This window comes from Methylobacterium oryzae, from assembly GCF_036441375.1.
In the GTDB taxonomy this organism is placed as follows: Bacteria; Pseudomonadota; Alphaproteobacteria; order Rhizobiales; family Beijerinckiaceae; genus Methylobacterium; species Methylobacterium oryzae_A.
The window spans coordinates 715,490-770,645 of sequence record NZ_MLCA01000006.1 but is presented as its reverse complement, the minus strand read 5'-3'; the positions used below and the strand labels follow the sequence as shown (position 1 = coordinate 770,645).

52 protein-coding genes, 2 tRNA genes and 3 pseudogenes are annotated in these 55,156 nt (G+C 70.2%); 28 read left to right on the top strand and 29 right to left on the bottom strand.

Annotation, left to right across the window (positions count from 1 at the left end; translation table 11 throughout):
• Positions 1–471: 471 nt before the first annotated feature.
• The 3 genes from rpsT to ccmA form a co-directional block, all read right to left on the bottom strand.
• A complete protein-coding gene (gene rpsT / locus MOTC310_RS14220; protein ID WP_007561677.1) occupies positions 472–738 on the bottom strand; it encodes a 30S ribosomal protein S20 in 267 nt (88 codons plus the stop codon).
• A gap of 311 nt (positions 739–1,049) precedes the next feature.
• On the bottom strand, positions 1,050–1,718 hold the full coding sequence (gene ccmB / locus MOTC310_RS14215) for a heme exporter protein CcmB (protein WP_331292472.1): 669 nt from the start codon (positions 1,716–1,718) through the stop codon (positions 1,050–1,052).
• Positions 1,715–2,353, bottom strand: coding sequence for a heme ABC exporter ATP-binding protein CcmA (gene ccmA, locus MOTC310_RS14210; protein WP_331302209.1), 639 nt, complete (start codon positions 2,351–2,353; stop codon positions 1,715–1,717). Before ccmA ends, ccmB begins: the two co-directional genes overlap by 4 nt.
• Positions 2,354–2,480: 127 nt before the next feature.
• On the opposite strand from ccmA, the gene MOTC310_RS14205 reads away from it, so the two are divergent.
• Complete coding sequence (locus tag MOTC310_RS14205; RefSeq protein WP_331292474.1) at positions 2,481–2,666, top strand: hypothetical protein; 186 nt, start codon at positions 2,481–2,483, stop codon at positions 2,664–2,666.
• Here the strand turns inward: MOTC310_RS14205 and MOTC310_RS14200 are convergent, their stop codons facing one another.
• Positions 2,667–3,452 carry an RNA methyltransferase gene (locus MOTC310_RS14200; RefSeq protein ID WP_331302208.1) on the bottom strand — a complete coding sequence of 262 codons (786 nt, stop codon included), beginning with the start codon at positions 3,450–3,452 and terminating at the stop codon, positions 2,667–2,669.
• Between the two features lie 205 nt (positions 3,453–3,657).
• On the opposite strand from MOTC310_RS14200, the gene MOTC310_RS14195 reads away from it, so the two are divergent.
• The gene (locus MOTC310_RS14195; protein WP_331302207.1) at positions 3,658–4,872 is read left to right on the top strand and encodes an NADP-dependent isocitrate dehydrogenase; all 1,215 of its coding nucleotides are present in this window, start codon (positions 3,658–3,660) and stop codon (positions 4,870–4,872) included.
• Positions 4,873–4,951: 79 nt separating this feature from the next.
• Here MOTC310_RS14195 and MOTC310_RS14190 read toward each other — a convergent pair whose 3' ends face one another.
• The 3 genes from MOTC310_RS14190 to MOTC310_RS14180 form a co-directional block, all read right to left on the bottom strand.
• Positions 4,952–5,131: a hypothetical protein gene (locus MOTC310_RS14190; RefSeq protein ID WP_331302206.1), complete on the bottom strand. Its 180-nt coding sequence runs from the start codon at positions 5,129–5,131 to the stop codon at positions 4,952–4,954.
• Positions 5,132–5,133: 2 nt separating this feature from the next.
• Positions 5,134–5,757 (bottom strand): acyl-homoserine-lactone synthase, encoded by a 624-nt coding sequence (locus MOTC310_RS14185; RefSeq protein ID WP_331292478.1) that lies wholly within the window; start codon positions 5,755–5,757, stop codon positions 5,134–5,136.
• Between the two features lie 173 nt (positions 5,758–5,930).
• Entirely contained in the window at positions 5,931–6,659 is a 729-nt protein-coding gene (locus MOTC310_RS14180) for an autoinducer binding domain-containing protein (protein ID WP_473753869.1), read from the bottom strand.
• A gap of 150 nt (positions 6,660–6,809) precedes the next feature.
• On the opposite strand from MOTC310_RS14180, the gene MOTC310_RS14175 reads away from it, so the two are divergent.
• A complete protein-coding gene (locus tag MOTC310_RS14175; RefSeq protein ID WP_331302204.1) occupies positions 6,810–7,040 on the top strand; it encodes a hypothetical protein in 231 nt (76 codons plus the stop codon).
• Positions 7,041–7,077: 37 nt separating this feature from the next.
• Here MOTC310_RS14175 and MOTC310_RS14170 read toward each other — a convergent pair whose 3' ends face one another.
• Positions 7,078–7,515 (bottom strand): DUF3429 domain-containing protein, encoded by a 438-nt coding sequence (locus MOTC310_RS14170; protein ID WP_012322641.1) that lies wholly within the window; start codon positions 7,513–7,515, stop codon positions 7,078–7,080.
• A 139-nt stretch (positions 7,516–7,654) separates the two neighbouring features.
• The gene (locus MOTC310_RS14165; protein ID WP_331302203.1) at positions 7,655–10,732 is read right to left on the bottom strand and encodes an SEL1-like repeat protein; all 3,078 of its coding nucleotides are present in this window, start codon (positions 10,730–10,732) and stop codon (positions 7,655–7,657) included.
• A 300-nt stretch (positions 10,733–11,032) separates the two neighbouring features.
• On the opposite strand from MOTC310_RS14165, the gene MOTC310_RS14160 reads away from it, so the two are divergent.
• A complete protein-coding gene (locus tag MOTC310_RS14160) occupies positions 11,033–12,820 on the top strand; it encodes an acyl-CoA dehydrogenase C-terminal domain-containing protein (protein WP_331302202.1) in 1,788 nt (595 codons plus the stop codon).
• Between the two features lie 112 nt (positions 12,821–12,932).
• Here the strand turns inward: MOTC310_RS14160 and MOTC310_RS14155 are convergent, their stop codons facing one another.
• The 3 genes from MOTC310_RS14155 to MOTC310_RS14145 all read right to left on the bottom strand — a co-directional run bounded on the left by MOTC310_RS14155 (position 12,933) and on the right by MOTC310_RS14145 (position 14,779).
• Positions 12,933–14,213: an O-acetylhomoserine aminocarboxypropyltransferase gene (locus tag MOTC310_RS14155; protein ID WP_331292487.1), complete on the bottom strand. Its 1,281-nt coding sequence runs from the start codon at positions 14,211–14,213 to the stop codon at positions 12,933–12,935.
• A gap of 72 nt (positions 14,214–14,285) precedes the next feature.
• Complete coding sequence (locus MOTC310_RS14150; protein ID WP_331292486.1) at positions 14,286–14,501, bottom strand: hypothetical protein; 216 nt, start codon at positions 14,499–14,501, stop codon at positions 14,286–14,288.
• Positions 14,502–14,536: 35 nt separating this feature from the next.
• On the bottom strand, positions 14,537–14,779 hold the full coding sequence (locus MOTC310_RS14145; RefSeq protein ID WP_331292485.1) for a hypothetical protein: 243 nt from the start codon (positions 14,777–14,779) through the stop codon (positions 14,537–14,539).
• Between the two features lie 186 nt (positions 14,780–14,965).
• Between MOTC310_RS14145 and MOTC310_RS14140 the strand changes: the two genes are divergently transcribed.
• The 3 genes from MOTC310_RS14140 (at position 14,966) to MOTC310_RS14130 (ending at position 18,960) form a co-directional block, all read left to right on the top strand.
• Entirely contained in the window at positions 14,966–15,166 is a 201-nt protein-coding gene (locus MOTC310_RS14140) for a hypothetical protein (protein ID WP_331292484.1), read from the top strand.
• A 285-nt stretch (positions 15,167–15,451) separates the two neighbouring features.
• The gene (locus tag MOTC310_RS14135) at positions 15,452–17,293 is read left to right on the top strand and encodes an ATP-binding protein (protein WP_419539899.1); all 1,842 of its coding nucleotides are present in this window, start codon (positions 15,452–15,454) and stop codon (positions 17,291–17,293) included.
• The gene (locus tag MOTC310_RS14130; protein ID WP_331302200.1) at positions 17,290–18,960 is read left to right on the top strand and encodes a putative bifunctional diguanylate cyclase/phosphodiesterase; all 1,671 of its coding nucleotides are present in this window, start codon (positions 17,290–17,292) and stop codon (positions 18,958–18,960) included. Before MOTC310_RS14135 ends, MOTC310_RS14130 begins: the two co-directional genes overlap by 4 nt.
• Before the next feature lie 81 nt (positions 18,961–19,041).
• On the opposite strand, the gene MOTC310_RS14125 is transcribed toward MOTC310_RS14130, so the two are convergent.
• On the bottom strand, positions 19,042–20,904 hold the full coding sequence (locus tag MOTC310_RS14125) for a Hint domain-containing protein (protein ID WP_331302199.1): 1,863 nt from the start codon (positions 20,902–20,904) through the stop codon (positions 19,042–19,044).
• Between the two features lie 78 nt (positions 20,905–20,982).
• Here MOTC310_RS14125 and MOTC310_RS32800 point away from each other — a divergent pair.
• Both MOTC310_RS32800 and MOTC310_RS14120 read left to right on the top strand, forming a co-directional pair.
• Positions 20,983–22,127, top strand: a pseudogene (locus MOTC310_RS32800) (chemotaxis protein CheB).
• On the top strand, positions 22,105–22,287 hold the full coding sequence (locus MOTC310_RS14120; RefSeq protein ID WP_331302198.1) for a hypothetical protein: 183 nt from the start codon (positions 22,105–22,107) through the stop codon (positions 22,285–22,287). The pseudogene MOTC310_RS32800 and the gene MOTC310_RS14120 overlap by 23 nt, the downstream one beginning before the upstream one ends.
• Positions 22,288–22,431: 144 nt before the next feature.
• Here MOTC310_RS14120 and MOTC310_RS14115 read toward each other — a convergent pair whose 3' ends face one another.
• The 4 genes from MOTC310_RS14115 to MOTC310_RS14100 all read right to left on the bottom strand — a co-directional run bounded on the left by MOTC310_RS14115 (position 22,432) and on the right by MOTC310_RS14100 (position 28,016).
• A complete protein-coding gene (locus tag MOTC310_RS14115; protein ID WP_331302197.1) occupies positions 22,432–22,827 on the bottom strand; it encodes a response regulator in 396 nt (131 codons plus the stop codon).
• Positions 22,828–22,845: 18 nt separating this feature from the next.
• The gene (locus MOTC310_RS14110; protein ID WP_331302196.1) at positions 22,846–26,346 is read right to left on the bottom strand and encodes a CheR family methyltransferase; all 3,501 of its coding nucleotides are present in this window, start codon (positions 26,344–26,346) and stop codon (positions 22,846–22,848) included.
• Between the two features lie 119 nt (positions 26,347–26,465).
• Entirely contained in the window at positions 26,466–27,488 is a 1,023-nt protein-coding gene (locus MOTC310_RS14105; protein WP_331302195.1) for a chemotaxis protein CheB, read from the bottom strand.
• A gap of 315 nt (positions 27,489–27,803) precedes the next feature.
• Positions 27,804–28,016 carry a hypothetical protein gene (locus MOTC310_RS14100; RefSeq protein ID WP_331302194.1) on the bottom strand — a complete coding sequence of 71 codons (213 nt, stop codon included), beginning with the start codon at positions 28,014–28,016 and terminating at the stop codon, positions 27,804–27,806.
• A 433-nt stretch (positions 28,017–28,449) separates the two neighbouring features.
• Between MOTC310_RS14100 and MOTC310_RS14095 the strand changes: the two genes are divergently transcribed.
• Positions 28,450–29,247, top strand: coding sequence for a Crp/Fnr family transcriptional regulator (locus tag MOTC310_RS14095; RefSeq protein ID WP_331302193.1), 798 nt, complete (start codon positions 28,450–28,452; stop codon positions 29,245–29,247).
• Positions 29,216–29,692 (top strand): hypothetical protein, encoded by a 477-nt coding sequence (locus MOTC310_RS14090; RefSeq protein WP_331302192.1) that lies wholly within the window; start codon positions 29,216–29,218, stop codon positions 29,690–29,692. Before MOTC310_RS14095 ends, MOTC310_RS14090 begins: the two co-directional genes overlap by 32 nt.
• Here MOTC310_RS14090 and MOTC310_RS14085 read toward each other — a convergent pair.
• Entirely contained in the window at positions 29,588–30,688 is a 1,101-nt protein-coding gene (locus MOTC310_RS14085; protein WP_331302191.1) for an ABC transporter transmembrane domain-containing protein, read from the bottom strand. The two genes, MOTC310_RS14090 and MOTC310_RS14085, sit on opposite strands and share 105 nt — an antisense overlap.
• A gap of 211 nt (positions 30,689–30,899) precedes the next feature.
• Between MOTC310_RS14085 and MOTC310_RS14080 the strand changes: the two genes are divergently transcribed.
• Genes MOTC310_RS14080 through MOTC310_RS14070 form a run of 3 tightly spaced genes read left to right on the top strand, consistent with a single transcriptional unit; the run spans position 30,900 to position 32,923 of the window.
• Complete coding sequence (locus MOTC310_RS14080) at positions 30,900–31,715, top strand: universal stress protein (RefSeq protein ID WP_331302190.1); 816 nt, start codon at positions 30,900–30,902, stop codon at positions 31,713–31,715.
• Entirely contained in the window at positions 31,715–32,047 is a 333-nt protein-coding gene (locus MOTC310_RS14075) for a c-type cytochrome (RefSeq protein ID WP_331302189.1), read from the top strand. Before MOTC310_RS14080 ends, MOTC310_RS14075 begins: the two co-directional genes overlap by 1 nt.
• 15 nt (positions 32,048–32,062) lie before the next feature.
• Positions 32,063–32,923: a universal stress protein gene (locus MOTC310_RS14070; RefSeq protein WP_331302188.1), complete on the top strand. Its 861-nt coding sequence runs from the start codon at positions 32,063–32,065 to the stop codon at positions 32,921–32,923.
• Positions 32,924–33,136: 213 nt separating this feature from the next.
• Here MOTC310_RS14070 and MOTC310_RS14065 read toward each other — a convergent pair whose 3' ends face one another.
• The 3 genes from MOTC310_RS14065 to MOTC310_RS14055 are packed head-to-tail and all read right to left on the bottom strand — an operon-like array spanning position 33,137 to position 34,951.
• Positions 33,137–34,471: an NRAMP family divalent metal transporter gene (locus MOTC310_RS14065; protein WP_331302187.1), complete on the bottom strand. Its 1,335-nt coding sequence runs from the start codon at positions 34,469–34,471 to the stop codon at positions 33,137–33,139.
• On the bottom strand, positions 34,468–34,725 hold the full coding sequence (locus tag MOTC310_RS14060) for a hypothetical protein (protein WP_331302186.1): 258 nt from the start codon (positions 34,723–34,725) through the stop codon (positions 34,468–34,470). Before MOTC310_RS14060 ends, MOTC310_RS14065 begins: the two co-directional genes overlap by 4 nt.
• Positions 34,726–34,735: 10 nt before the next feature.
• Entirely contained in the window at positions 34,736–34,951 is a 216-nt protein-coding gene (locus tag MOTC310_RS14055; protein WP_331293295.1) for a hypothetical protein, read from the bottom strand.
• A gap of 752 nt (positions 34,952–35,703) precedes the next feature.
• Between MOTC310_RS14055 and MOTC310_RS14050 the strand changes: the two genes are divergently transcribed.
• The 3 genes and pseudogenes from MOTC310_RS14050 to MOTC310_RS14040 form a co-directional block, all read left to right on the top strand.
• Positions 35,704–36,075, top strand: coding sequence for an SPW repeat protein (locus tag MOTC310_RS14050; RefSeq protein ID WP_331302185.1), 372 nt, complete (start codon positions 35,704–35,706; stop codon positions 36,073–36,075).
• Positions 36,072–36,422, top strand: coding sequence for a c-type cytochrome (locus MOTC310_RS14045; protein WP_419539898.1), 351 nt, complete (start codon positions 36,072–36,074; stop codon positions 36,420–36,422). Before MOTC310_RS14050 ends, MOTC310_RS14045 begins: the two co-directional genes overlap by 4 nt.
• A gap of 505 nt (positions 36,423–36,927) precedes the next feature.
• Positions 36,928–37,830: pseudogene (locus tag MOTC310_RS14040) on the top strand (3'-5' exonuclease); the annotation flags it as partial.
• Between the two features lie 219 nt (positions 37,831–38,049).
• Here MOTC310_RS14040 and MOTC310_RS14035 read toward each other — a convergent pair.
• Positions 38,050–39,180, bottom strand: a complete 1,131-nt coding sequence (locus tag MOTC310_RS14035; RefSeq protein ID WP_331302184.1) for a M20 family metallopeptidase — start codon at positions 39,178–39,180, stop codon at positions 38,050–38,052.
• 372 nt (positions 39,181–39,552) lie between these two features.
• Positions 39,553–39,672 carry a PsiF family protein gene (locus tag MOTC310_RS14030; protein WP_331302183.1) on the bottom strand — a complete coding sequence of 40 codons (120 nt, stop codon included), beginning with the start codon at positions 39,670–39,672 and terminating at the stop codon, positions 39,553–39,555.
• Between MOTC310_RS14030 and MOTC310_RS14025 the strand changes: the two genes are divergently transcribed.
• Positions 39,652–39,930, top strand: coding sequence for a carbohydrate porin (locus tag MOTC310_RS14025; RefSeq protein WP_331302235.1), 279 nt, complete (start codon positions 39,652–39,654; stop codon positions 39,928–39,930). The two genes, MOTC310_RS14030 and MOTC310_RS14025, sit on opposite strands and share 21 nt — an antisense overlap.
• Before the next feature lie 547 nt (positions 39,931–40,477).
• Here MOTC310_RS14025 and MOTC310_RS14020 read toward each other — a convergent pair.
• A tRNA-Ser gene (locus MOTC310_RS14020) sits at positions 40,478–40,567 on the bottom strand.
• Positions 40,568–40,745: 178 nt separating this feature from the next.
• Here MOTC310_RS14020 and MOTC310_RS14015 point away from each other — a divergent pair.
• The 10 genes from MOTC310_RS14015 to MOTC310_RS13970 all read left to right on the top strand — a co-directional run bounded on the left by MOTC310_RS14015 (position 40,746) and on the right by MOTC310_RS13970 (position 51,484).
• Positions 40,746–40,819: transfer RNA gene (locus MOTC310_RS14015), tRNA-Gln, on the top strand.
• A gap of 212 nt (positions 40,820–41,031) precedes the next feature.
• Entirely contained in the window at positions 41,032–41,343 is a 312-nt protein-coding gene (locus MOTC310_RS14010; protein WP_331302182.1) for a hypothetical protein, read from the top strand.
• 39 nt (positions 41,344–41,382) lie between these two features.
• Positions 41,383–42,762, top strand: a complete 1,380-nt coding sequence (locus tag MOTC310_RS14005; protein ID WP_331302181.1) for a PepSY-associated TM helix domain-containing protein — start codon at positions 41,383–41,385, stop codon at positions 42,760–42,762.
• A gap of 19 nt (positions 42,763–42,781) precedes the next feature.
• A complete protein-coding gene (locus MOTC310_RS14000) occupies positions 42,782–43,180 on the top strand; it encodes a DUF2946 family protein (RefSeq protein ID WP_331302180.1) in 399 nt (132 codons plus the stop codon).
• Positions 43,181–43,236: 56 nt separating this feature from the next.
• A complete protein-coding gene (locus MOTC310_RS13995; protein ID WP_331302179.1) occupies positions 43,237–45,546 on the top strand; it encodes a TonB-dependent receptor family protein in 2,310 nt (769 codons plus the stop codon).
• Positions 45,547–45,684: 138 nt separating this feature from the next.
• The gene (locus MOTC310_RS13990; protein WP_331302178.1) at positions 45,685–46,662 is read left to right on the top strand and encodes an ABC transporter substrate-binding protein; all 978 of its coding nucleotides are present in this window, start codon (positions 45,685–45,687) and stop codon (positions 46,660–46,662) included.
• Positions 46,659–48,701 (top strand): sensor histidine kinase, encoded by a 2,043-nt coding sequence (locus tag MOTC310_RS13985; RefSeq protein ID WP_331302177.1) that lies wholly within the window; start codon positions 46,659–46,661, stop codon positions 48,699–48,701. Before MOTC310_RS13990 ends, MOTC310_RS13985 begins: the two co-directional genes overlap by 4 nt.
• Positions 48,698–49,096, top strand: coding sequence for a response regulator (locus tag MOTC310_RS13980; protein WP_331302176.1), 399 nt, complete (start codon positions 48,698–48,700; stop codon positions 49,094–49,096). The genes MOTC310_RS13985 and MOTC310_RS13980 overlap by 4 nt, the downstream gene beginning before the upstream one ends.
• Positions 49,093–50,358: an adenylate/guanylate cyclase domain-containing protein gene (locus MOTC310_RS13975; protein WP_331302175.1), complete on the top strand. Its 1,266-nt coding sequence runs from the start codon at positions 49,093–49,095 to the stop codon at positions 50,356–50,358. Before MOTC310_RS13980 ends, MOTC310_RS13975 begins: the two co-directional genes overlap by 4 nt.
• 139 nt (positions 50,359–50,497) lie before the next feature.
• A complete protein-coding gene (locus MOTC310_RS13970; protein WP_331302174.1) occupies positions 50,498–51,484 on the top strand; it encodes an ABC transporter substrate-binding protein in 987 nt (328 codons plus the stop codon).
• 68 nt (positions 51,485–51,552) lie between these two features.
• Here MOTC310_RS13970 and MOTC310_RS13965 read toward each other — a convergent pair whose 3' ends face one another.
• The 5 genes and pseudogenes from MOTC310_RS13965 to MOTC310_RS13945 form a co-directional block, all read right to left on the bottom strand.
• On the bottom strand, positions 51,553–52,029 hold the full coding sequence (locus MOTC310_RS13965) for a YidB family protein (RefSeq protein WP_331302173.1): 477 nt from the start codon (positions 52,027–52,029) through the stop codon (positions 51,553–51,555).
• Between the two features lie 64 nt (positions 52,030–52,093).
• Positions 52,094–53,509 carry a TAXI family TRAP transporter solute-binding subunit gene (locus MOTC310_RS13960; RefSeq protein WP_331302172.1) on the bottom strand — a complete coding sequence of 472 codons (1,416 nt, stop codon included), beginning with the start codon at positions 53,507–53,509 and terminating at the stop codon, positions 52,094–52,096.
• Positions 53,510–53,606: 97 nt separating this feature from the next.
• Positions 53,607–53,810, bottom strand: a complete 204-nt coding sequence (locus tag MOTC310_RS13955; protein ID WP_331293307.1) for a CsbD family protein — start codon at positions 53,808–53,810, stop codon at positions 53,607–53,609.
• Between the two features lie 107 nt (positions 53,811–53,917).
• Complete coding sequence (locus MOTC310_RS13950; RefSeq protein WP_331302171.1) at positions 53,918–54,841, bottom strand: PhnA-like protein; 924 nt, start codon at positions 54,839–54,841, stop codon at positions 53,918–53,920.
• A gap of 99 nt (positions 54,842–54,940) precedes the next feature.
• Positions 54,941–55,156, bottom strand: a pseudogene (locus MOTC310_RS13945) (CsbD family protein); the annotation flags it as partial.

The window sequence follows — 55,156 nt, the reverse complement described above, 5'->3', positions numbered from 1 at the left end:
CCCGACGCTGCCCACGGAAGCCCGCAGGCGGCGCGTACGCACGATTTACGCCCTCAGCGTCCCGCAAGAACGGGCGGGACAGAGTCCTCTTGACGGAGTCAACCCCACCGCGAGGAACTTTTGCCGATTGGGAGAGCCTATCAACAATTACCTACGGTTCCTTTAACAGTGGGACTTGTGGGGACGGCGCGGATTCCCATTCGCAAGTGTTCCCGCCGGGGCTGAACACGGCGGCTAGAGTCTTGGCGAATCAGATCGATTCGCTTCAGTCCCGAAATCGTCGTGTTTTGCTTGTCCGGTGTCAGTTTCTGTTAAGCTACACGCCGTTTCCGGACTCCGCAATCGCGTCGATTCTTCGACAGGGTTAACGCTTTCGCCGCGGGGCGGCGCCGTCGCCTCGCCCGGCTAGCGCGCACGAAAAAGCCCGGCGCGAAGGCCGGGCTCGAGAACGTCTGGGTCGTGCGTGGCGGTTTAGGCGGCGAGCGCCTTCACGCGGGCGGCGAGGCGCGAGACCTTCCGCGAGGCGTTGTTCTTGTGAACGATGCCGTGCTGGGCGGCGCGCATCATCTCGGGCTCGGCGGCGCGGAGGGCGGCCAGCGCGTCCTGCTGGTTGCCGGTGGCGATGGCCTCCTCGACCTTGCGGACGAAGGTCCGCATGCGCGAGCGGCGCGAGCGGTTGATCGCCGTGCGCTTGGCGATCTTGCGGGTCATCTTCTTGGCCGAAGCGGTGTTGGCCATGTACGTCCTCGTGTTTCTCGTCGGGCGATGCCGACGGGCCGGCTGGGCCGGAAATCGGTCGTCGCGTCAGGTTGTCTGGCGATGGCCGAGACGCAACGCGCGCGAAAGCGCGGCCCCTCGGCGAAGCGGCTTCTATAGTGAGGGGGGCGCCGCGCGTCAACGCGCCCGGCGCCAAATCCGGTCGCCGGCTCCGACCGCAGCCGAGGACCCGGACCGCATTCGGCCGGCCTGACCGAAGACATCGGAGACGGAGAAGCCGGCACCGCTGGCGCACCGATGAGTGCTGGCCGCGTTGCGCAAGAGAGCTTCGGCTATTCCGGCCAACGCAGCGCCGCCGCGGCCGCCAATGTCCCGACCACGGCGGCGATCAGCGTCAGCGCCGCCAGCACCGCCAGCGGCACGAGGAACGGCACCGTCCCGCCGCTCGCCGCCTGCGCGGCCGAGACGCCGAAGATCAGCGTCGGAATCATCAGCGGCAGGACCAGAACGGCCAGGATCAGGCCGCCGCGGCGAATCGAGGCGGTCAGCGCCGCGCCCACCGCGCCGATGAAGCTCAGAGCCGGCGTGCCGGCCAGCAGCGTCAGCGACGTCGCGCCCATGGCGGTGCCGTCGAGGGCCACCAGCAGGCCGAAGAGCGGCGCGGCGAGGGCGAGCGGCAACCCCGTGGTCAGCCAGTGCGCCGCGACCTTGCCGAGCACCACCAGCTCGAGCGGCACCGGCGCGGCGGTCATCAGGTCGAGGGAACCGTCCTCCTCGTCGGCCTGGAACAGGCGGTCGAGGCCGATCAGCGTCGCCAGCACGGCGGCGAGCCACAGGATCGCCGGGCCGATCCGGGACAGCAGGTTGAGGTCGGGCCCGAGGGCGAAGGGCACCAGCGCGACGATCATCAGGAAGAAGACGAGCGACAGGGCCCCGGAGCCGCCGACCCGGCCGGCGAGGCGCAGGTCGCGGGCGATGAGGGCGAGGAAAGCCCGAATCACGCCCACTCCTCCAGCACGTCCGCGACCGGTGCCGCTGCGGCGGTCTCGATGCGCAGCTCCGCCGTGCCGGCGAGGCCCAGGGATTGATGGGTGGCGGCGATCACGAGGCCGCCGCCGGCCCGATGGTGTTCCATCAGCTCGGCGAGCACCGCCTGCGAGGCCGTGTCGAGGGCCGCGGTCGGCTCGTCCAGGAGCCAGAGCGGCCGGGCGCAGACGAGGAGGCGTGCGAGGGCCACGCGCCGCCGCTGGCCCGCCGAGAGATAGGCCACCGGCAGGTCGTGCGCGTGGCCGAGGCCGAGCCGCTCCAGCGCGGCGCGCGGGTCCAGGCGCGGCGCGCCCAGGAGCCTCTGGGCGAACAGGAGGTTCTCGCCCGCCGTGAGCGAGCTCTTGAGCCCGTCGCGGTGGCCGACGGCGTGGAGACACTCGGGCAGGCTCGCCTCGCCGACATCGGCGACGTCGATCCGCCCGGCATCGGCCCGCAGCCGGCCCGACAGGATGGCGAGGAGGCTCGACTTGCCCGCGCCGTTCCGCCCGGTGATCGCCAGGGCGTCGCCGGGTCCGAGGGCGAAGGACAGGTTGGCGAAGATGCGGCGGCCGGAGCGGCGGCAGGCCAGATTGTCCACGCTGAGCCGCACCCGATACCCCGCCCTCGTCCCGTTACTGCGCGGCCGCTTCGCGAACCGCCGACTCCATGCCCGATTGCGCCGCGGAACGGAACCGCACGGCTTAGCTGCGCTTTCGTTCTGCGACGGAGGATTGCCCATGGCCGAGGCGGGAAACCCGAGCGAGACCGAGGTCGCCGCGACGCCCGACGCGGTGGCCGGCCGGGAAAAGGTCGAGGCGCGGATGGCGCAGTGCACCGCCGAGGAGCAGGCGGCGTTCTGGGAAGCGGTCGGCCGCTGCTTCGGCGGCGGCAAGCCGCCGGAGATGAAGCCGGCCTCCGGCTGATCAGCCGCCCTTCCGCGTGAGGGCCCGCAGCGCCCCGCGGAACGTCCGGACGTCCTGCTCGGTCAGGCTCATGCGGTGGAGCATGTCGCGCATGTTGCGGGCGATGATCTCCTTCTTCTCCGGCGGGTAGAAGCCGGCCCCGTCGAGCGCCGCCTCCAGGCTCCCGAACAGCGCGATCAGCGCCTCGCGGCTCGCCGGCGGCGAGAGCAGCTCGCCCGTGAAGGGCAGGCGCGCCCGACCGCTCGCCTGCCGCCACGCGTAGCCGACCAGCAGAACCGCCTGCGCGAGGTTGAGCGAGGGAAAATCCGGGGAGACTGGAAAGGTGATGATCGCGTCGGCGAGTGACACCTCGTCGTTGGTGAGACCGACCCGCTCGCGGCCGAACATCACCGCGGTGCGCTGGCCCTCCCGCGCCACGACCTCGCCCATGGCCTCCTCGGGCGCGAAGACCCGCTTCATCTGTCCGCGCTCGCGCGCCGTGCTCGCCAGCACGTAGCGGCAGTCCGCGATGGCCTCGGCGACGCTGCCGTAGATCATGGCCCGGTCGAGGACGTGCGTCGCGCCCGAGGCCGCCTCGCGGACGCCCTTCTTGGGCCAGCCGTTCTTCGGGTTGACGAGGCGCAGCTCCGAAAGCCCGAAATTCGCCATGGCGCGGGCGGTCATGCCGATATTCTCGGCGAGCTGCGGCTCCACCAGAACCACCGCGGGGGCGATCCCGGGCGGCAGTTCGGTGACTTTCCTGGGTGCGTCCTCGGGGGCGTCGCCCTGTGCGTCTCGGCTCGTCATGGCGGCCGTCTGGCATGACCGGCCGGCGCCCGTCGAGGGGCGAGTGACGATGCCGCCCGGATGACAGCGCGCGCCTTCCGTCGCCGGAAGCCCCGCGCTATGTCGCGGGGCGATTCCGGCCCGGGGCGCCCGTGAGGATCCCGGGACAACGACCGCACGGCCCTTGCATGCCGTGCGCGGGGACAACGCGGGAAGGCATCGGTCCATGGCGAAGATCAAGGTAGCGAACCCCGTCGTCGAGCTCGACGGCGACGAGATGACCCGGATCATCTGGGCCGAGATCAAGAACAAGCTCATCCACCCCTATCTCGACGTCGACCTCGAGTACTACGACCTCGGGGTCGAGCACCGCGACGCCACCAACGACAAGGTCACGGTCGACGCTGCCGAGGCGATCAAGCGCCACGGCGTCGGCGTGAAGTGCGCCACCATCACCCCCGACGAGCAGCGGGTGCAGGAATTCGGCCTCAAGGAGATGTGGCGGTCGCCGAACGGCACGATCCGCAACATCCTCGGCGGCGTGATCTTCCGCGAGCCGATCATCTGCAAGAACGTGCCGCGCCTCGTGCCCGGCTGGACCCAGCCCTTTGTGATCGGCCGCCACGCCTACGGCGACCAGTACCGCGCCACGGACTTCAAGGTGCCCGGCAAGGGCCGCCTGACCATCAAGTTCGAGGGCGATGACGGCACGGTCATCGAGAAGGAGGTGTTCAAGTTCCCCGAGGCCGGCGTCGCCATGTCGATGTACAACCTCGACCAGTCGATCATCGACTTCGCCCGCGCCTCGATGAACTACGGCCTGGCGCGCAAGTACCCGGTCTACCTGTCGACCAAGAACACCATCCTCAAGGCCTATGACGGCCGGTTCAAGGACCTGTTCCAGAAGGTCTACGAGGAGGAGTTCGAGTCGAAGTTCAAGCCGCTCGGCATCACCTACGAGCATCGCCTGATCGACGACATGGTCGCCTCGTGCCTCAAGTGGTCGGGCGGCTACGTCTGGGCCTGCAAGAACTATGACGGCGACGTCCAGTCGGACACGGCCGCGCAGGGCTTCGGCTCGCTCGGCCTGATGACCTCCGTGCTGATGACGCCGGACGGCCAGACCGTGGAGGCCGAGGCCGCCCACGGAACCGTCACCCGCCACTACCGCGAGCACCAGAAGGGCCGCGAGACCTCGACCAACTCGATCGCGTCGATCTTCGCCTGGACCCGCGGGCTGTCCCACCGCGCCAAGCTGGACGGCAACGACGATCTGGCGAAGTTCTCCGCGACCCTGGAGAAGGTCTGCGTCGACACGGTCGAGGCCGGCCACATGACCAAGGACCTCGCCCTCCTCGTCGGACCGGACCAGAATTGGCTCTCGACCACCGGCTTCCTCGACAAGGTCGACCAGAACCTGAAGTCCGCGATGGGCGCCTGAGGCTCCAGATCCTGGCGTGAAGAGCGGCGGGCGTCCTCCGGGACGCCCGCCGTTTTCACATCCGCGTGCCGCCGGCGCCTCAGGCGCCGCTCGCTTGGTCCTGCGGGCCCGTCTGGGCGAGGGCCCGGGCGACCTCCAGAAGCAGGAGGTCGATGGCGGCCCGCATCAGCGGATCCCCGACCGTGTCGATGAGCTCGCGAACCCGCAGGCACTGCGCGGCGAGCATGTCCAGCGCGGTATCCTTGCTGTCTAAGATCATGATCAGGCCACCAGGTAAGCGGGTTCGGAGACCAGCACCGACCGGCTGTCGCCGCGGACCGCGCGGAGCTTGGCCAGGGTGCGGGCATCGAACCGGGCGGTCGCCGCCATGATCTCCTCGCCGGCGATCTGAACCGGCAGGCCGAGCGGCTGCGGCCGGAAATGCAGCTGGATGACGTGGATCATGTAGAGGGTCGGCATCTGCAGCAGCAGGCTGTTGACCCCGTGGGCGAGGCCCCACTCGACGATCCCGGTGAGCAGCGCGATGGAGACCGGATTGACGACGCGGCCCTTGGCCCGGTGCGAGCGGGCCACGCCCTGGCGGGTCCATTCCCAGATCTGCGGGCCGACCGGCCGCTCGCCCTCGCAGAGCTGCGGCAGCACGTCCGACAGGAGATGCGGCCGCGTGGTCGGCAGGAGCCGGCTGTAGCCGATGACGGTGTCGTCCTCCATGGCAAGGAAGTGGACCGCGTGCGGCGTGTCGAACTGGTCGATCTCGCGGCCGTCCGGGCGGGCCAGCTCACTCCAGCCTTTCTCGGCGACGAAGATGTCGTGGCGCAGGCGCCAGGCCTGCTCCATCGCGTCGGCGTAGCGATCCGCGTTGGCGGGGGTGACGATGTGGATCACGAGGAAACCTCACGTTGGGCTGGCGTGAGTTTTCGTCGTTTGACCGGAGGCTGGGTACTACGAGAAACCGTAGGGTCTGTGACCGCTCTCGGCGACGTGCCAAGGACTTGCCGGCGGACGGGATCGGCCCTCCGCCACCGTTCGACGGGCCGTCCGGACACGCCGTGCGGTCTCTAGGTTATCAGGCCTGACCGGAGCGCCTGCGCGACGGTGTGGGCACGGTTCACGGTGTCGAGCTTCGCCCGCGCCGAGCGCAGATGATAGTCGACACCCGCGGCAGTGATGCCCATGACGATGCCGATCTCGACATCGGTCTTGCCCTCCGCCGCCCATTGCAGAGCTTCGCGCTCCCGCGGCGAGAGGCGTGCCGGCGCGCGCGGGGCCGGACGACTGTTCATCAGCAGCAGTTGACCGACCGCGTAGGTCGCGACGAGGTTGACCGCGACCCGCTCGGTCGGGTCGATCTCGATGCGGTCCCCGGACACGCTGATGCCGCCCGGCTCGCCGTCGAGGGTCACGAAGGGGATCGTGATGCCGGCGCGGATGCCGAACTCGCCAGCCTCGTTCATGATGCGGCCGGCCGTCGGCGTATCGGGCCGCACGGCGCTCCAGTCGAAGGGCGTCGCGGTGGTGCACAGCCGCCGGACCGTCGGGTCGTCGAGGGCGTAGCCCTGCGTCACGTACCGGCGCGCCCAGCCCTCCGGCATGGTGCTCGCGAGCACGAATCCGGCATGCCGCCGCTTCGGCAAGCCGGGATCCGGGACGATCCCGGCCATGATGTACGAGACCCCGTAGCCGGTGAAGGCCTCGACCAGCAGCCGCGCGATCTCGGCGGGCGAGGCCGCCCGTTCCAGATCGCGCAACACGCTGAAGGTCCTGTCCAGGTGTTTCGAATGCGGCATGCCCTATCTCGAAATTGATGCACGCACTGCGACAAATGGTGAGTCGGACGCAACCTGAGGATGGCATCGCCGTCGCTGAAAGGCTAGGGTAGCGGCGGAAAGCTCTGCCGTTTGAATCGGTCCAGCGGGCGGAGTGCGAGTTTCAACGGCATGACAGACGACGCGACCCCGCCGACGACACGCTGGCTACTGGAACGGATCGCGGCCACGCTGAATGTCTGCCCGACCTACTTCCTCCAGACGGATCGGCCCGACGAGACGGCGGCCGATGAGGACGCGCGGGACTGCGCGGAGGCCGCCGCGCTGTTCCGGGCGATCAAGTCGCCGGCGCGGCGCAACGCCGTCCTGAACCTCCTGCGCGAGATGATCCGCGAGACCTGACGGCGCGCGCCGCACGTCCGCCGATCCGCGTGTCCGATCAGGCCGCGACCAGGAGCGCGGCCCCGGCGACACCGGACAGGACCAGGCGCAGGCGACCGAGCCAGAGGGGCGCGAGCCCGCGGCGGGGCAGGTCCTGATCGATGAGCCCCCAGGCGAGCACCAGGCCGCCGAGGATGCGCAGATCCCACGGGGCGGGCGCGGCCATCGCGGCCCAGGCCACCAGGGACGGCACGATGGCCACGAGGTAGTCGCCGTTGCCGGCGTTGCGCGCCGCGGCGGCGCCCCAGCGGATCCCACCCAGGAACGAGGCGATCACGGCCCCGTAGGCCGACAGGATGGTGCGCGGCGACAGGCCGATGCTGCTCAGGCCGCCGTCGGTGCCGGAGACCGCGAGGGCCGCGAAACCTAAAAACGGGATGAGCCCGGCAACGCCGAGGACGATCGCGCCGAGCGGGACAGAGTTCCGGTGCGCCATCCATCCTCCGGGCATCGGCAAGGGTTGGCGACCCGCGCGATCCGACCCTCGGTCCGACGCCGCCCTGCCGCAGCGTTCCCGCATCGCGGCGTGGCGGTCAAGGTCGGACGCGCGGCCGCACGGTGCGTCCGCCCCGGCCTCAGCTCCGGCGCGGCGGGGCCGTGAACGGCACGGCGCCGGGCATCGGTGCGCCAAGCAGCGACATCGGCGCGCTGACCGGCATCTTGGGCGCGGGCGGCTCGTTGACCGCCGCGTCGATCTTTCGCGGCTTGAAGTTGGCGGCCAGGCTCTTGGCGCTGGCGAGATCGGCCGGACTCAGCTTGTTGGCCACGTCGTCGCGCTTCTTGCCGGCATCGTCGTCGCCCTGGCTCGCGGCGGCCGAGAACCACGCGTAGGACTGGATCAGGTCCTGCGTCAGGCCGAGGCCGCGCGCGTAGAGGACGCCGAGATTGTACTGGCTGTCACGGACGCCGAACTCGGCGCCCTGGCGGAACCACGAGGCCGCCGACGCGAAGTCCGGCTTGCCGTTGGCCGCCGGGTTCTCGGCGTAGAGCACCGCCAGGTTGTGCATGGAGCGGGCGTGGCCCTGCTCGGCGGCGCGGCCGTACCACAGCTTCGCCTTGTCGAGGTCGCGGACGACGCCCGAGCCCTTCTCGTAGTGGCCCGCGAGCTTGTACTGGGCGGGCGCGTAGCCGGACGAGGCCAGCTTCTCGAAGAGCTTGGCGGCGACCGACAGGTCGCGCGGCATGCCGCGGCCGTCCGCCTCCCGGGTGGCGAGGTCCCAGACGGCCGTGCCGTCGCCTTCGAGGGCCGCGATCTTCACCTTGGCCAGCGCCGGCGGCAGGTTGCCGAGCTCGGCCTGCAGGGTGTTCATTCCGGCGACCTGCGGCACGGCGGACTTGCCGGTGGCGCGGGCCCCCGCGGGCACGGGGTTGGGCAGGGCCTGCGTCGTGGTCGGATCGGCCACGGTCGGCTTCGCGTCCGTCGTCTCCTTTGTCGCGTCCTTGGCGGCGTCCTCGGCGGATTTCGGGGTGTCCTTCTGGACGTCCGCGGCATCCCCGCGGGACGGCGCGACCTGGCTCGTGGGCGGCATCGGCCGCGGCTCGTCCGCGCTCCGCATGGTGATCGCCTGAAGCGCCCCGAGCGCCAGCACGATGGCGGCGAGGCCGAGCAGCAGCGGCCGGCGACGGCGATCGATCTCCGCGCGCAGCCGGCCGAGGCGCCCGGTCGCGGCGCCCTGGAGCGCGGCCACCCTGTCGCCCCGGACCTCCCGGCGCTCGGCCNGCTCGCGGGCCGGCCGGCCGCTGCCGGGCTCCAGAAGGTCGTCGGCGAGGCGCGAAGCCTCGGCACCGTCGCGCCGCGGCTTGGCGCGCGGCTCGACGGGCGCGAGCGCCACCTCCGGGCTCGTGGACGACATCAGCCGCTCGTCGAGGGACGGCGCCCGCGCCGGGACGGCCTCTGCGGGGCCGAGCCGGACGAGGAGGCGCTCGAGAGCCGACTGCACGCCCTCGAGGGTGGCGCCGAGACGCTGATCGGAGGCGACCTGACGGGCCTGCATATCCGCGAGGCTGGCGCGCAGGAGGCCGATCTCGCCGGACTCGGCCGCGCCGAGGCCGGACGTCTGAAGGGTCTGGGCGACCGCGTTGCGCGCGGCGCGCTCCACCACGGCCTCGCTCGGCGCCGAGTCCCGGAGTGCCGTCACCTGCCGGAGCAGGTCGCCCATGGTGCGCTCCAGACCGGCCAGCGCCGGGTCGGCGCTGTGCGGCGCGTCGAGTCGGCCCGCCAGCGAGACGACCTGCCGCTCCAGGGCGTCGAGGCCCTCGTGCTCGGACCGGGTACCGACCTGATCGACCTTCTCGGCGAGGCTGCGCAGCATGGCGTGGATGGAGGCCATGTCGCCCGAGCGGGCGACGCCGGCGTCGCCGGCGCGCTCGGACCAGTCGTCCCGCGCGCAGAGCACGTCGACCTTCTCGGCGAGCGCCTGGATCTGCTCCGCCAGCGCCGCGGGGGCGGCGATCTTCACGTCGCTGCGGATCTCTTCCAGGATCGGCCGCAGGTCCGGGCCGGCGCTCAGCCGCTGCAGCTGGGCGATCTGCGCGCTCACCGCCTGCAGGCTCTGGGCAAGGCCCTGGATCCGTTCCGGGCCGGCCAGCGCGCCGATCTGGCGACGGATCTCCTCCAGTTCGGCGAACAGGCCCGCGAGGGTGTGGTCATCCGGCCCGGCGGCGCCCGTCGCGGCCGCGGTGTCGAGGCGCTCGGCGAGGCGCCGGACATCCTCCGCGACGCGGCTGTGGACGTTCTCGGCCACTTCCTCGGCGAGGCGCTCGACCTGGGCCCGGACCTGCTCGATCGGCACCGCGATGGCGGTGAGATCGGTCCCCGCCTGGGCCCGCTCGATGCCGCTGGCCAGGGTGACGACGGCCTGCTCGAGGGCGCCGATATCCCGGCTCGTCGCCAACTGGTTGATCGCCTCCCGCAGGCGCGTGGTCTCCTCCTGGAGCTCGATCAGGGCGGCCGACGGGGCGACGCCCTCCTCGATCCGCGCCTCGAGGCGGCGGGCGAGATCCAGGCGCATGCTGGCGACGACGCCGCCATCGGCCGGGGACGCGGCGAGCGCCGGCTCGGATCCCTGCGCCAGCTCGCGCTGCCGCTGGCGGATTTCCTGGACGGCGCTGCGGATATCGGCGGCGGCGGGGCGCGGACGGCGGCCGGGCTGGCGCGTCGCGGCGACCTGCTCGCCGAGTTGGGACATGCGGCGCTCGATGTCGCCGAGCCGCTCGGTCACCTGCTGGACGGGCGCCGCCTTCAGGGCGCGCTCGATGCGGGACTCGATCTCCGCGAGGCGCCGCGCCTCGGCGTCCTGCGCGGCGCGCCGCTCGTGGTCGAGGGCGCGGTCCAGACCGTCGAGGCGGTCCATCAGCGCGGCGATGCCCTGGCCGTAGCCGTCCCCGGTGCCGTCGGCCCGGTGGTCGGGCGCCGATGCCGGCGGCAGGGACCGATCGGGCGACGCCTCCGGCCGGGTCGCGCCCAGGGCGAGCTGCTCGGCGCGGTGACGGCGCCGGTGCCGGCGATTGCCCTGACCGCCCGCTTGCTGCTGCGGCACCACCGACGCGATCCAGGTCTCGAGCGGGACGCCGGCCCGCGCCGCCACGTCGCGGGCCGCGTCGAGCACCTCGGGATCGAAACTGTCGAGCTGCGGCATCGCGTTGCGGGTCATCGGTGGCCTGTCGTCGGCAGCGTTCGGCGTCCGTTTCCTCTGCGCAGAGCGGGACCGGAATTCGGTATCCACGGACGCACGCGTCGGATCGTTCGAGCGTGACCATTAACTTTCTTGGTAAACACGAAGTTAAGGTTTGGTCGGCCCGGTAATGGCAGCGACCGGGGCGCGGCGAGGAACGGGCGCGCGTGTCGCGCGATCGGCGGGCGGAGCCGTTGCTCCGCGGCCGGCGCGGCGTTTACATGCGGCCAACGCGGCGGGCCGTTCCGAGAGGCCCGCACCAGACGGGGGAAGCCAGAGATGCCGCAGTATCGCGCTCCGGTCGAGGATACGCTGTTCTTGCTCACCGACGTCCTCGGCTTCCATGCCCGGGACAACCTGGCCGGCTTCGCCGACGCCTCGCCCGACGTGGTCGAGGCCGTCCTGCGCGAGGGCGCGAAGCTCGCCGAGGAGGTGCTCGCCCCGCTCAACCGGACCGGCGATGTCGAGGGCTGCCGCCGCGAGGCCGACGGCACCGTGCGCACGCCGACCGGCTTCAAGGCCGCCTACGACACCTACGCGAGCGGTGGCTGGATGGGCCTCTCGGTGCCCGAGGCCTATGGCGGCCAGGGCCTGCCCCACACCCTCAACACGGCGATCCAGGAATTCGCCTCGGGCGCGAACCTCGCCTTCGGCATGTATCCCGGCCTGACGCAGGGCGCGATGGCGGCCCTGCTGGTCCACGGCTCCGAGGAGCAGAAGGCGCTCTTCCTGCCCAAGATGGTCGAGGGCGCCTGGACCGGAACCATGAACCTGACCGAGCCGCATTGCGGCACGGATCTCGGGCTGCTCAAGACCAAGGCCGTGCCGAACGGCGACGGCTCCTACAGCATCACCGGCACCAAGATCTTCATCTCGGCCGGCGAGCACGACCTCGCCGAGAACATCGTGCACTTGGTCATCGCCCGGATCGAGGGAGCGCCGGCCGGCACCAAGGGCATCTCGCTCTTCGTGGTGCCGAAGTACCTCGTGAACGCCGACGGCTCCCTCGGCGCGCGCAACGGCGTGTCCTGCGGCTCCCTCGAGCACAAGATGGGCATCCACGGAAACGCAACCTGCGTCATGAATTACGACGGGGCGACGGGCTGGCTCGTGGGCCAGGAGAATCGCGGCCTCAACGCCATGTTCGTGATGATGAACGAGGCCCGGCTCGCCGTCGGCGTCCAGGGGCTCGGCCAGTCCGAGGTCGCCTACCAGAACGCCGCCGCGTACGCGAAGGACCGGCTCCAGGGACGGGCGCTGACCGGCGCCAAGGCGCCCGAGAAGGCCGCCGACCCGATCATCGTCCATCCGGACGTGCGACGCACGCTGATGCAGATCCGGGCCTTCAACGAGGCGGCCCGCGCCCTCATGCTCTGGACCGCGCTCCAGGCCGACATCCTGCACCGCTCCGAGGATGCCAAGGAGCGGCAGGCGGCCGACGACCATCTCGGCCTGATGACCCCGGTGGTGAAGGGCGTGCTCACGGATCGCGGCTTCGCCAACGCGGTCGAGGCGCAGCAGCTCCTCGGCGGCCACGGCTACATCGAGGAATGGGGCATGTCGCAGTTCGTGCGCGATGCCCGCATCGCCATGATCTACGAGGGCGCCAACGGCATCCAGGCCATGGACCTGATCGGCCGCAAGCTGCCGAAGGACGGCGGCCGGGCGATGATGACCTTCCTGGGCGAGGTCCAGACCTTCCTGAAGGATCACGGCGAGGACCCGGCCATGGCGCCGTTCACCAAGCCGCTCCAGGCCGGGCTGAACGATCTCCAGGGTGCCGTGATGTGGCTGATGCAGAACGCGTTCGCGAAGCCCGACAATGCCGGGGCCGGCGCCACCGACTTCATGCACCTCTTCGGCCTCGTGGCCCTCGGCTACATGTGGGCGCGGATCGCCAAGGCCGCCCAGGCCAAGCACGCGGAGGCCCCCTCCCCGCGCTGGGAGTCGAAGCTGACGAGCGGTCGGTTCTTCATGGAGCGGATGCTGCCGGAGACCGCCCTGCGCCTGACCCGGATCAAGGCCGGTGCGGACAGCACCATGGCGCTGGCGGCGGAGGCCTTCTGAAAATTTCGCCGGCCGGCGCCTCATCGCGCGACGGCCGGCGACGCGGCGTCACCGTCCACGCGGGCGCAACGATCCGGGCGCGCGACGCCGCGGGTCGTCGCGCGCGAGCCCGTCAAGCCCCGAGAGCGGCGTCGAGATCGTCGATGAGGTCCGCCGGATCCTCCAGGCCGATCGACAGCCGCACCACGTCGGGTCCCGCACCCGCGGCGGTCTTCTGCGCGTCGGTCAGCTGGCGGTGGGTCGTCGAGGCCGGGTGGATGATCAGGGAGCGCGTGTCGCCGATATTGGCGAGGTGCGAGAACAGCTGGAGGTTCGACACGAGCTTGACGCCCGCATCGTAGCCGCCCTTCAACCCGAAGGTGAAGACGGCCCCCGCGCCGTTCGGCGTGTAGCGCCGGGCGAGCTGATGATAGCGGTCGGTTTCCAGGCCGGGATAGCTGACCCACGACACCGCCGGGTGCGTCGACAGGTGCTTGGCCACGGTCAGCGCGTTGTCGGAATGGCGCTGCATGCGCAGCGGCAGCGTCTCGATGCCGTTCAGGATCAGGAAGGCGTTGAACGGCGACAGCGCCGGCCCGAGATCGCGCAGGCCCAGCACCCGGCAGGCGATGGCGAAGCCGAAATTGCCGAAGGTCTCGGCGAGCACCATGCCGGAATATTCCGGCCGCGGCTGGCTCATCATCGGGTAGCGGGCGTCGCCCGCCCACTGGAACGAGCCGCCGTCGACGATCAGGCCCCCGATCGAGTTGCCGTGTCCGCCGAGGAACTTGGTCGCCGAGTGCACGACGATGTCGGCCCCGTGCTCGAACGGCCGGATCAGGTACGGCGTCGCCATGGTGTTGTCGACGACGAGCGGGATATTGTGCTTCCTGGCGATCTGCGAGAGTGCCGCGATGTCGGTGATGACGCCGCCGGGATTGGCGATCGATTCGCAGAAGATCGCCTTGGTGCGCGGCGTGATCGCCGCCTCGAAGGAGGCCGGGTCGTCGTTGTCGGCCCAGGCCACCGACCAGCCGAAGTTCTTGTACGAGTGATTGAACTGGTTGATCGAGCCGCCGTAGAGCTTGTTGGACGCCACGAACTCGTCGCCCGGCTGCATCAGGGCGTGCATGGTCAGGAACTCGGCGGCGTGGCCGGAGGCGACGGCCAGGGCGGCGGTTCCGCCTTCGAGCGCGGCGATGCGCTCCTCCAGCACGGCGTTCGTCGGGTTGGTGATCCGCGTGTAGATATTGCCGAAGGCCTGGAGCCCGAACAGCGATGCGGCGTGGTCGACGTCGTCGAACACGAAGCTGGTGGTCTGGTAGATCGGCGTGGCCCGCGCACCGGTGGCCGCGTCGGGGGCGGCGCCCGCGTGGATCGCCAGCGTGTTGAAGCCGGGCAGGCGGTCGGACATCGTCGGGTCTCCTCAGAGCACCCGAGCCTGTACGCCCGCCCGGGCGGGCGGCGCAAGACTCACCCGCGAGCGCTACGACTCCGGCGGATGGCCGATGTCGATATGAGGCTGACCCGCATCGACCAGGGCACGGTCAACGGCCTCGATGGCGAGCAGGGTCCGGGTCAGGTCCTCGGCCATGGAGATCGGCGCCACGTCGAGGCCGCCCAGGCGCCGGGCGATGGCGTTCCGCTGGCGGGCCAGGGCGGCGCGCGCCCGGTTCAGATCCTCGATCTCGTCGGCGGTCATCCGCACTCCATCCCGTCAGGGTTCCGGTCTCGCGCTCAGGCCCCGGGCGTCCAGTCGATGTCGGGCCGCTGGGCCAGCATGCGTTCGAAGTAGTTGGCCACGGCCTGCGCACCGTCCGTGTGCATCATCGCGACCGGATGCGCGAGGTAGGCGCGGGCGAGATCGAGGGGAATCCGGCCGTCCCGGAGCGCGCTCAGCACCTCGTCGATGAAGGCGTCATTGGCCTCGTTGAAGTCGCTCGACAGCTTCTTGCGGTCGTTGAGGGCCTTGATCGGCATGCAGCATCCTTGTCGCTCGGCGCCCGGATCGCGCCCGGCCAGAGAGCCCGAACCGGGCCGCGGCGCGGAATGTTCCAGTCATAGAACCCGACGGAAAGGCCCAAATGGTGTGCGCGCCCACACCGGTCGGTAACCGTCCACACACAACCCGTGGAGCGGAGTTCCGCGCTGGGGCGTTTACGGGTCATGACGACCGATATCGCGCGCTCTCATACCGTCGAGATCGTTCCGTGTGTGGACGATCCCCGCTGTTTCCGCTGGGTCATCCGCAGCCGCGGTGGCGCTGTGGTGGAACACTCGCCCTACGCGTTCGTGACGCAGAACGGCGCCCGGATATCCGGCGAGTGCTGGATGCGCGAGCATTTCGGCGACGGGCAGCCCGCCTAGGATCCAGCGCGGCCGGGCCGCGATCGAGTCCGGCGACACACCTGCGACGCCCGCGGTGTCGTACGGGCCGCGCCAGCGTGAATCCCGCTTTCCGCGGACACGGCAAGCCGGGTCGCGTCCGGAGCCGCCGCCGCGATCATGCCGATCGCAAATACAACCTTGCCGATAACCGTGTGCCGTAAGCCATCGGTTAAGCATTGTCTGGCCGCGCTCATCCCTTTGTCAGAACTTTAATCACGCAGCCCCAATATCGGGCAGCTTCTGTTTCGCACCAGGGTACAGACGATGTTGAGCGGCGACGGAACGGTCCGGCACGACGATGCCGCGTCGCATATGGGCGCTGTGACTTCCATCGAGGGATCGAAGGTTCACCTGGAACTCATCGTCCAGAACGGCCGGCCCAAGACACGGGTCACCGTCGGCAACCTGGTCCGGATCCGGGCCGGGGACGCCGTCCTCGTCGGGATCGTCACCACGCTGTCCTCGGGCAGCGAGCGCGGGCACAGTCCGGGCGCCTACGCGAGCCTCGACCTGCTCGGCGAGATCGTCGCGGCGCACGGCGCGCAGCGCTTCAGCCGGGGCGTCACCTGCTACCCCGCGATCGGCGACACCGTCGAACTCCTGTCGGCGGCCGACCTCCGGATCGTCCACCAGGTGTCGGCGACCAGCACGGCGGCCGTGGGCGCGCTCTATCAGGACCCGGATACCCCGGCCTGCATCAAGATCGACGACCTGCTGTCGAAGCACTTCGCGGTGCTCGGCGCCACCGGGGTCGGCAAGTCCAGCGGCGTCACCGTCATCCTGGACGAGGTGATGCGGGCCAAGCCGGCCGTTCGCGTCTTCCTGCTGGACGTGCACAACGAGTACGCCGCCAGCTTCGGCGACCGGGCGAGCGTGATCAGCCCGCGGACCCTCAAGCTACCGTTCTGGCTGTTCAACCTCGAGGAGATCGCCGACGTCATCTACGGCGGGCGCCCGGCCGTCGACGAGGAGATCGAGATCCTCGCCGAGGTGATCCCTTTGGCGAAGAGCAAGTACGGGCAGTACAAGGAGGCCAGCGACCGCCAGATCGTGAAGCGGTCGTTCGGCAAGGGCGCCGGCTACACGGTCGACACGCCCGTCCCCTACATGCTGCAGGACCTGCTCGCCCTCATCGACGAGCGGATGGGGCGGCTCGAGAACCGCGTCTCGCGGATGCACTATCACCGGCTGATCACGCGGATCGAGGCGATCCGGAACGATCCCCGGCACGGCTTCATGTTCGACAACGCCAATGTCGGCGGCGACATGATGGGTGAGCTCCTGGCGCACCTGTTCCGGCTCGATCCCGACGGGCGGCCCATGACGATCATGCAACTCGCCGGCCTGCCGATGGAGGTCGTCGACGCCGTCGTGTGCGTCCTGTGCCGGCTCGCCTTCGAGTTCGGCATCTGGAGCGAGGGCGCCGTCCCGCTGCTGTTCGTCTGTGAGGAGGCCCACCGCTTCGCCTCGGCCGACCGCTCGGTCGGCTTCACGCCGACCCGCCGCGCCCTGGCGCGGATCGCCCGCGAGGGCCGGAAGCACGGCGTGCATCTCGGCCTCGTCACCCAGCGCCCGGCCGAGCTCGACGCGACGATCATGTCGCAATGCAGCACCCTCTTCGCCATGCGGATGACCAACGCGCGCGACCAGGCGTTCCTGGCCGCCGCGGTCTCGGACGCCGCCAACCTGCTCACCTTCGTGCCGTCGCTGGGCACCGGCGAGGTCATCGCCTTCGGCGAGGGCGTCCCGATCCCGGCCCGGATGACGTTCCGGCCGCTCCCGTCGGCCCGCCAGCCGCGCAACGACACGAGCGGCCGCGCCACCGAGGATGGGGCGACCGTCGCCGGCGCCGCCTTCGTGGGCGCCGTCGTCGAGCGCTGGCGGGGCGCCACCATGAACAAGGGCGTCGGCCATGACGCCGATCCGGGTGCGGCCGCGCGGCTCGGGCGCGAGACGGCCCCGGACACCCCGCACGGCGGCGCCCTCGAGCAGGTGCACCGCCGGCTGCTCCGCCGCCCCCTCGAAGCCGGCGACAGCGCCGCCCAGACCGGTGGCCAGACCGGCGCCCAGCCTGCCAAGACCCTGTGGCAGCAGGGCGGGGCATGAGCGAGCCCGCATCCACGGAGCGTCAGACCCTGCTCGAAGCCGCCATCCAGGCGCTTCCGGTCGGCGTCGTGGTCCATGACCGGCAGGGCCATTGCATCCTGGCCAACGCCGCCGCGCGCGCCCTCGGGGACAGGGCCATCCAGGCGCTTCCCGCCGCGGCGGCCGGCGACCGGGGCGCCGCGAATGTCGAGGTCATCGATGACCGGATGGTCGAGGTGCAGACGCGGGCGGTCGACGAGAGCCGCGCCGGCTTCACCCTCACGACCCTGAGCGACGTCACCCACCATCACCGGCTCCAGCGGGAGCTGATCACCAAGGCCTTCTTCGACGCCCTGACCGGCCTGCCCAACCGGACGATGTTCGAGCAGAGCATCGCGGATGTTCTGGCGGGATCGGCGCCGGGAGACCGGTTCGCCCTGGCGTTCATCGATCTCGACAACTTCAAGCACATCAACGACTATTACAGCCACGCCGCAGGCGACGCCCTGCTGCGCAAGGTGGCGGACCGCATCGGCGGCGCGCTGCGCCCGAGCGACCTCCTGGCGCGGATCGGCGGCGACGAGTTCGTGCTCCTGCTCGCCCCCGTCACGGACCGGGACGAGGCGCTGGCCGCCGTTCGCGCGATCTCGGAGCGCCTGAAGCAGCCTTTCTTCATCGACGGGCACGAGATCTTCGCCTCCGCCTCCATCGGCCTCAGCCTCTTCCCGGAACACGGCGACACTTACGAGATCCTCGCGCGGCAGGCCGACAACGCGATGTATCGGGTGAAGGGCGAGCTGAAGGGCGGCGTCAGCGTCTTCGACGACGCGATGAGCCAGGCCGCCACGGCCCGCATGGCCGTGGAGCAGCGCCTCCGGCTGGCGATCCGCGATCGCTGCTTCTGCTGCGCCTTCCAGCCGAAGGTCGACATGCGCAGTCACGCGGTGACGGGCGTCGAGGTGCTCCTGCGCTGGCGCGACGAGCTCGGCATGATCCAGGCGCCCGGCGACTTCATCGCCCTCGCCATCGAGCTGGGACTCATCAATGAGATCACCCTCCAGCTCCTGTCCGAGACCGTGCGGGCGATGCCCGATATCGACGAGGTGTTCGGACCCGACGTCACCGTGAGCCTCAACATCGCCGCCAAGCAGGCCTGCGACGTGCCGTTCATGACCGCCTTCTGCGCGGCTGTGGGCGAGACCGGACTCGCGGAGCGCTTCGTGCTCGAACTGACCGAGGAGGCCTTCTTCACGACCGGTCGCTTCCAGCGCGAGGTTCTGCCGAAGATCCGGGCGATCGGCGCGCGGGTCTCGATCGATGATTTCGGCGTCGGCTACTCGTCCCTGTCGGCGCTCGCGGACATTACCGCGGACGAGCTCAAGATCGATCGCTCGTTCATCACCGACATCGACAAGCGCCCGCGCAGCCAGATCGTCCTGAAGGCGATCGAATCGCTCGGTGCGGCGCTGGGCATGACGGTGGTGGCCGAGGGCGTCGAGACCTTCGAGGAGGTCGCCTACTTGCTCGGCGCGACGCAGATCCGCTGCGCCCAGGGCTACTACTTCGCGCGGCCGCTGCTGCTCGACCAGATCCGGCAGGCCGAGCCGCGCATGTCCGGGTCGCGCGTCCCCGCGGCGCGCAGCCGCGCCTCGGACCTGCGCGCGTCCAGCCTGATGCGGCGCGCCTGATTTCCGCCGCGCGACGCACGGGGCTCCCCTGAACGGGCGGGCTTCAACGGGCGGCCTGACCGGCTCGCCGCTCGCGGCGCGCTAGGCGGCCAGCAGAGGCCGCCACACGCCCGCCGCGTCGGTGGCCATGGCGCAGATCACCGTCTCGTCGGCCGAGCGGCGCACCTCGACCACGTGCGGCACGCCGGGGGCGAGGGCCGCCTGGACGCCGAGGTCGAAACCGTGCCGGCCGTCGCCCACACCCGCCGCCGCGATGTCGGCGCGGTACTCCGCCGCCACCGTCACCGCCACGATCGTGCCATCGACCACGATGTCCAGGCACACGGGGGCCTCGGGCTGCGCCGCATCGTGGGCCCAGCCGGCCACGCGCAACGCGCCGTCCGCGCGGAGCGCGCAGCGGTCCAGCCACGCCCGCACGGCGCCCGGATGCCCCGGAGCGGACGAGGCGCCGGCGCGCCGGATCAGGCGCCTGCGCAGCGCGGCGAGTTCGGGACCGAGCTCGGTGCGCGGCGCGTAGGGCGGCGGGGCCATCGCGGTGACGCCGGTATCCGGGCTGTCGAAGAGCCCGCGGATGCCGGGAGCAGGCAGGAAGCTCTCGGCCGGCACGCCCTCCGCCATCAGGAGGTCGTGTCCGTCGAGCTCGACATGCCAGTAGGTGAGATCCCGGACGGGCTCGCCGCGGGTGATGCTGGTGCCGTTGACGAGGTGGCCAGCGGCGACGAACAGCCCGTCCAGCCACACGGCGTGGTCGGGCGAGACGAGCAGATCGCGGGCGGGGACGCCTTCGTGGAGCGCGCCGGCCCGGATGCGCACCGGCCGTACGCTCGGCAGGGCCGACAATCCGGGATAGGTGCGCCTGCCGATCCACCGGATCGGGCGGCGCAAGCCACCCGCGGTGACGACGCGGTCGCCGACCGCGAGTTGCTCGACAGCCACGTCGCCGCGGTCTGTCCTGATGGACGTGCCGGTGCAGTAGCAAGGCGCGTTGTCCGGCGGAGCGGGCGACTGAGCCGTACCCGACGGCGCTCGGGTCGACCCATTCGACTCATTCGCGCCCGATGCAGGCCCCGTCGATCCGGAGCTCGCCCCGGTCACACCGGCACCGGACCGGGCAGCGGCCGTCGCCCCGTACAGGCCGGGATCCCGGCCGTCCGGCGAGGATACGCGGTCCTGTGGCACCGCAGCGGCGTTCGGATCGTTCGAATAGACGCGAATGTAGTCGATACTCGAGCTGAAACGGCTGCCCGTCGTGGCCGTGCTCTGCACAGCGAGGTTGGCCAGCAGGAACATGGGACTGTGCAGGTCGGACGGCGTCGCCTGCGAACCGACGGGCTGACCGTCCACGTAGAAGCTGATGCGATCCGCCTGCCAGTTCACGCCGTAGGTATGATACCCGTTCGGGTTGGGCATCTCGCTGTAGACTTGGCGCGTCTGCTGCCACGTCGTTCCCGCCGGCTGCGGGTCGGTCGTGTGGATCGTACTGTAGACGCCAGGGTCATTGTTTCCGTAGTGCTCGACGACGTCGAGCTCCTGGTGGCCGTTGGTGCTGCTCGATTGCGGGCTCTGCTGATTCGGCAACAGCCAGAAGGCGTCCCAGGCATCGGGATTGTTGGAGAAGTCCGCGCGGATCTCGAAGTAGCCGTAAGTCTGCGAGAAATTGCCCTGCGTACTGATGAGGCCGGACTGCCAGCTCCCGGGATAGCCCGAAGAACTCGTCCCAGGGGGTGCCGCCGTGATCGTGAGAACACCGTTCTGGACGCTGAACGGATCGTAGCCGGACCCGGAGTCGAGGAACGAAGACCGGCCGAAGCCGATGTCGGAATTGGCGTCATACCGCCACTCGGCACGGATATCCCGGTACGTGGTGCCGACGCCGTTCTGCGAGATGCTGCGCGCGTTGAACTCGTCGTCGAAAGTCAGGCGATAGCCAGTAAGATCAACCATCGACGCCGTCTCATCACCGTTCTGGTTCGCCAGAAATGGCGCGCTCTCAAATCAAGATTGCTTTCAAGCAATCCGCGGATGGTTAACAATATCCTATCTATCGCGCCGGCGAGGTGGGCACCGGCCGCCCCGGGCCGCCGCGTAAACTCCCGTCGGTCACGGGGCTCGCTCGACCACGGAAAGATGACATGGTTAAGGCTGACTAGCGCCGTCGGGCGCGACGCGCAAATCAGTCACCGTGCCCGACGGCCGGATTCGATCTCGCCGACGATCAGTCGAATCGATGCGCGGGATGCCCGGGTCGGGCTGCGAACTCGACCCGTTTCGGACCCTGGCGGTACCGGTCGGTGGCGGAAATCGAGTCTCAGCGCGCAAGCTCTATGTCGGGATGTGCCGAGCCTGCAGGCGCTCGTCGCGGGCCTGCGCGCCGGTCTGAACGCGGCTGTGTTCAACGTCCTGCACATCGATCCGTTTGCGACCAGCCATCTCGCTGACATTCTTGATCGGAGTGGGCCGCTGCCGGCCATGCCCGCTCGAGATGGCGAGCAGATCCGCGCGGGTCGGATCTGTTCGCCCCGCCCGACCGCCACCTGCTCGTCGAGGCCGACCGCGTCGACGTCAAACACGGGCCCAGGGAGAACCGCTTCCGCCCGTCCATCGACGCGCTGTTGCGGTCGGCGGCTCAGACCCGCAAGGAGCGGGTGATCGGCACTGTGCTCGCCGGCCTGCTCAACGACGGCACCTCGGGCCTGTGGAGCATCACGCGTCTCAACGGTACGACGATCGTGCAGGATCCCGGCGAGGCCGACATAGACAGTATGCCCCTCGGCGCTCGCGCCGGGGCCGATCGACCACATCCGGCCCGCGGCCGGGATGGGGCCGCTCGCTGGGCAGGCGGTCCGCGGACCGCCGAACAGCGCCGTCTCAGTGCCGCAGGAATTGGCCGAACGGAGGGAGGCCGAGATGGCTCTTGCCGGTTCTCAGAACCCGTTCCGTCGCGGGATCATGCATTACGGCGAGCGCACAGGTCTCACCCGCCCGGGGGTCGCGGGGCGCTGGTGAGGACCAGGGAAGGAGCCTCCGCGCGGTTCCGCTGCCACGCGGGCCACGGCTTCACGGCCGACGCGTTCCTCTTCGGCATCACCCGAACAGCCGAAGAGGCGCTCTGGGGCGCGACACGCGCGTCGGGGGATGGGGTTGATGCGGCAGGACGGCATGGTTGATCAGCTGAACGAGCAAGGCCGGCCGGAAGAGGCTGAGCGCCTGATGCAGGCAGGCCGTGAGCGGGAGCAGCGGGCGCTGGCCGTCCGGGAGCTAGCGCCCCAGCAGGAGACGATGAGCACGGACGCGCTCAGGCGCGGGAAAAAAGCCTGGACAGCGTGAAGTCATCCACGGCACAACTCTTTCAAGTACAACACAGTTTATAGTTTGATGCACCGAGCGAGACAGCGCGATCTCAGTCGGTTTGTGAAATCAGCGTCGCGCGCGATGGTGCAAAAAATCTGCCGCTGCCGCTACGCGGGCGGCTCAGTGCTGGCTGACCTCGTTCGACAGGACCCGAGCGAGCGTATCCATCTGCACCGGCTTCTCGCAGCGCTGAACGTGCGCGTAGCGTGTGGGGATCACGCTCTCCTCATAGCCCGTGGCGAAGACGAACGGCACGCCGCGCACCTCCAGAGCGTCCGCGACGGGAAAGACCATGACATCGCGCAGATTGATGTCGAGCACGGCCGCGTCGATCTCCGAGCTGGCCGCTACCAACGCCAAGGCTTCGTCGACGGTCGCCACGGGACCGAGCACCTCGGCGCCCCTCCTCGACAACATCCGTCGCATCTCGTCAGCGATGAGGTAATCGTCCTCGACCAGGAGCACCTTGTGACCCGACAGCGCGTCCGGCTCGCGGCTCGGCGTATCCATCGTCATTCGCTCTCTGATGAAGCCTCAGGCCAGTGGAAGCTCGATGAGACAACGTACTTCGACCTCGCCCAGTTCGTAGCGCGTCGTGGCATCGAGCGCGTATGGCAGCGCGTTCTCGATCAGTTCGCGGCCGTAGCCGTTCTTCGGAGCCGTGGTTCCCGTCCCGTGATGACGGTCGATGCCGGTCTCGACCCACTCCAGCACGAGCCGCGGCCCCTGTCCGTCGCTCTCGTGTGTCCACCACCTGACGCTGAGCTGGCCGTGCGCGTTCGAGAGCGCGCCGTACTTGCGGGCATTGGTGGCCAGCTCGTGCAGGGCCAGCGCGAATGTCTGCACCGTCGCCTTGCGGATGCGGACGTCGGGGCCGTCCAGCACGACGCGCTCCTGCAGGTTCGCGGCTGCGAGCGCGTCGAGTTCACTGCGGATCAGTATCCCGAGCGTGATCGGCTCATCTCCCGCGCGCGAGAGCAGCCCCTGAACGCGCGAGAGGGCGGCCAACCGCTCGTTGAACGCCGCCCCGAACGCGGCGAGGGTATCGCTCGCCGCCAGCGTCTGCTGTGCGATCGAGTTCACCACGCCGAGTAGGTTTCGGGTGCGGTGCTGAAGCTCGGCGACCATGACGTGCTGCTGCTCCTGCATCCGGCGCAGATCGTCGATGTCCGTCGAGGTGCCGAGCCACTCCACCACCTCGCCGCGCTCGCCGCGCTCGCCGCGGACCGGCATCGCCCGCGTCTGGAACCAGCGGTAGCCGCCATCGACGGCGCCGCGCAGACGTCCCTCCATCTGTAGGAGGCCGGTGCGGGTCGCATCACGCCAAGCCTCGAGGGCCGGGCTGCGGTCATCCGGGTGCAGGGCATCGAGCCAGCCATGGTTCCGGCTCTGCGCCTCAGTCTGGCCGGTATAGGTGGACCATTGCGGGCTCGCCCAGGTCCATCGCCCGTCCTCGGCCGCCCGCCAGACCAGTTGCGGGATGCCCTCGACGAGGGCGAGTAGCCGGCGCTCGCTCGCGCGCTGACGCTCCTCGGCCCGCTTGCGCTCCGTGATGTCGACGAAGGTGATCACGACGCCGGCGATGAAATTGTCGACGCTGCGGTAGGGCAGAACTCGGACCAGGTACTGCGCCCCCGTGGTCGAGTTAGTGATCTCGCGCTCGACCACGCTCAAGGTGCGCAGCACGCGCCGCGCGTCATCCTGCAGCTCTTCGTAGGCGATGCGCGACTTGATGTGGCCGATCGGCCGGCCCGCATCGGTCTCGATGAGGTGGAAGATCTCGGTGACGGCGGGCGTGTGGTTGGTGACCCGCAGCTCGTTGTCGAGGAAGATCGTCGCGATCTGCGTGCTCTCGAGGAAGTTCTTCAGGTCGCTGTTGGCTCGGCCCAGCTCCTGGACCCGGTGGCCGAGTTCGCCGTTGACCGTGGTCAGTTCCTCGTTGACGGATTGCTGCTCCTCCTTCGAGGTCTGCAACTCTTCATTGGTCGATTGCAGCTCCTCGTTGAGCGACTGGTACTCCTCGTTCGAGGATTTCAGCTCCTCGTTGGTGCTCTCCAACTCCTCGATGGTGGCCTGCAGGCGCTCGCGCGTGGCAGTGAGCTCCGCCTCGAGACGTCGGGTATGCTCAAGGCCGCCCGAAGAAACCGCGACGCTGTCGGATCCAGTGGCCGTCACCGGACCACCCTCCTTGAACAGCACGAGGTAGCCGCGCGCGTTCGGCTCGTCCCGCATGGGCTCGACGACGAGGTCGACCGACAGGCGCGTCCCGTTTTGGCCGATCTGCAAGCCGTCGGCTTGCACCGACTGGTCTGTCTCGCCGGCCTTGGTGAGGGCGGCCCGCAGGTCGAGCCTCAGATCCGGATGGGCGAGCTGCAGCAGGTTCAGAGTGGCGGCGCCGCCAGCCGGCTCGATGAAGCGCCCGGTCCTACCGGAGAAGTGCAGGACGTTGTACGACGCATCGGTGATGACGTAGGCAGGAGCGTAGCGTTCCGCTATGCGCTCGGCGCGCCGGGTCAGCGTCACACCGCTCGGTCGAATTCGCTCCTCAGCGACGATTGCGGTCCCGGTTCGACGGTCCGGCGCCACGAACGGGAAATCCGGCAGGATTCGGGTGCCGGTTTCTCGGCGCCGGAAGATGCGCGAGCGGCTGTCGATCGCCGCGAACAGATCGGCCTGGCGCGAGACGTTCTCCGCGTTGCCGAGGAACAGGGCGCCGTCAGGCTTCAGGGCGAAGTGGAACAGCGGGATGACCCGGCTCTGCAGCTCGGTGTCGAGGTAGATGAGCAGGTTGCGGCACGAGATCAGGTCGAGCTTCGAGAACGGCGGGTCCTTGATGATCGAGTGCTGCGAGAAGATGCACATCTCGCGCAGCTCCTTCACGAGGCAGTAGGTGTTGCCCTCCTTCACGAACCAGCGGGCCAACCGCTCGGGCGACATGGCCTCACTGATCGTGCTGGCAAAGCGGGCGGCGCGCGCCGTGGCCAGCGCCCGGCCATCGAGGTCGGTCGCGAAGATCTGGACCTGGGGTACGACGTCGAGCGTGGCCATGTGTTCGCGCAGCAGGATCGCCAGCGAGTAGGCCTCCTCGCCGGTCGAGCAGCCGATCACCCAGACCCGGATCCGGTCGTCATGCCCTTTGTCGGCGAAGAGCTTCGGGATCACCTCCCGTTCGAGGAACTCGAACTCCCGCGGATCGCGGAAGAACTGGGTGACGCCAATCAGAAGATCGTTGAAGAGCTCCTGCGCCTCCTCCGGCTGGCTACGCAGGACCTCGACGTACTCCTCCACCTGCGCCACCGAGAGGACCTGCATCCGACGCTGGACCCGGCGCAGGAAGGTTCCGGACTTGTAGCCGTGGAAATCATGGCCTGTCCTGTTGCGCAGCACCCCTGCGATCGCCGCGAGCGCGGCCTTGGACGCCGCGGGGGCGCTGGTGCCCTGGGTGGCGAGTTGGCGGGCGGCGGATGCCACGCGCTCGACGAGCGCATCGAGGGGCAGGACGGCGTCGGCCAACGCTGCCGGAGTGTTGCTGGAGGCGAGCTCACCGGCCCTCGCCTCGTCGGTCACTTCCGCCAGCGTGAGGCCGCCGGCCTCCTTGATGGCCTTGAAGCCGAGCGTCCCGTCCCCGTCCGTGCCCGCCAGCGCGACCGCGATGCTGCGCCCGTCCTCGTCGTGGGCGAGCGAGACGAGGAAGCTGTCGACGATGCCCCGGCCGCCGACCTCATCTGCGGGACGGGTGCGAAAGCGTCGGTTCTCGACGCCCACGACGAGGTTGGCATCCGGCAGGTAAGTGCGTCCACCCTCGATGAGCGCACCGTCCCGGACATCCGCAAGCTCAAGGCCGACCGCCGCCAGGGCGTCCCGGAACCCCTCCTCGTCGAGGGCTTCCCGATGCTGCAGGACGATGATCATCGCCAAGCCGTCCAGTCGCGGCAGGCCGGCAAGGACGTGCTGCAACGATCCGGTGCTCACGGCCGACGCGCTCAGGGCCACGAAGACTTTTGCCTGCGACGAGCTCGCTTCGACCTGGGACATGCTGGATCGCCGTGATGCGCGATGTGGGGAGAGTGGCGATGGCGGCCTGTGCGCCTCGTGTAAGCGGCGTGGGGCTCTCGTACCACGGCACGACCGCCGCGCGACGGGAACGCCGCCCCTTATTCCTCCTGCGCCCCCTCGTTTCCGGACGGTTCAGGCTCCGGCAGGGAGAGCAGGACTGCCCGGCGGATCGTGTCGGCGTATTCGCGGTACTCGGCCGCGCGCTCGTCGTACATCTCCGCCACCGCGGGTCGTCCGGAGTTTCGCCCGTCCTGTGCCATACGGGCCACGAGCTCGGCCCGCTCCTCGATAATGCGCAGTGCGACGCGCAGCGCCTCGTCGACGGCATTCTCCTGCTCCTTGGCCACCACCTCAGCCGTGTAGGCGTGACCGACCTGGCAGCGGAAGCGCAGCGGCTTGGCATCGCGAACCTTGGATAGGACGCCGCTGCAATGCGGGCAGGTCAGGGCGGCGGGATCGGCGATCCGGCGCAGTACCTCGCTGTCGACGCGCTCGCCGGCCGCGATGTCGATCTCCAGGCGGATCTCGGGCGGCACCGGCAGACGCGGTCCAGCCGGCTCCTGCACGAGGTCGGACAGGATGTCGCCAAGGCGGGCGCTCGGCACGGCGAGGTCGACGGTGACGGCCGCCATCCCGCTGAGGGGCATCTCGTCGGCGATCGCGTCCGCAGGATCCTGCACGATCGCCAAGCCGCCGCAGCGCTTGATCGCTTCCAGCCCGGCCGCGCCATCGTTGAGCAGCCCGCTGAGCAGCACGCCGATGACGCGGGAGCCGTAGGCCGCCGCGGCCGAGCGGAACAGCGGGTCGATGGACGGGCGGGCCATGTTCTCACGAGGACCGCGGCCGAGCCGCATCTGCCCGTCACGCACGATCAGGTGATGATCGGGTACGCCCAGGTAGATGTTGCCGGGCTCAATCGCCATGCCGTCGCGGGCGGCGTGGACCGGCATGTGCGCGGCCGCGGCCGTGACGGTCGCGAGCAGGCCGAGGCTGCGAGCCGGGATGTGGACGACGATGAAGATCGCCGCCGGCAGATCTGCGGGCAGCGCGCCGAGGATCACTTTAAGCGGTGCGGTCGAGCCCGACGATCCGCCGATGACGATGATGTCGCGGTTTGTCATGGCCGGTCTTCCTCAAACATTGGGCGTCAAACCCGCCTGGGTCGATCCGGGCGCCACTGGCTCGGCGACGTGGGGGCGCGGGTTGAACGCCCCCAGGGAGCTTCGTCGCGTTCAGCGTCTGCATCGTGCCCCGCCTCCGGGTTGACCCAGCGTCCGATCCGGGTCGTGCACGGGATAAGGAATGCGCAGCGCAGCCCTTCGGGCTCGCAGGTGAGGACTGAGCGCGCTGCGAGCGCGCAGGCCAGCGTCTGCCGCGTGTGTGCAGGCCCGCCTCGCCGGACGTGTCCAGGATAGTCCGCACACGCATGGTGGCGCTCAAGCGCTTGTCCTGATGCGCGACGTAGGTGTGTCGCTCTCGTCGGCGCTCTCGGCAGAGCGGTGCACGATCGTGCGCAGCATCGCTATCGTGTTGCGCACCGCGTGGCGCGGGCTGTCGGGTGCGCCGGCTCCGTCGAGCAGGCGGCGCAGGGATCCAGCGGCAGCTCGCAGAGCGACGCGCGGATCGGCCTTGTCACCGGGGTCTGTCATGCCGGGCCTCCGTGGCCGTCAGGTATCTTCGTCAAGTCGGCGCGATCATGTGGGGTTCACACCGACAGCTCGCGGTCGAGCTGGCCGGACCCCGGACATGCCCGCTTCGAGGCGGCCAGCGGCACGCTGGCGGCCGTGACGATGCCCGCCTTCCAGTATCGGTAGCCGTCCCGACGGACCTTGCGGACACCGACTCGACGGCGCGCATCCCGCGTCCCGGCGCTCTCCCGCCGGCGTCGCCCCCATCTCGCGCCTCGGTCGGCGACGGCCGCGGCCGGCGGTTTGATCCATCTCAATGTCGCGCTGTCCGAAACGACGTCAGGAGGGCCAGGATCGCGTCCGTCGGTAGAGGGTGCCTCCGACGACGTTCCTGCCGGCTCCCCCGCTCGCGAGGTTCATTCCGGCAGGATGCCCCTCGCAGACCGGGACCGCGGTGCCGAACTTCCTCATCGCCAAGCTGCAGCAGTTCACGTCGTTGTCGGATGCCGACCGCGTGGCGCTGCACGAGGTTACGGACCGGCGGCGGCAGGTCGCGGCACGCGAAGACATCGTCCGAGAGGGCGAGCCGCACGGGCCGATCCGGGCCATCCTCGATGGTTGGGCCTGCCGCTACAGGCGACTGGAGGACGGTCGCCGGCAGGTCAGCGCCCTCCTGCTGCCCGGCGACCTGTGCGACACCCACGTCACCGTACTGCGCGCGATAGACCACTCCATCGGCGCCCTCACGCCCGTCACCGTGGCCGAGATCCCCCGTGACCGGCTGGACAGGCTGGTCGGATACCATCCCCGTTTAGGCCGGGCACTGTGGCGGGAGATGCTGGCCGCCGCCTCCATCCAGCGAGAGTGGACGGTCAACATGGCCCGGCGCGAGGGAGTCGAGCGGCTCGGCCACCTGTTCTGCGCGCTGTTCCACCGGCTGCGGGCCGCCGAGCTGACGCGCGACCGGGGCTACGGATTGCCCCTGAGCCAGTCCGACCTGGCCGACGCGTCGGGCCTGACGGACGTGCACGTCAAACGCTGCCTTCAGGCTCTGCGAGACCGGGACCTGATCACGTCGCGGAGCCGGTGGCTGACCATCTTGGACCTGCCCGCTCTGCAGCGCGCTTCGGGGTTCAGCCCGGACTACTGCCACGTCGGCCGTCGGGATTCGGTCCGAGCCGCCGACCCCATCCTTTCCCTGCCGCCGGAGACCGGACGACATGAAGCGAGCCACCGCCATCCTGCTCGGTAGCGTCCTGCTGTGCAGCGTCGCCGAGAGCCAGCCAACCCCGTTCGCGCAGCCTCAATCCGGATCGGGGCCGAACTGGTCCCAGATGAGCCTCGGCAACATCATGCTGCTGATCCAGGCGCGGCATGCCAAGATCTGGTACGCCGGGCGGGCCGAAGACTGGTCCTTGCTCGACTACGAGTTGAACCACGTCTCGGATGACCTGACGGCTGCGGCGATGCTCTACCGGGAAATCCCGGTCGAGCTCGTGACCGGCGCGGACCGCCACATCGCACGCATGAAGGAGGCGGCCGGGCGGAGGGACGCAGCCGGTTTCCAGTCCGCCTTCTCCGACCTGACGAGTTCATGCAACGCCTGCCACGCAGCGGGCGGCGTCTCGTTCATCCATATCCAGACACCGACCGCCATGCCGTTCACAAACCAGAGCATTCAGTCCGGCGGCCGATGAGGGCGCGGCCTGACGCGAGAAGGTGTCCAGGGCCTGCCGGAGAAGGCCGTACTTCGCCTGTGTGACCCGCAACTCGCGAAACCAGTCGACCAACCCGCCCCAGGGATCTTTGAGCTGCTTCAGGCCGGCAACGAACGCGACGACGGTCCCGAGCTCCGTCCGGCCGTTCACGACGAGGTAGCCGCCCAGGCCCAAGGTCAGCGCCACCCCGGAATGGTGCATCAGGTTCATCAGGAAGTTCATCGAGAATTTCAGCTTGAAGATGCCCATGTTGAGCCGGAACACCCGGTCGATACGCGCGGACTGGAGCCTTGACGGCATGTATTGACGCCGGCCGATGATGCCACCGCTGATACGGCGCAAGGTGCCCGTTCTCGTGACCACGCGCCGGTTGATCGCCCGCTGCATCAGCGGCACGAAAACCGCCTGAGGCGAGAAGACCGCCAGCGCCAGGATCGCCATCAGCGGGTTGAGGTACAACATGTACCCGAACGTCCCCGCCACGATGCCGCCTTGCAGGACTGGTTCCGACACGCTCAAGCCGACGAAGCCACCCACCGGTTCCACCTCCGCCAGGACGAGCGAGACCTCCACCCCCTCGACCTCGGCCCGGTCTCCCGGCGCGAGCGCGCCGATGTCGTCCAGCAGCGTCTTGCGGAGCCGGCGCACGGCGCTCTCGCTGACGTAGCTGCGGTACACATTGAGCCCGAGCTTCAGGGCGCCCATCGAGCCGGCGGCCGCGATGTACAGCAGGGCGAGCAGGACGATGGTCCGGGCGCTTCCCCCGGGAAGCGCCTCGTTGACGATGCGCCGCTGCAGCTCGAGAGGCGCCAGGTCCGCCACGAACAGGACCATGGCCATGAGCACCAGGGCGGGCTGTTGCGACCCGCTCGCCCCCTTGATGAACGCGAGGAGCGTCCGAGGTGTGGCAAGCCTGTCGCGCTGCGGCCCGGGGCCGGGCAGACCTGAGGCCGCGATCACGAGTGCGGGCGGCATGAGACCTCCATGCCGAACCATGTCTTCAGCCGGCGAAAGGCGGCATTGCGCTCGATCAACCGATCCGGACACCGGTCCCATCCCGCTGCAGGCGGCCCGCTCCGCTCGCTCGCCGCGCGCCCTGTCCCGTTGAGATGGATCAAGGTTCAGGTCGATCGCGCGAGCGAGTGTGCCTCCACCGGGCCGGCACCCCCGGACACCGGAGGCGGACATGCGGATCTCCAACATCATGGTCTCGGTCGACCTCGGGGCCGCGACGGCAGACCGGGTCAGACTGGCGGCCGGCCTCGCCGAGCGGTTCGGGTCCATGCTGACCGGCGTCGCCGCACGCCCGGTCCTGGGCCCCATGCTGGTCGGCGACATGCGGGAGGTCGAGCGCGTCTGGGCCATCGAGGAGCGCCTGACGGACGAGCAACTCGCCGAGGCCAAAGCCCTCTTCGCGCGCGAGGCCGGGCAGGCACCCAGAACGGGTTGGCGCTCCGCACCCACCGATCCGTTGGCTCACCTCGTTGCGCAGGCGCGCACCGCCGACCTCGTGGTCGTCGGCCGGCAGGGTCCCGCCGACGGTCATCCTGGCCCGATGGGAGCGCCCACCGGCGCGCTCCTGATGGAGGTGGGCCGTCCCGTGCTCGTGGTCCCGCCAGGCATCGAGCACCTCGCGGTCAAGCGGGTCGTGGTGGCTTGGAAGGACACTCCCGAGGCACGCCGCGCCCTTCATGACGCCCTGCCATTCCTGGGACATCCCGAGCAGGTTTGCGTGGTGGCCGTGGGACCGGACGCGCAGGACGTCGGCGCCGAGGGCGCGGCCGAGTACCTGTCCGGGCACGGGATCAAAGCCACGACCCACCCGCTGCGCAAGCCGGAGATCGGCACCGCGGACGAGATCCTGCGGTTTGCCCGGCGCGAGGAGGCGGACCTCATCGTGATGGGCGCCTACGGGCACGGCCGCCTGCGCGAATGGGTCTTCGGCGGGGTCACCCGCGACATCCTGCGGGCGACCCGCGTCTGCTGCCTGATGAGCCACTGATGCGCCCGGCAACCATCCTCCTCGCCGGCCTCCTGGGATCCTTCGCGATCCTTCCAGCCGCACCCGCGACGGCCTGGGACCGGCATGTGCGGCAAGGCGAGACCCTCGCGCGGACCAGCTGCGCCCGGTGTCACGCGGTCGGGCGCCTCGGGGAGAGCCCGCTGCGGGCCGCGCCGCCTTTCCGCGAGCTGCACACGCGCTACCCCGTCGAGGATCTCGGCGAGGCGCTCACCGAGGGCATCCGCACCGGCCACCCCAGCATGCCCGAGTTCCGGTTCGACCCCGACCAGGCGGAAGACCTGATCGCCTACCTGAAGTCGCTGGAACGCTGAGCGAGGAGACCCACGATGTACCTGCGCTGCCTGCTCGTCCCCACCGCGCCAGGCGTTGACCCGACGCGCCGCCTAGACGCCGCCCTGCGCCTCGGCCGGCGCCTCAGAGCCCACATCGGCGTCTGCTTCATGGCGCCCGGGCCGGCGGACATCCTCGCCGGCATGGCGAGCCTCGTCCCCATCGATTGCCAAACCCTAGAACGCATCGAGCAGGGCGCACGCGGATCCGCGGCCGAGGGTAAGGCAGCCTTGCAGGCGTGGTGCGTGCGCGAGGGCGTGCCGCTGACTGCGAGGCCGGAGCGCCTCGATGCCACCTTCGCGACCTGGACCGAGCGCACCGGCGAGGTCGAGCCGTTGCTGACGCTGGCCGGTCGGGTCAACGACTTGGTCGTCGTGGACCGGCCCGATCCGAAGGTGCCCTTCACCGGCCGGGCGCTCGACACCGCCCTGTTCTCCGTGGGCCGGCCGACGCTGATGATCGGCGACACTGTTCCGTGCGACCTGCTCGAACACGTCGTGATCGCGTGGAACGGCAGCCTGGAGGCGACGCGGCTGATCGGCCAGTCCGTCGACCTGCTGCACGAGGCGACGCGGGTCACGGTCGTGCACGCGAGAACCGAACGCTTCGACGCGGCGCTGGCCGCGGATTTGTGCGGGTACCTTCAGTGGCACGGGGTCGTGGCCGATGCCGTCACCCTGCCGATTAAGGATGGCATCCCGGTCGGCGCCGCCATCCTGGCCGAGGCCGAGCGGCGCGGCGCCTCCATGCTGGCGCTCGGCGCCTACACTCATAGCCGGGTGCGCGAGTTCCTGCTCGGCGGCGTCACGCGGCACGTGGTCGAGCACGCACGCATGCCCGTACTCATGGCACACTGAGATCTTACGGGCTGTCGCGATGAGCCGATGACGAGTGTGGCGATCGGGTCGGCGACCCGGCCCACGGCCGCCGCGACTTCGGTCACGAACCGGTGCTCGACCATCGCGCGCCGGTCCGTCCCCTGCTCGTGCCCCTGTCCCTCTCCAGCGCCCGAATCCCGTTCCTGGTTGCGACGGGGCGAGGATGGGCCAGGCGCGCCCGGCCGCCTTGCGCTAGGTCGAGGGAAGCACGGCAGTGCCCAACATGGCGAGGACGGCCAGCAGCATGCAGGCCGTGGCCGCCCATCCGAGCAGCTTGAGCGGACCGCGCACCGCGAAGGCGCCCATGATGTCGGAGCGGGCGGCGGCCAGCATCATCACCGCCATGACAGGCACGGCGATGACGCCGTTGACCACAGCGCTCCAGTACAGCGCCCGGATCGGGTCGACTGCGCCAAGGCTGATGACCATGCCGACCAAAGTCGCGAGCGCCACGGTGCCATAGAAGGCACGCGCCTCAAGGAGGCGGCGGCCGAACCCCACGGGCCAGCGCCGCGCCTCACCGACCGCGTATGCCGCCGAGCCCGCGAGCACCGGCACCGCCAGCAACCCGGTCCCGACAATGCCGAGGGCGAAGACCGTCGCGGAGAATGGGCCCGCGAGCGGGCGAAGTGCCTCCGCGGCTTGGGCCGAGGTCTCGATGTCAATGACGCCGTGCGGGTGCAGCACGGCCGCGGTGGTGATCATGATGGCAAGCGCCACGAGGTTGGAGAAGGTCATGCCAATGACCGTGTCGACTCCGATGCGGTTGAGAGCGCTCCGGCCTTGTTCCGGTGCGTGCAGGAGGTCGCGGCGGCGTGGGAAGGCGTGCAGGTCCTCGGCCTCCTCGGCCGCCTGCCAGAAGAACAGGTACGGGCTGATGGTGGTCCCGAAAAGCGCAACCAGGGTGGTCAGGCTGGCGCCGCTGACGTCGAGGTGCGGCACGGCCATGGCCCTGCCGAGGTCCCACCAGGAAACCCGGGCAAAGATCACCACGCCCAGATAGGCGAACAGGCTCAGCGTGAGCCACTTCAAGACGGCAACGTAGCGCGCGTACCGGAGTACGAGCTGCATGTAGACACAGATGCCGGAGAACAGCGCGACGTAGAGCCAGCGCGGGCCGGGCAGCAGCAGGTCGAGGGCATCCGCCATGGCGCCGAGGTCAGCACCGAGGTTCAGGACGTTGGCGGTGAGTAGAAGGAGGACAACGACCTGGAGGAGGCCGTTCGGGTAGTGCTCGCGCAGCACGCCCGCGATGCCGTGGCCGGTGGTGCGCCCGATGCGGGCCGAGACCATCTGCACCGCCGCCATGAGCGGCAGGGTGTAGAGCATGGTCCAGCACAGGCCGTAGCCGAGCTGGGCCCCCGCCTGACTATAGGTCGCGATGCCGCTGGGATCGTCATCGGAGGCGCCGGTGATCAGGCCAGGCCCGAGCACGCGCAGCAGGCGCGGCTTCGAGGGCCCGACGGCGGGGCTCGGCGCTTCCGGATCGTCAACGGCCTCGACGGCAGCGGGGGGCGCAGTGCTCACGCCGCGATCTTCGACGGTGCGGGTGTCGCTCCTGGGCGTAGATTGCGCGCCACCTTCAAGGCCGCGGCGAGATCCTCCCGGTCGGTGCGGTAGCGGCGCCAGAGGCTCTCCAGCCAGGGCGGCCGCCCGTTGTCGACATCCGGGATGTCGGAGAACGGCACGTGGTCCATGCCGTCGAGCACCTCGATGCCGTAGCCGGTCACGACCCATTGCCGCCCTCGCCAATGTGCAGGTTCGGTTCGGGCGTGGTCCATCGCGATCTCCTCAGGCGGCCACGTCGGACAATTCGACGGCCTCACAGGTGTCGGCCCGCAGCCGCCAGTCGGCGATGCCGGCGCGATCGCAGAACATCGCCTTGGCAGCGGTGGCGGCGGCAACCTCCGAGCCAGCGGCGACGACGACGTGATGCTGTAGGGCGCGGCGGTCGTGGCCGCTGCCGTCCGGCACGACCTTGTGGAAGGTGACGAGGTACTGGCGCATCGCGGCCTCCGTTCGAGGTTCCGGTCGACCTTGAGGTCTGCGGTGACCGGCAGCCTTGATCCAGCGCAACCGGGCGGCCCGGTCCGGCGTCGGGCGCCGGGGGGAACAGTCGTTCCGGGTCCCGTCGCGCGACCGTGGCCGGCCCGAGCGGCCCGATGCGCGTGCGCCTTCCCGTTCAGTGGCCAGTACCGTTCCAGGGCGAAGCAGGTGAGCCAGGTCGACCGGCCGATCAGGAACAGGCCGTTGCGCGCCACGACCCCGGCGAACGGCCGGGCATGCGAGGCGTTCGGAGGTCAGCCGCAGCGTCTCGCAGGGCACCGGGATCGCGGTCGTGGCCAAGACGCCGCTGACCGACAGGGCGAGGAACATGCGCGGTCTCGGCTGAGCGTGGCGGCCCGTCCCTGCCCGACGGGGCGCGCGCGTCATCGTCCTCGCGCCAGTCGGCAGCCGTCGGGTCGCCTTTGACCGAGATCAACGCGACCCTCCACGGAACGGCATCTCCTGTTCGCACCGTCGCGAGGCGGGCACCGGAATGCGGGCGGTGACCATGGCCGACGTGCATGTCGCCGAGGAACTCCGGTCCACGGGCATGCTGCCCGAAGGCATCCTGGAGCGGCGGCTCGTGGCGGACGGGGCGCGGGTGCGGGCCGGGGAGCCTGTGGCCGCCTCATCGTCCTGGCCCCCGCCAGCGCGAGGATCGACCCCGGCTGCGTCATCGCCGAGGTCCAGGCCTGATATCTGGGAGGCAGACCATGTCCCGCGTCGAAACGGCCGCATCGTCGCCGACTTGGCGGACGGAGGAAATCCTACTCGGCATCGTGCAGCACGCGGCCGGAGTGGCGCTGGTGCTGGCGGCTTGGGTGCTCGTCTTCACCGGACATACCCGTGCCGCCGCGTCGGCCCTCGTGCCCGGGTTACTGATCGTCGCGCTCTACGGCGTCAACCAGATCCGCTTCCGCGCCGTCGTGGAGCGCGCGGTCCTGCTGGTCGGCGCGTGGACGCTCGTCGCGCCCTGGGCCTTCGGGTTCGCGGCGAACGACGGTGCGACTTGGTCGCACATGGTGCTCGGGGGCGCCGCCATCGCCTCGGCGGCGACATGGCTCAGGATCGCGAGGATGCCATGAGGTCACTGTGCGTCGTCCGGGTGGCCGTCCTCGCCGGCATGCTGGTCCCCCACGCAGTCCTCCCGGCCACTGCAGGTCCTGCCGAGGATCACCGGATCCGGGGCTGGACCATCGCCGCGCAACTCTGCAGCCAATGCCACGTCATCGGGCGGGAGCCCCAGCAGGGCGGCTTCGTGGGCCCCTCCTTCGTCAGGGTCGCCGACATGCTCTCGACGACGGGTCCCGCGCTCAACGTGTTTCTGCAGAGCCACCACGACCGGATGCCGAGCCTGCGCCTCGACCGAGACGAGATGGACGCGGTCATCGACTACATCTTGAGCCTCAAGGCCGAGGCGCCGAATGATTGAGATTGTGCGCCCGGCCAGGGCATCGCTGCGCAGCTTGCTCCGTGCTGCCCTGACCGAAATCCTCCGCGAGTGAAGGCGAGGAGCGTGGCGTTAATGACTTTGCCGCGCGTGCGCGCGACGCGGATGGACGTCGCGTGATGACCGCCCGGATCGCTATCACCATCATTGACCAACAAGTCTCCCGCTCTCGTGGCAGGGGCCGATAGGGATCACTCACGTCCGACGACAGGAGGTCGTCGAAGCCAACTGAGCGGCTGGCATGCCTCGCAGACGGAAAGCCGGCTTCCGGACTGGCCACCTGAACAGGCATTGGCGCTTTGAGTACGTGTTTGAGCGTCTTCTACGAGGAGTTCCTATCGGCCAATATCGGGCAAAGGCAGTGCATCGGTCTGTGGACAGGTCTGACCGCGTCTGGCCTCACTGCCCGGCCCGCAGCTAGGCTCAAGCCGATCCGCCGCGGGGACCAAGATGGTGCGCGGCCAGGGCGAACCGGACCGGGACAGCGCAGGACGTGAGCCAGCCCCTCGAGAGCATCGCTGCCGTGCTCGAAGGCACGGGTGACTACCGCGTGCTGCGCCGGCTGGAGCCGCTGGCCGATCACCCGGACGCGCCGGACGAGCCGACGTTCATCGGCCTCGTGGTCGACGTGGAAACCACCGGCACCGACTTCGCTGCCGACGAGGTGATCGAGCTCGGGATCCTGAAATTCGAGTACGGTGCCAGCGGGCGCATCTACCGGGTGCTCGACACCCTCAACCAGCTGCACGAGCCGCAGAAGCCGATCCCGCCGGAGATCGCCCGGCTGACCGGCATCACCGATGCCGATGTGGCCGGCCGGCGGATCGACGACGCGGCTGTGGCGCGGATCGCCGCCGACGCCGCGGTGGTGATTGCGCACAATGCCAGCTTCGACCGGCAGATGTGCGAGCCGCGCTGGCCGGTGTTTCGCGAGAAGAATTGGGGCTGCTCGTGCCACCAGATCCCGTGGCGGGCAGAGGGTCACGAGGGCCTAAAACTCGGCTACCTGCTGGCCGATTGCGGGCTCTTCCACCGCGGCCACCGGGCGATCGACGATTGCCACGCCCTTCTGGCACTGCTCGCCCGGCCGCTTCAGGTCTCCGGCCAGCTGGCGCTGGCCGCGTTGCTGGAGACCGCGCGCAAGCCTACGGTGCGGCTCTGGGCGCAGGGGTCTCCCATCGAGACCAAGGAGCTTCTGAAGGCGCGGCGCTACCGCTGGAGCGGCCGCCGGCGCTGCTGGTACGTCGACTTGGACGAGGATCAGATCGAGATCGAGCGGACGTTCCTGACCGAGGCGATCTACCGCCGGCCGATCAGCGATCTTCCGGCCGATCGGTTCACGGCGCGGGACCGCTACTCCGCCCGGACCAATCCCGAGAACGGCGCCTGAACGGCAAAGGTTCTGCTCGACCGGTCACTCTTCGCAGAAGGTCATCTACGGAGCTTCGCCTAGGCCGAGCCGGTCCATGGAGTGGCGCTCAGCCCAGTTATTCGCTGGCTCAGAGCGGTATTTCAGGAGCGGACCTGGGCTGGCTCTCGAGCGCGGTGGAAGGCAGCCGCGCAGGCGCCGACGCCAAGCCTCCAGGACGGCGGCGGCGGCCGATCCGCCTCATCCGGCGCGGTCGCAGCACATGCGGAGCATCAAGTCCCTGTAGATGCCCTGCGCCTCCGCGATCCGATCGACCAGGCAGTACTCATCCGTCTTATGGCACTGCGCCGCCTCGCCGGGTCCGACGATCACCGTGGCGACCCCGCCGAAGGCCGGCACGAGAGCCGACGCATCGGTGAAGTAGGGTGCCCCGGCCGGTTCCGCCGACGCCCCGGTCCGCTCTCGCAGCAGCGACAGGAGCGGAGCGGCGGAGGGATCGTCCGGCTCGGTGGCGAACCCAGGGAAGCTCGTCACGACACGGATCTCAGCCTCCGGTCCGAACAGGCGGCCGAGTTCGGCGATCAGCGCATCGTGCTTCTGCTCCGGCAAGGTCCGGATATCGACGGTGAATTCGGCGACGTCAGGGACGGAGTTGATGTTTTCTCCGCCGCGCATGGTCGTGACGCAGGCCGTGGCGCTGCCGAGCAGCGGATGACGGGCGCCGAAGTCGTGGCCCTCCAGCCTACGAATCCACTCGGCCGCCTTGCTGATGGCGTTCTCGCCCTCGTTCGGCATCGAGGAATGCGCTGTCCTCCCGCGCGCGGTTACGACGACGCGGAGAGAGCCCTTGTGGGCGAAGATGGGGGCGTTGGACGTCGGCTCGGCCACGATCAGGAGCTCGGCCTGCCCGAGGGCTCGCTCGCGGCCGACATGGAATGCGCCTTCACATCCCGTCTCCTCTCCGGCGGTGATCACGAGTGTGACACCGCGGTGGAAGGTGAGCCCGTCCTCTATCAGGTTACACGCAGCCGCCACGAATGCGGCGACGCCCGCCTTCATGTCGCTGGCACCGCGGCCGTACAGCCGGCCATCCTGCACGACCCCTTCGAAGGGGGGGAATCTCCACTCGTTCGACCCGAGTGGCACGACGTCGATGTGCCCAGTGAAGCAGAGCGGCCTGCCGCCCTCCGTCCCTGGGATGCGCGCGACCAGCGTCGGTCGATCCTTGGCGAATTCGTAGCTGGCGACGTCGAATCCGCGTTCGGTCAGCAGGCGAGCGATGAACTCGGCACATTCCCTCTCCTCGCCCGGAGGATTGATCGACCGGAACCGGATGAGTTGCTTCGCGAGTTCGAGACCGTTCAGGGGCATTGGTGCTTCCAAGTTCCGCGCCGGTGCCGGCCGCGGCTTCGCGGGTAGCTATCCTAGACGATGAAGATCCTGCGTCCTCATCGAACTTGGCCGCCGTCCGGAAGGACCCAGCGCCGTTCCGACGACCGACAGGGGTCGTGACGAGCCTGTCCGCCTCCCCTCAGGAGCGACGCAATTAAAATAGGTGAATTCGGCCGGTCCGGGCTGACCGACCTGCGGATAAGATTCTTCGGTCGGCCGAGGGAGATCGACACGAATATTGCTCACTACAAGTCGCGACGAGGAGAGAACATCTTGACACAGACACTGAACGTCGATGGCGGCGCCTCGAAAGGCGACCGCCTCGCGCAGCCCTAACGTCGTTCAGCAGCCTCACGCGGAACTCGGTGCGGCTGCAGCAGGCGCCCAACCTTTGAGGCACGTGCTCAGGAAAGCCCTGCGTTCGACGCCCGTGAGGCTCCTGAGCGAGGCATCCGCGTTGCAGCTCTTCATCTTCGCCTGCCGCAGCGTCCGCTCCGGCGGCGCGATGCGATCACCGCCCTTCAGAGCTCGCCTCCCTCACCTCGCCGGAGCGCCGAGATTCTGCTGGAAGCGACCTATCAGGCCGTGCTTGCCCCCGGCATCGCCCTGCGGCCGACCGTGCAGTACGTCGCCCACCCCGGCGGCGGTCTCGCCAATCCCCGCGATCACGATGGCAAACGGGTGCGCGGCGCCACGGTGCTCGGCCTGCGTGCCATCACCCGCGTCTGAGCCGGCCGCGGTCCGCGGGCTCAATCCTGCGGCAGGCGTGGCAGGAGATGCCCGTGCCGCGGATCGATACGAGGATCACGGCCGGTCCCTGACCACCGATGGCTCGTCTGCCATCCGTGAACGGCATCCGGCGGCGAACATGAAGGAGATCGTTCGCGCCACATTTTGCGCGGCAACGGAAGCTCCGCCGTCGCTGAGGGCGCGACCGCGGAGCTTCACGGCCTCGCGCTGGCTGAGAGCATAGCCGACGAAATCGCGGACGTGGTGCTGACTTGTCGATGGTCAGTCGGTCGGCCGCGCGGGTGTTCGTGCGGAGCGTCTCGACCAGGTCGAGGGTCCATTTCTTCGCGAGTGCGTCAGGCTCGGTCGTCAGATCCGCGAGCACGGCATCGACCGCAGCGTCGATCCCTGATCGGAAACCTCGATGGTCTCGCGCGGTTCGGAGATTGTCGAGAAATCCGGGGCCATCGATTCCCGTCAGCTGGTGGGGCAGATCGTGGGACGAACCGCCGACCGGCGGAGATCTCTCTTCACGATCAATGCCTGCTGGCGGAAGGGGTGGGATTCGAACCCACGGTGGAGTTGCCCCCACGGCGGTTTTCAAGACCGCTGCCTTAAACCACTCGGCCACCCTTCCTGGCGGCATCCGCGGCCTCACGGTTACGGCCGCGGTGGAGGTTGCGTCAACAGCAGAACAAGCGGTTGACCTCCCGAAACATTCCGCCTATCTCACCGCCCACGCCCGGAGCCGCTCGATGCGCTGCGGGCTCCGCCCCGCCATCTTCGACATCGGATGCGCAGGGCTCACGGCTGATTGGGGGATAGTTTAACGGTAGAACGGTGGACTCTGACTCCTCTAGTCCTGGTTCGAATCCAGGTCCCCCAGCCACCGCGCCGGCCCGCCCGATCCCAGATCCGGCGGGTTTTTTGTTGCCCGCAGCCGGGTACGAACCCCGATCGCCCGGGCGCGATCCTCAGCGAAGGGCGGGATCGGGCCGGGCCGTCCGGTCATCGCCCGTTGACGCGCCGCAGCGCGGCCGCCTAGATCGGCCCATGCGCCGGTGCCAGCCACTCACGGTTCGAGGGCGCGCGATCATCGGCTTGGTCGCGCTCTACGCGCTGCTGCTCCAAGCCTTCCTGGGTTTCGCCACGCCGGCCCGCGCCTGGGACGATCCGGACGCGGCGATCTGCGCCGCGCACGGGTCGGGCGAACCCGCCGGCACGGTGGTGCACGTCCATCCCTGCTGCACGGTCGTGCAGGCCGGCGCGCTGACGCTGCCGACGATCGATCCGGCCGGCGCGGCGTGGCCGGCCGCGCCCGCGACGCGCTGCGCGTGGCGCCCCGAAGCCGAGATCCCGACCACCGGTCCACCGGCCTCGACCGGCACCGCGCGAGGTCCACCCAGGGCCTGACGATCCCGCTCCCGATCGTTCAGGCCTGGACCTCCCATCATGTCGATTGTTCTGCATGGCGACGCCCCCGCATACGGGGCGGCCGCCCCTCGGCGACTGTCCCGCGACGCCGTCTATCGCGCCGTCTGGCGGTGGCACTTCTACGCCGGCCTGCTGTGCCTGCCCTTCCTGATCGGCCTCTCGGCCACCGGCGCGCTCTACCTGTTCAAGGATGAGATCAACGGCAGCCTGTTCGCGTACCGGACCCGGGTCGCGCCGCAGGCGTCGGCGCCGATCGGGCCGGACCGGCTGATCTTCAACGCGCTGCAGACCGTGCCCGACGCCGCGCCCGTGACCTACACCGACCCGGCCTCGCCGGACGCCTCGGCGCGCGTGACGCTCGCGGCGGGCGATCGCCGCATCGTCGTCTACCTGAACCCCTATAAGGGCGACGTGCTCGACCGCGTCGACCGTGACCGCGAGCTCATGGCGGTGGTCCGCGGGCTGCACAGCCTCGCCCTGGTCGGCCCCCTCGCGAACGCCGTCATCGAGATCGTCGCGGGCTTCGCGATCGTCCTGGTGGTGACGGGCACGTACCTCTGGTGGCCCCGCGGGCAGCAGGGCGGTGTCGTGACGGTGCGCGCCGGCCCGCGCCGGCGCGTGTGGTGGCGCGATCTCCACGCGGTCACGGGCTTCGTGGCCGGCGGCGGGCTGCTCTTCCTGGCGCTGACCGGCCTGCCCTGGTCGATCTGGTGGGGACAGGAGCTGCGCGCGTGGTCGAACGCCGCCGGTCTCGGCCAGCCGGCCGCGCTCTGGGCGAACCGGCCGGTCTCGACTGTGCCGCTGCGCGACCGGCTGGAGGATGCCGGCTGGACCATGCAGGACGCGCCTCTGCCGCGCTCCGCGCCGGCCGCCGCGGGCACGAGCGTCGGGATCGATGACGCCGTGGCGATCCTCAGACGCCTGGGGATGCCCCGCGGCTTCGAGCTGGCGCTGCCCGTCGGCGCCGAGGGCGTCTACGCCGCCGCGATCTACCCCCGCGACGTCACCCGGCAGCGGGTCATCTCCCTCGACCAGTATTCCGGCCGGCCGCTGGTGGATGTGCGTTTCGACGATCTCGGGCCGGTGGGCCGGGCGATCCAGTACGGGATCGGCATCCACAAGGGCGAGCATTGGGGCCGCGCGAACCAGCTCGCGATGCTGGCCGTATGCCTCGCCACCATCCTGCTCGCGGTGACCGCGGGGACGATGTGGTGGAAGCGGCGCCCGGCCGGCACCCTCGGCGTCCCGCCCCGGCCGCGCGACCGGCGGGTGGCCGTGACCGTGACCCTGATCGTCCTCGGGCTCGGGGCGCTGTTCCCGCTGACCGGGCTCGCGATCGCCGCCATGGTCGGCCTGGATCTCGCCGCGGACCGGCTCCGATGGCGGTGGGCGCGCTGATCCGGCGCGGACGGGCGCCATGCCCGTACGGACCCATCCTCGCCTGAAGCGCAGGCGCCCCGGCCTCCTGGGCGCGGGACTGATCGTGCTCGCGCTCTGGATCCAGGCGCTCGCGCCGGCGGTCGCGCTCCGGATGGCGCAGGCGAGTCCGGGCGCGCTACCCGGCCAGATCCTGTGCGGGCACGCGCCGGATCAGGCCGGGGATTTCGGCATCGGCCCGCACGCTCCGGCGACGGGGTCCTGCGCGCTCTGCGGGCTCTGTCGCGCCGGCGCCGTGCCCCCGCTCCTCCCGGCCTCGCCCGGCCTCGCGCGCCGCCTGCGCTGGACGGCGGTGACGTGGCCGATCCCGCCTCCCCTCCGGACCGCATCGGCCCCCACCGTCACCGGCCAGCCCCGCGGGCCGCCCCGCTCCGCCTGATCGCCGTTCCTCCGGGCGGCACCGCCGCTCGCCCCATCGATCAGACGAGACCTCCGATGACTTCCGATAACACCGTCCTGCGCGGCGGCGCCCTCGCGCTCCTGCTCGCCGGAAGCCCCCTCCCCGCCCTCGGCCAGGCCGCCGTCACCCTCGAGGAACTCTCCGTTGAGGGCGAGGCCGCGCCCGCCGCGGGCCGGACCAGCGCGCCGGCCTTCGGTGTCGCGGCGCCGCCTGGCTCGGCGCCCGCGGTCGTCGAGCATCCGGTGGGCGAGATCGTCACCGGCATCGGCCGCGACGACACCATCGCGAACCGGCCGGCGACGAGCATCGGGTCGGTCCTGGTGAACAGCCCGGGCGTCACGGTGCGGCAGGGCAACGGCGGCCGCGACGTGGTCATCTCGATCCGCGGCAACAATGCCCGGTCCACCGGCGTGATCAAGAACACGGTCGTCCTGGAGGACGGGTTCATCCTCACCCAGCCGGACGGGGCGTCGCGCTTCGACCTCACGGACCCGCGTGCCTACGGCCGGATCGACGTGTTCCGCGGGCCGCAATCGCCGCTCTTCGGCAACTACGCGACCGGCGGCGCCATCGCGTTCCGGACCCGCACCGGACGGGAGATCGACGGCTACGAGATCGGCGTGGATGCCGGCAGCTTCGGCTACCTCAGCAACTACTTCACCGTCGGCGGCGTCAGCGGCCCGTTCGAGATCAGCCTGTTCGCCAGCGACGTCCGCGCCAACGGCTACCAGGACCACGCCAGCTACGACACGCAGACCATCAATCTGCTCGCGAGCTACACCCCGACTCCGGACAATCGCTTCACCCTGAAGGTGATCAACAACACCCTCGACGCCAACCTGCCCGCCCGCGCGTCGCTGGCCCAGTACCGGATCAACCCGTACCAGCGCGGCTGCGCCGCCGCGGCGAGCGCGGCCCCGGGCTGCACCACCTTCAACCTGTTCCGGAACGGGGCCTTCGGCGCGACCGTGCCGGTGACGGCCGACGAGGGCGGCTTCGGGCGCAACGACCGCCGGACCATCGTGGCCGCCCGCTGGGAGCACGACATCGACGCGTTCACCACGTGGCGCACGCAGCTCGGCTTCGACGAGCGCAACTTCGATCAGCCGTTCTACACGACCTCGTCGCGGGGCTCCTACCCGTCCTGGAACTTCCTGACCGACCTGACCCGGCGGGGCGACCTCTTCGGCCTGCCGGCGACCGGCTACGTCGCGCTGGCCTACAACACGATCGACAACCACATCACCACCTTCAACCGGGCCCCGTACGACGGCCCGCGCCTCGGCGCGCTCATCGGCGATCAGGCGGCGGTGCAGTCGAACCTCGGCGGCCGGGCGCGGCTCGAGCTGGCGCTGTCGGACCAGTGGACCGGCGTTCTCGGACTGAGCGCCGAGACCACGGCCATCACCGGGCGCAACGTCGCCTACGCGTACGCGGCGAGCGGTACGACGCGGACGGTGGCGGACGCGAACCGGTCCTTCCTCAACGTCGCCCCCGAACTGGCCCTGGTCTACCGGCCGGACGCGGCCTGGGCGCTGCGCGGCCGGGTCGCCACCGGCTACACCACGCCGGCCGCGAGCAACCTGTTCATCACCCCGGCCGGGCTGCCCGGCAACAACACGCAGCTCCAGACGCAGGAGAATCTCGGCTTCGATCTCGGCGCCGAGTGGAGCCCGGTGACGGATCTCCGCCTCAGCGTGACCGGGTTCTACGAGTTCTTCCGCAACGAGCTGGTCTCGCAATCGCCGGGGGCCGGCCTCCTCGCCTACACGTTCAACGCGCCGGCCTCGGAGCATCGGGGTATCGAGGTCGGCGCCGACTGGGCCTTCGCGCCCGGCTGGCGCGGGACGCTGGCCTACACGTTCGACGACCAGATCTACACCCGCTACACCGAGCAGCTCAGCGCCGGCAGCCTGAGCCGGTCCTTCGACCGGGCCGGGAAACGGATCCCCGGGGTTCCGGCCCATCAGCTGCTGGCCCGCCTCGGCTACGACGTGCCGAGCGGCCCGCTCGCCGGGCTCGGCGCCTTCGTGGAAACGGTCGTCCAGGGCGACTTCTACCTCGACAACGCCAACCTGCTGAAGGCGCCGGGCTACGCGGTCGTCAACGCCAACCTGCACTACGCCACGGAGCTGACCGGCGGCTACGCGAAACGGCTCAGCCTGTACGTCGAGGTGCGCAACCTGTTCGACACGACCTACGTCGCCTCCGCGCAGAACCTCGCCAACGGGATCAGCGCCACGACCGGTCTCCAGAACGGCGCCGCCGCGCTGGCGACCACCACGGGGTCGATCTTCGCGGGTGCTCCGCGGAACATCGTCGGCGGCATGCGGCTGGCATTTTGATAACCGCGCGGAGGCTCGCGCGTGGTGTCAAGGTCGAGCTTGCACTATGGTCCTTCGATCGATCGCGGGGGCCGGGCCGAGGCGCGCGGTCCGCTCCGCGCGGCGGGGCCGCGGGCGGGGATGTGGCGCGATGGTCGGATGAGGCGGCGAACCGTACTCGCTGGGTTGCCCCTGGCGCTGGCCGGGTGGCCGCGCGCCGCGCGGGCGCAGGCCCAGGCCCATGTCGGGGCGCTCTGGCCGTTCGCGGAAGGCGATCCCGAGGGCCGGGTGCTGGCGGAAGCGTTCCACGCCGGGCTGCGCGATCACGGTCAGCCGGATCAGCGGGTCGATGACCGCTGGACCGGGGCCGACCGCGAGCGCGCGCGCCTCCTCGCGACCGAACTCGTGGCCGCACAACCGCAGGTGATCTTCGCCTATCTCAGCGCGCAGCTCACGGCCGTGGCGTCCCTGACGAAGCAGATCCCGATCGTGTTCGTCGGCGCCTCGAACCCAGTCCGCTTCGGGTACGTGGAGAGCCTCCAGCGCCCGGGCGGGAACATCACCGGATTCACGCTCTACGAGGCGCCTCTGGGCGGCAAATGGGTGGCGGCCCTCAAGGAGGCCGTTCCGAGCCTCCGGCGCGTCACGCTCCTGTCCAACCTGAGCACCGAGATCCGGGGCGAGAACCTCTACGCCGAGCCGTTCCGCACCACCGCGACGGCGCTCGGGATCGAGCCCGTGGTGGTGAAGATCGACGAGGCGGCCGCCATCGAGCCCATCGTCGCGGATCTCGCGCGGCAGGGAGACGGTGGCCTGATCGTCGCCCCCGGCACGTTCAGCGAGGCCAACGGCGACCAGATCGTCGCGCTCACCACGAGCCTCAGGGTTCCGGCCGTCTTCGCCATCCGGCGCTTCGCCTATCGGGGCGGGCTGATGTCGTACGGGCCGGATCCGGTGGAGACGGTCCACCGGGCTGCCGCCTATGTCGGCCGGATCCTGCGCGGCGAGAACCCCGCGACCCTGCCGGTCCAGGCGCCAACGAAGTTCGACTTCATCGTGAATCTGAAGGCGGCCCGCAGCATGGGCGTGACCATCTCGTCGGCGCTCCTCGCCCAGGCGGACGAGATCGTCGAATGACGGTGCCGCGCCCGCTCGCCTCCCCGCCGGCCGCGGCGGCGCCGCCGCGCTGGTTCCGCCTGCCGCTCGCGGGGAAGTTCGCGGTGGCCTTCGTGGGCCTCGTCAGCCTGGTGCTGCTCATCAACGGCGCCGTCGACCTGACGCTGAACTATCAGGACGCCAAGCGGACCGCGATCGAGACGCAGCGCACCAAGGCGCGCGCCGCCGCCGAGCGCGTCGACGCCTTCCTGTCCTCGATCGAGAGCCAGATCGGCTGGACCACCCGGGCCGAGTGGCGGCGGGTCTCCCCCGAGCAGCAGCGCTACGATTTCATCCGCCTGCTGCGCCAGGCGCCGGCCATCACGGAGGTCGCCTACCTCGATCCGGCCGGGAAGGAGCAGCTGCGCGTCTCGCGGCTGGAGCCCGACGCCGTCGCCAGCGGCAAGGATTTCTCGGCCTCACCGCGCTTCACCCAGGCGCTCGCCCAGAAGACGTGGTTCGGTCCGGTCTACTTCCGGCGCGGCTCCGAGCCGTACATGACCGTCTCGGTCGCCCATGCCGGACGCGACCCGGGCGTGACCGTCGCGGAAGTCAATCTGAAGCTGATCTGGGACGTGGTCAGCGCGATCAATGTCGGCGAGCACGGCTACGCCTTCGTGACGACGGCGACCGGGCGGCTGATCGCGCACCCGGACCTCAGCCTCGTCCTGCGCGACACAGACCTGTCCGGCCTGCCCGAGGTCGCGGCGGCCCTGCCCGGCTCCCGGATGGCGGGTCAGGACTACGAGATCACCACCGGCCTCGACGGCGGCTGGGTGCTGGCGGCCCACGCCACCATCCCGCGGGTCGACTGGATCGTGTTCGTGCAGGAATCGCTGCGCGACGCGATGGGGCCGGCCCTGGAATCCGTGATCCAGACCACCTCGCTGATGGGCCTCGGCGTCCTGCTGGCGGCCGTGGCGGGCACCTTCCTGGCGCGGCGCATGGTCGTGCCCATCCGCGAGCTCGAGGACGGGGCGGAGCGGTTCGGCGCGGGCGACCTGTCCGAGCGCATCGTGATCCGCACCGGCGACGAGATCGAGACCCTCGCGCACCGGTTCAACACGATGGCGAGCCGGGTTCAGGAGTCCTACGAGACGCTCGAGGCCAAGGTTGAGGAGCGGACTCGCGACCTCAACCAGTCGCTCGACGATCTCCAGAGGGCGCAGAGCCGGCTCGTCCAGTCCGAGAAGCTCGCCTCGCTGGGACAGCTCACCGCCGGCATCGCCCACGAGATCAAGAATCCGCTGAACTTCGTCAACAACTTCGCGTCGCTCTCGAACGAGCTGGTGGACGAGCTTCGCGAGGTGCTCGAACCGACGGCCCTCGACCCGGACACGCGCGCGGAGGTCGAGGAGCTCGCCGGTCTGCTCAAGGGCAATCTCGAGAAGGTCGTGCAGCACGGCAAGCGCGCGGATTCGATCGTCAAGAACATGCTGCTGCACTCGCGCACCGGGTCCGGCGAGCATCGCGAGGTCGAAGTCAACGCGCTGGTCGAGGAGAGCCTGAATCTTGCCTATCACGGCGCCCGTGCGGCGAGACCCGGCTTCAACGTGACCCTCGTGCGCGATTACGATCCGGCGGCCGGCCTCGCTGACCTCTACCCACAGGAGATCACGCGGGTCCTGCTGAACCTGATGTCGAACGGTTTCTACGCCACCGAGAAGCGGGCCGCCGAAGGCGAACCCGGCTATGCGCCGACGCTTTCGGTCACCACCCGGGACCGGGGCGACAGCGTCGAGATCCGCGTGCGCGACAACGGCACCGGCATCCCCGACGGCGTCAAGGCCAAGATGTTCGACCCGTTCTTCACCACCAAGCCGGCCGGCGAAGGAACGGGGCTCGGCCTGTCGCTGAGCCACGACATCCTGGTGAAGCAGCACGGCGGGACGGTTGACGTCGCCACGGAACCGGGCGCCTTCACGGAATTCATCATCAGCCTGCCGCGCCAGAGCGTTACGCCGGCCGCGCCGCCTCGCCCGGCGGCCGAGCCGGCGAGCGAGACCGAGAGCCAGCCATGAACGTCCTGATCCTCGTCGTCGACGACGAACCCGACGTGACAGACCTGTTCCGGCAGCAGTTCCGCCGCGAGCTGCGCGCTGGCCGCTTCGCGATGGGCTTCGCGCACTCGGCGGCGGAGGCCCTGGAGCGGATCAACGGAGCCAACGATCCGAGCCTGATCCTGATGCTGTCGGACATCAACATGCCCGGGATGACCGGCCTCGAGCTGCTGCCCCTGGTCCGCGCCGCCCGGCCCGACGTGCCGGTGATCATGATCACGGCCTACGGCGATGCCGAGACGCGCGAGAAGGTCCGCGCCGCCGGCGCCGTGGGCCTGATCACCAAGCCGATCGACTTCGCCGTGCTGAAGGCCGAGATCGATCGCCGGCTGTCCGCCTTCGCGGGGGCCGAATGACCCCCGGCGCGCCGAGCGCCAAGATCCTCGTCGTCGACGACGAGCCGGATCTCGAGGCGCTGATCACCCAGAAGTTCCGCCGCCAGATCCGCCAGGGCCTCGTGACGTTCCTGTTCGCCCATGACGGGCAGGAGGCGCTGGACCGCCTCGCGGAGAACCGCGACGTCGATCTGGTCGTGTCCGACATCAACATGCCGCGCATGGACGGGCTGACCCTGCTCGCCAAGCTGCAGGACCTGGCGGAGCGCCCCTCGACCATCATCGTCTCGGCCTACGGCGACATGGCGAATATCCGCACGGCGATGAACCGCGGCGCCTTCGACTTCCTGACGAAGCCGATCGACTTCGCCGACCTCGAGACGACGATCGAGCGGACGCTGCGCCACGTCGAGGACCTGCGGGAGGGGCGGCGGCGGCAATCGCTCGCCGAACGGGCCCACGCCTCCCTGGCCCGGTACTTCTCGCCGAACCTCGCCGAGCGGCTCGCCGGGGACGCGTCCGGCCTCGAACTCGGCGGCCACCGGCGCGACGTGGCCTCCCTGTTCACCGACATCGCCGGCTTCACCGGCCTCGTGGAGAGCCTCGACCCGGCGCAGCTCGCCGAGATCCTCAACGGCTACTTCGCGGAGATGACCGATCTCGTGTTCGCCCACGAGGGGACGGTGGCCAAGATCGTCGGCGACGCCCTGCACGTGCTGTTCGGCGCGCCGGGGGATCAGCCGGACCACGCGGCCCGGGCCGTGGCCTGCGCGCTCGCCCTCGACCAGGCGGCCGAAAGCTTCCGCGCGCGCTGGCGGGAGCGCGGGATCGAGATCGGCGTGACGCGGATCGGCGTCCATGCCGGGCCGGCGATCGTGGGCAATTTCGGCGGCGGCCGGTACTTCGACTACACGGCCTACGGCGACACCATCAACACGGCCGCGCGGCTGGAGAACGCCAACAAGGCCTTCGGCACCCGGATCTGCGTCAGCGAGGCCGTCGTGATCCGGGCCGGTCAGTTCCGCGGCCGCCCCCTCGGCGACCTGCTCCTGCGCGGCAAGCAGACATCCTTGCGCGCCTACGAACCCCTGACGGAGGCGGCCTACGCGGGTCCGCTGCTCGCCCAGTATCAGGACGCCTACGCCAAGCTGGAGGCCGGGGAGGCCGGTGCCCTCCCGGCCTTCGCGGCCTTGGTCGGGTTGCGCCCCGACGACGGGGTCGCGGCCTTCCACCTCAAGCGTCTGCTCAACGGGGGGAACGGAAGCCGGGTCGAGGTCCGCTGAGCCCCGCACCATCCCGGCGTGCCCGCATCGGCGGCACCGATAGCCCCGCCTCAAGCCAAGGCCTATGACCGTCGACGGGCGCGCCGTCGCCCCCTCCGGTCGGAGGTGCTCGAAACGATGGTAGGCGGGAGACCGGCGCATGAGACGGCGCGACGTCATCGCGGGCCTCGGCGGCGCAGCCGCGTGGCCCGGCTTCGCCGCGGGGCAGGCCAGGGGCCAGCGTCGTCTGGGGATCCTGCTGGTCTACGGCGACGCGCATCCCGACAGCCCCGTGATCGTCGACACGCTGAAGGAGAGCCTGAAGCGGGCCGGCTGGATCTGGGGCCAGAACCTCGCCGTGGACCTGCAGTACGGCAACGGCGACGCCGAGCGGATGCGCGTCCAGGCGGAGGAGATCCTCGCGCGCAAGCCCGACGTGGTGCTCGCGCAGGGCGTCGTCGGCGCGACCGCCCTCCAGCGGGCGACCACGACGGTCCCGGTCGTCTTCATGATGCTTCAGGACCCGGTCGGCGGCGGCTTCGTGACCAACCTGTCGCGGCCCGGCGGGAACCTCACCGGCTTCACCAATTTCGACTTCGTCCTGGTCGGCAAGTGGCTGCAGCTCCTCAAGGAACTCAGCCCCGGCGTCACCCGGGCGCTCGCCCTGATCAACCCCGATTACCGGGCGCGCCTCGCGGGATACACCGCCGAGATCGCCCGGATCGGCCCGGAACTCGGGATCGATGCCCGGATCGCCGGCGTGCACGATGCCGCCGAGATCGAGGCGGCGATCACGGACTTCGCCGCCCAGCCGAAGGGCGGCCTCGTCGCGCTGCCGGATGCGGTGACCGGGGTGTACGGTCAGCGGATCGTCGATCTGGCGGCGACCTACAGTCTGCCGGCCGTCTACGCCTACGCGGCGCCGGTCCGTCTCGGTGGTCTCGCCGCCTACACGAGCAGCGTCGTGCAGGATGTGCAGCGAGCTGCGGGCTACATCGACCGGATCCTGCGCGGCGCGGTCGTCGGCGACCTGCCGGTGCAGGCCAGCGAGCGCTTCATCACCCTGCTCAACCTGAAGACGGCCGCCACCCTGGGCCTGACCATCTCGCCCTCGCTGATGGCGACGGCGGACGAGTTGGTCGAGTAGCGGCCGCCGGTCCCGTCGAGGTCGTCGCGGCGCCGCCGCGACGACCTCGACGACTTCGACGGAGCGGATCAGCCGAAGGCCGGCAGACGTCCGTCCGGCGAGTAGCGGTCGATGGCCGAGGGCAGGTCGCGCGAGAGGCGCGCCAGCAGCTCGCTCCTGCTCAGGCCGGTGCGCTGCTCCAGGGCCGCGAGCGTGTCCGGCCCGATGGCACGCTCCAGATCCGCGGCCGGGATATCGCGGTTCGGGCCGTGATCGATCCAGGACCGCGCCGTCTCGGCGTGGCCGCCCTTGGTGAAATGGTCGACCAGCTCGGTCAGCCCGCCGGCGATGAGGCCGCCGGCACCGCCTGAGCCGGCGCCGCCGAGAAGGCGTTCCAGGTTCGCCGGGATCGTCGACCCGGTCGCGGGCGGGACCTGCGGCGCGGGCGAGCGCGCCGCGTCCTTGGCGTGCCCGCCGAGCCACTCGGCGATCCGGTCGCGGTTCTGGTAGCCGGCCACCGCCAGCAGCCCCAGCAGGGCGGTCATCGAGGGATATCCCTTGCTCATCGTATCGTCCTTCGTTGAAGCGGGCCGAGGCCCGGGTGGTACGGCGGTGGCCCGCCGCAAGGGGTCATGCCGGCGTCCGCGCCGCGTCGGCGGCGACGGTTCTGCCGGCCAGGGCCGACCCGTCATCCGCGCTCCGGCCGGCCGTGATGGCGCGCTTCACCGTCGAGCGGGCCGCGTCGATGGCGATGGCCGCCGCCGACATGGTCCGAGCCTCGGTCGGGCGCTCCAGGGCGTGCTTGGCGATGTCGCCGGCGAGATCGTCGATCTCCCGGGCGAGGATCTCCAGGCGCCCGGCATCGGCGGTCTCCTGCGCCTCCTGGCGGATCTGCAGCAGGCGGTCGGTCGCCTCCTCGACGCGCTCGCGGCGCAGGCGCGACAGGCGCTGGCCGATCCAGGCGAGCGCGGAGCCGATGCCGCCGCCGAGAAAGGCGAGCAGGTAGATCCAGGTCTCGTAGCGCTCGATGAAGCTCTGCTGCTCGCGCTCGTAATAGTCGACGGCGCCGGGATGGATCGGCAGCCGGGCGCTCGTCGCGCCGACCGTCCCGTCATAGGCGGGGGCCTGGAAGTAGTCGGCGGCCGGCGTGACGTTGGCCATCGCGCTGCGCAGCTCGAAGAGGTGCTGGGTGACGTCGGCCGCCACGGACCGGGCGAGGCTCGAGCGCGCCATCAACCGGTACGAGGCGCCGACTGTGTGAACGTCGTCGGCCGGCACCTTGGGGCTGCCCCCGAAGGTCTCGGCCGGCATGGTGACGACCTGCAGACGCGGCAGCCGGGCGACGATCGCCTCGGCATTCTCGACGTCGACGAAGGACACCTTGCGGCTGCGGCTGGCCGCCTGAACGAGCCCGACGATCCGCTGCGCGGTCGGCGCGGTCGGCGCGATGACCGAGATCACGGCGTCGATCCGCTTCCGCGCGAAGGCGGCGCCGAGGTCGCTCTCGGCCATCTCGACCAGGGCCACGTGGCGCGGCGGCAGGCCGCCCTCGGGCTCGGTGGTGACCAGCGTCAATCCGTAATGCTCGAGCATGGCGCGGATGAGCGCCTCGTCGGCGTCCCGGTGGGCCAGGATCGCGAGGCGCCTGCGATCGAGGTCGGGGAAGCGGTCGATTCCGGAGGCTTCCGGCGAGGCGATGATCATCGCCTGGTCGCGCAGGATGGCCAGGGTCAGGCCGTTGTCGGGAAGCTCGACGTCCGGCCGTACGATCGCCAGATCGACCCGCCCGTCGCGCAGCGCCTCGGCGCTGTCGCGCACGTCGTCGAACGGCATGATCTTGAGGCGGATCTCCTTGTGGCGCTTGGCCAGGGCATCCGCGTAGGCCTGAATCAGGGCTGGCTCCGTCCCGTCCTTCGGAGCGACCGCGATGGTCAGGACGGTGGCGCGCGACACCCAGTAGGCCACGCCGGCGCCGACGCTCAGGAGGATGGCGAGCACCAGGAAGACGAGTTCCTGTCGCAGGAAGAGGCTGGCGAAGCGCCGCATCGGCTGTGCTCTCGCGCGTTTATCGGTCCGGCCCGACACCGTCCCGGACGGAAGGCCGAAGGGTCGCGCCGGTCGGACCGGCGCGACCCTGTCGGGGTCAGTGCTTTCCGGTGATCTTGTCGGCGAGGTGGCTGACGCCGTCCTTGACGTCGCCGACGGTCTTCTGCGCCTCGCCCTTCAGCTCCTGCGCCTTGCCCTCGGCCACCAGCTTGTCGTTGCCCGTCGCCTTGCCGGCCGCCTGCTTGACGTTGCCGACGGCCTCGTTGGCCAGACCCTTGAGCTTGTCGGTGGTGCTGCTCATCGTGTGCTCCTGCTTCGCTGGTGAGGCCGGTCTCCCGGCCGGTGGTGGCTCCTGCAGTCCGCGCGGGGGCCGGTGACGGGGTCAGAGGGAGGTCTCAGAGGGCGGTGTCAGACGCGCCGGGTCTCGTAGGCGCCCAGCAGGGTCGCGGGCTTGGGCGCGCCCAGCCGGCCGCCGACATACGCCGCCAGCGCACCCAGGATCAGCGCCAGCGCCGCGTAGAAGGCGCCCTGCGTAGCCGCCGACTTGGCCGTCACCGCTGCCGCCTCCGCCTTCTGCTTGGCGCTGGCCACCGCCTGGTCGTACTGCTTCTCGTAGTCCTGGATCTGCTGGCGGGCCTGATCGACCGGGATGTTCTGCGCCTTGGCCAGGGCGTCGGCCGCCCGCGCCTCGGCCTGCTGCTTCTGCGACGGGTCACCGGTGAACAGCGCCTTGATCGCCGCAACCGCGGCGTCGCGGGCCGCCTGCGGGTCCTGCCCGGCGGTCTGCTGGCGGACCTTGTCCTCGATGCCGTCCAGCGGGTTCGAGATCTTCGACAGCGACGGCGCCGCCGCCTGGGCCGCCGTCTGCACCGTGCCGCCGACGAGGCTGCCGGCCCCGCCCAGCGCGCCCGAGACCGTGCTGAGCGTGCCGCCGACCAGGCCGCTGGCGGCCGAGGTCAGCATGTACAGCACCACCAGGGTGGTGACCGCCCAGGAGACCAGCCCGTGCAGGGCGGCCGCGCCCGGCAGGGCCTTGCCCGAGAGCCGCCCGGCGATGAGGCCGCCGGCCAGCGAGGCGACGAGGCCCGAGGCGACGAACCACGCGCCCGCGCCCATGGAGACGGTGGAGGCGGAGGGATTGTCGGCGGCGGTCGTGCCGACCGAGGCCAGCCCGACGCCGACGCCGACGAGGTTGATGATCACCTGGGTGACCAGCGCGGTCACGGCGCCGGCGAAGATGGCGCCCCAGGAGACTTGGTTGAGCAGGACGGCGCGCGTGTCGGCGTGCGCGTCCGGCGCGAGGGGCGTTGCAACGGTCTGGATGGTGGTCACGCTGTCACTCCGGTGGTGGATCGCTGAAATTCGTGGGGCCGCCGGCCCCCGGAAGTCCCGGAAGGCCCGGGGGCTGCCGGGACGCGGCTCAGTCGCGGCTCAGTCGCGGCGGGCGCTGACGAGCAGGCCGAGGCCGAAGCCCGCGATGCCGGCGATGAGCAGGGCGGCGAGCGGGTACTCGGCGACCTGCTGGCCGACCTCGCGGGTGCCGCGGCGCAGGGCGTGGCTGCCGCGCGCGTAGGCGTCCTCGGCGTAGTCGTACGCCTCCTCGGCCGCGTGGCGGACGCCGCGCTCGGCGCGGGCGTACTGGTCCTG

Bases quoted from the DNA above. Each gene is read 5' to 3' on its own strand.
- MOTC310_RS14000 (WP_331302180.1), top strand. From the start codon at position 42,782: ATGCCCGTACGGACCCATCCTCGCCTGAAGCGCAGGCGCCCCGGCCTC.
- MOTC310_RS14075 (WP_331302189.1), top strand. From the start codon at position 31,715: ATGCGCCCGGCAACCATCCTCCTCGCCGGCCTCCTGGGATCCTTCGCG.
- MOTC310_RS14005 (WP_331302181.1), top strand. From the start codon at position 41,383: ATGTCGATTGTTCTGCATGGCGACGCCCCCGCATACGGGGCGGCCGCC.
- MOTC310_RS13980 (WP_331302176.1), top strand. From the start codon at position 48,698: ATGAACGTCCTGATCCTCGTCGTCGACGACGAACCCGACGTGACAGAC.
- MOTC310_RS14160 (WP_331302202.1), top strand. From the start codon at position 11,033: ATGCCGCAGTATCGCGCTCCGGTCGAGGATACGCTGTTCTTGCTCACC.
- MOTC310_RS13955 (WP_331293307.1), bottom strand. From the start codon at position 53,810: ATGAGCAGCACCACCGACAAGCTCAAGGGTCTGGCCAACGAGGCCGTC.
- MOTC310_RS13970 (WP_331302174.1), top strand. From the start codon at position 50,498: ATGAGACGGCGCGACGTCATCGCGGGCCTCGGCGGCGCAGCCGCGTGG.
- MOTC310_RS14200 (WP_331302208.1), bottom strand. From the start codon at position 3,452: ATGACGAGCCGAGACGCACAGGGCGACGCCCCCGAGGACGCACCCAGG.
- MOTC310_RS14070 (WP_331302188.1), top strand. From the start codon at position 32,063: ATGTACCTGCGCTGCCTGCTCGTCCCCACCGCGCCAGGCGTTGACCCG.
- MOTC310_RS14050 (WP_331302185.1), top strand. From the start codon at position 35,704: ATGTCCCGCGTCGAAACGGCCGCATCGTCGCCGACTTGGCGGACGGAG.
- MOTC310_RS14205 (WP_331292474.1), top strand. From the start codon at position 2,481: ATGGCCGAGGCGGGAAACCCGAGCGAGACCGAGGTCGCCGCGACGCCC.
- MOTC310_RS14190 (WP_331302206.1), bottom strand. From the start codon at position 5,131: ATGATCTTAGACAGCAAGGATACCGCGCTGGACATGCTCGCCGCGCAG.
- MOTC310_RS13975 (WP_331302175.1), top strand. From the start codon at position 49,093: ATGACCCCCGGCGCGCCGAGCGCCAAGATCCTCGTCGTCGACGACGAG.
- MOTC310_RS14090 (WP_331302192.1), top strand. From the start codon at position 29,216: ATGAAGCGAGCCACCGCCATCCTGCTCGGTAGCGTCCTGCTGTGCAGC.
- MOTC310_RS14035 (WP_331302184.1), bottom strand. From the start codon at position 39,180: ATGCCCCTGAACGGTCTCGAACTCGCGAAGCAACTCATCCGGTTCCGG.
- MOTC310_RS13990 (WP_331302178.1), top strand. From the start codon at position 45,685: ATGAGGCGGCGAACCGTACTCGCTGGGTTGCCCCTGGCGCTGGCCGGG.
- MOTC310_RS14045 (WP_419539898.1), top strand. From the start codon at position 36,072: ATGAGGTCACTGTGCGTCGTCCGGGTGGCCGTCCTCGCCGGCATGCTG.
- MOTC310_RS14175 (WP_331302204.1), top strand. From the start codon at position 6,810: ATGACAGACGACGCGACCCCGCCGACGACACGCTGGCTACTGGAACGG.
- MOTC310_RS14125 (WP_331302199.1), bottom strand. From the start codon at position 20,904: ATGGTTGATCTTACTGGCTATCGCCTGACTTTCGACGACGAGTTCAAC.
- MOTC310_RS14085 (WP_331302191.1), bottom strand. From the start codon at position 30,688: ATGCCGCCCGCACTCGTGATCGCGGCCTCAGGTCTGCCCGGCCCCGGG.
- MOTC310_RS14130 (WP_331302200.1), top strand. From the start codon at position 17,290: ATGAGCGAGCCCGCATCCACGGAGCGTCAGACCCTGCTCGAAGCCGCC.
- MOTC310_RS14060 (WP_331302186.1), bottom strand. From the start codon at position 34,725: ATGGACCACGCCCGAACCGAACCTGCACATTGGCGAGGGCGGCAATGG.
- MOTC310_RS14180 (WP_473753869.1), bottom strand. From the start codon at position 6,659: ATGCCGCATTCGAAACACCTGGACAGGACCTTCAGCGTGTTGCGCGAT.
- MOTC310_RS14080 (WP_331302190.1), top strand. From the start codon at position 30,900: ATGCGGATCTCCAACATCATGGTCTCGGTCGACCTCGGGGCCGCGACG.
- MOTC310_RS14030 (WP_331302183.1), bottom strand. From the start codon at position 39,672: ATGAAGAGCTGCAACGCGGATGCCTCGCTCAGGAGCCTCACGGGCGTC.
- MOTC310_RS14100 (WP_331302194.1), bottom strand. From the start codon at position 28,016: ATGACAGACCCCGGTGACAAGGCCGATCCGCGCGTCGCTCTGCGAGCT.
- rpsT (WP_007561677.1), bottom strand. From the start codon at position 738: ATGGCCAACACCGCTTCGGCCAAGAAGATGACCCGCAAGATCGCCAAG.
- MOTC310_RS14155 (WP_331292487.1), bottom strand. From the start codon at position 14,213: ATGTCCGACCGCCTGCCCGGCTTCAACACGCTGGCGATCCACGCGGGC.
- MOTC310_RS14150 (WP_331292486.1), bottom strand. From the start codon at position 14,501: ATGACCGCCGACGAGATCGAGGATCTGAACCGGGCGCGCGCCGCCCTG.
- MOTC310_RS14105 (WP_331302195.1), bottom strand. From the start codon at position 27,488: ATGACAAACCGCGACATCATCGTCATCGGCGGATCGTCGGGCTCGACC.
- MOTC310_RS13985 (WP_331302177.1), top strand. From the start codon at position 46,659: ATGACGGTGCCGCGCCCGCTCGCCTCCCCGCCGGCCGCGGCGGCGCCG.
- MOTC310_RS14115 (WP_331302197.1), bottom strand. From the start codon at position 22,827: ATGACGATGGATACGCCGAGCCGCGAGCCGGACGCGCTGTCGGGTCAC.
- MOTC310_RS13960 (WP_331302172.1), bottom strand. From the start codon at position 53,509: ATGCGGCGCTTCGCCAGCCTCTTCCTGCGACAGGAACTCGTCTTCCTG.
- MOTC310_RS14195 (WP_331302207.1), top strand. From the start codon at position 3,658: ATGGCGAAGATCAAGGTAGCGAACCCCGTCGTCGAGCTCGACGGCGAC.
- MOTC310_RS13965 (WP_331302173.1), bottom strand. From the start codon at position 52,029: ATGAGCAAGGGATATCCCTCGATGACCGCCCTGCTGGGGCTGCTGGCG.
- MOTC310_RS14120 (WP_331302198.1), top strand. From the start codon at position 22,105: ATGCGGCAGGACGGCATGGTTGATCAGCTGAACGAGCAAGGCCGGCCG.
- MOTC310_RS13995 (WP_331302179.1), top strand. From the start codon at position 43,237: ATGACTTCCGATAACACCGTCCTGCGCGGCGGCGCCCTCGCGCTCCTG.
- MOTC310_RS14170 (WP_012322641.1), bottom strand. From the start codon at position 7,515: ATGGCGCACCGGAACTCTGTCCCGCTCGGCGCGATCGTCCTCGGCGTT.
- MOTC310_RS14145 (WP_331292485.1), bottom strand. From the start codon at position 14,779: ATGCCGATCAAGGCCCTCAACGACCGCAAGAAGCTGTCGAGCGACTTC.
- MOTC310_RS14135 (WP_419539899.1), top strand. From the start codon at position 15,452: ATGTTGAGCGGCGACGGAACGGTCCGGCACGACGATGCCGCGTCGCAT.
- MOTC310_RS14140 (WP_331292484.1), top strand. From the start codon at position 14,966: ATGACGACCGATATCGCGCGCTCTCATACCGTCGAGATCGTTCCGTGT.
- MOTC310_RS14055 (WP_331293295.1), bottom strand. From the start codon at position 34,951: ATGCGCCAGTACCTCGTCACCTTCCACAAGGTCGTGCCGGACGGCAGC.
- MOTC310_RS14110 (WP_331302196.1), bottom strand. From the start codon at position 26,346: ATGTCCCAGGTCGAAGCGAGCTCGTCGCAGGCAAAAGTCTTCGTGGCC.